Source organism: Streptomyces sp. NPDC005820 (assembly GCF_040630255.1).
Lineage (GTDB): Bacteria > Actinomycetota > Actinomycetes > Streptomycetales > Streptomycetaceae > Streptomyces.
On sequence record NZ_JBEXXE010000039.1, the window covers coordinates 56300 to 109246 of the forward strand.

At 71.1% G+C, this 52947-nt stretch carries 47 protein-coding genes and 2 pseudogenes (1 of these 49 running past the window's edge); 15 read left to right on the plus strand and 34 right to left on the minus strand.

Annotated features, from left to right (window positions below):
* The 3 genes in view from ABZ464_RS37560 to ABZ464_RS37570 are tightly spaced (at most 34 nt apart) and all read right to left on the minus strand, a layout consistent with a single transcriptional unit that may run on beyond the window.
* Window positions 1-320 carry the 5' portion of a carbohydrate ABC transporter permease gene (locus tag ABZ464_RS37560; protein ID WP_359285161.1) on the minus strand. It extends 538 nt beyond the left edge of the window, so only the first 320 of its 858 coding nucleotides appear in the window; it begins with the start codon at window positions 318-320; its stop codon lies beyond the left edge, outside the window.
* Complete coding sequence (locus ABZ464_RS37565; protein WP_359285164.1) at window positions 317-1267, minus strand: sugar ABC transporter permease; 951 nt, start codon at window positions 1265-1267, stop codon at window positions 317-319. The genes ABZ464_RS37560 and ABZ464_RS37565 overlap by 4 nt, the downstream gene beginning before the upstream one ends.
* A 34-nt stretch (window positions 1268-1301) precedes the next feature.
* On the minus strand, window positions 1302-2624 hold the full coding sequence (locus tag ABZ464_RS37570) for an ABC transporter substrate-binding protein (RefSeq protein ID WP_359285166.1): 1323 nt from the start codon (window positions 2622-2624) through the stop codon (window positions 1302-1304).
* A 296-nt stretch (window positions 2625-2920) separates the two neighbouring features.
* Between ABZ464_RS37570 and ABZ464_RS37575 the strand changes: the two genes are divergently transcribed.
* Entirely contained in the window at window positions 2921-3940 is a 1020-nt protein-coding gene (locus ABZ464_RS37575) for a LacI family DNA-binding transcriptional regulator (protein ID WP_359285169.1), read from the plus strand.
* 369 nt (window positions 3941-4309) lie between these two features.
* Here ABZ464_RS37575 and ABZ464_RS37580 read toward each other — a convergent pair whose 3' ends face one another.
* Both ABZ464_RS37580 and ABZ464_RS37585 read right to left on the minus strand, forming a co-directional pair.
* Window positions 4310-4447 (minus strand): hypothetical protein, encoded by a 138-nt coding sequence (locus tag ABZ464_RS37580; protein ID WP_359285172.1) that lies wholly within the window; start codon window positions 4445-4447, stop codon window positions 4310-4312.
* A gap of 172 nt (window positions 4448-4619) precedes the next feature.
* Complete coding sequence (locus tag ABZ464_RS37585; RefSeq protein WP_359285174.1) at window positions 4620-5204, minus strand: TetR/AcrR family transcriptional regulator; 585 nt, start codon at window positions 5202-5204, stop codon at window positions 4620-4622.
* Window positions 5205-5361: 157 nt separating this feature from the next.
* Between ABZ464_RS37585 and ABZ464_RS37590 the strand changes: the two genes are divergently transcribed.
* Window positions 5362-5835, plus strand: a complete 474-nt coding sequence (locus ABZ464_RS37590; protein ID WP_359285176.1) for a hypothetical protein — start codon at window positions 5362-5364, stop codon at window positions 5833-5835.
* A gap of 472 nt (window positions 5836-6307) precedes the next feature.
* Here the strand turns inward: ABZ464_RS37590 and ABZ464_RS37595 are convergent, their stop codons facing one another.
* Complete coding sequence (locus ABZ464_RS37595; protein WP_359285179.1) at window positions 6308-6892, minus strand: TetR/AcrR family transcriptional regulator; 585 nt, start codon at window positions 6890-6892, stop codon at window positions 6308-6310.
* 1606 nt (window positions 6893-8498) lie between these two features.
* Here ABZ464_RS37595 and ABZ464_RS37600 point away from each other — a divergent pair.
* Both ABZ464_RS37600 and ABZ464_RS37605 read left to right on the plus strand, forming a co-directional pair.
* Window positions 8499-9122: a hypothetical protein gene (locus ABZ464_RS37600; RefSeq protein ID WP_359285182.1), complete on the plus strand. Its 624-nt coding sequence runs from the start codon at window positions 8499-8501 to the stop codon at window positions 9120-9122.
* A gap of 333 nt (window positions 9123-9455) precedes the next feature.
* On the plus strand, window positions 9456-10838 hold the full coding sequence (locus ABZ464_RS37605; protein ID WP_359285185.1) for an alpha/beta hydrolase: 1383 nt from the start codon (window positions 9456-9458) through the stop codon (window positions 10836-10838).
* 766 nt (window positions 10839-11604) lie between these two features.
* Here ABZ464_RS37605 and ABZ464_RS37610 read toward each other — a convergent pair.
* Window positions 11605-12312 (minus strand): FadR/GntR family transcriptional regulator, encoded by a 708-nt coding sequence (locus ABZ464_RS37610; protein WP_359285188.1) that lies wholly within the window; start codon window positions 12310-12312, stop codon window positions 11605-11607.
* Between the two features lie 160 nt (window positions 12313-12472).
* Here ABZ464_RS37610 and ABZ464_RS37615 point away from each other — a divergent pair, with 160 nt between their 5' ends.
* The 4 genes and pseudogenes from ABZ464_RS37615 (at window position 12473) to ABZ464_RS37630 (ending at window position 15704) form a co-directional block, all read left to right on the plus strand.
* Window positions 12473-13699: a CoA transferase gene (locus ABZ464_RS37615; RefSeq protein WP_359285191.1), complete on the plus strand. Its 1227-nt coding sequence runs from the start codon at window positions 12473-12475 to the stop codon at window positions 13697-13699.
* Window positions 13696-14466 (plus strand): enoyl-CoA hydratase/isomerase family protein, encoded by a 771-nt coding sequence (locus ABZ464_RS37620; RefSeq protein WP_359285193.1) that lies wholly within the window; start codon window positions 13696-13698, stop codon window positions 14464-14466. The genes ABZ464_RS37615 and ABZ464_RS37620 overlap by 4 nt, the downstream gene beginning before the upstream one ends.
* Window positions 14467-14611: 145 nt before the next feature.
* A pseudogene (locus tag ABZ464_RS37625) lies at window positions 14612-15415 on the plus strand (MFS transporter); the annotation flags it as partial.
* A 91-nt stretch (window positions 15416-15506) separates the two neighbouring features.
* A complete protein-coding gene (locus ABZ464_RS37630; protein ID WP_359285195.1) occupies window positions 15507-15704 on the plus strand; it encodes a hypothetical protein in 198 nt (65 codons plus the stop codon).
* A 146-nt stretch (window positions 15705-15850) separates the two neighbouring features.
* Here the strand turns inward: ABZ464_RS37630 and ABZ464_RS37635 are convergent, their stop codons facing one another.
* From ABZ464_RS37635 to ABZ464_RS37655, 5 genes are all read right to left on the minus strand, one after another.
* Complete coding sequence (locus ABZ464_RS37635; RefSeq protein ID WP_359285198.1) at window positions 15851-18511, minus strand: family 78 glycoside hydrolase catalytic domain; 2661 nt, start codon at window positions 18509-18511, stop codon at window positions 15851-15853.
* Window positions 18512-18573: 62 nt separating this feature from the next.
* Window positions 18574-19926 (minus strand): MFS transporter, encoded by a 1353-nt coding sequence (locus tag ABZ464_RS37640; protein WP_359285201.1) that lies wholly within the window; start codon window positions 19924-19926, stop codon window positions 18574-18576.
* A gap of 686 nt (window positions 19927-20612) precedes the next feature.
* Complete coding sequence (gene uidA, locus ABZ464_RS37645; RefSeq protein WP_359285204.1) at window positions 20613-22424, minus strand: beta-glucuronidase; 1812 nt, start codon at window positions 22422-22424, stop codon at window positions 20613-20615.
* A gap of 42 nt (window positions 22425-22466) precedes the next feature.
* Entirely contained in the window at window positions 22467-23282 is an 816-nt protein-coding gene (locus ABZ464_RS37650) for an SDR family oxidoreductase (RefSeq protein WP_359285205.1), read from the minus strand.
* A 28-nt stretch (window positions 23283-23310) separates the two neighbouring features.
* Window positions 23311-24513, minus strand: a complete 1203-nt coding sequence (locus tag ABZ464_RS37655) for a family 1 glycosylhydrolase (protein WP_359285207.1) — start codon at window positions 24511-24513, stop codon at window positions 23311-23313.
* Between the two features lie 321 nt (window positions 24514-24834).
* On the opposite strand from ABZ464_RS37655, the gene ABZ464_RS37660 reads away from it, so the two are divergent.
* Entirely contained in the window at window positions 24835-25515 is a 681-nt protein-coding gene (locus ABZ464_RS37660; RefSeq protein ID WP_359285209.1) for a VOC family protein, read from the plus strand.
* Between the two features lie 353 nt (window positions 25516-25868).
* Here ABZ464_RS37660 and ABZ464_RS37665 read toward each other — a convergent pair whose 3' ends face one another.
* The 9 genes from ABZ464_RS37665 to ABZ464_RS37705 form a co-directional block, all read right to left on the minus strand.
* The gene (locus ABZ464_RS37665; protein ID WP_359285211.1) at window positions 25869-26051 is read right to left on the minus strand and encodes a hypothetical protein; all 183 of its coding nucleotides are present in this window, start codon (window positions 26049-26051) and stop codon (window positions 25869-25871) included.
* Between the two features lie 243 nt (window positions 26052-26294).
* Complete coding sequence (locus ABZ464_RS37670; protein WP_359285213.1) at window positions 26295-27218, minus strand: ABC transporter substrate-binding protein; 924 nt, start codon at window positions 27216-27218, stop codon at window positions 26295-26297.
* A gap of 89 nt (window positions 27219-27307) precedes the next feature.
* Entirely contained in the window at window positions 27308-28315 is a 1008-nt protein-coding gene (locus ABZ464_RS37675) for an ABC transporter substrate-binding protein (RefSeq protein ID WP_359285216.1), read from the minus strand.
* Window positions 28312-30288, minus strand: a complete 1977-nt coding sequence (locus ABZ464_RS37680; RefSeq protein ID WP_359285218.1) for an ABC transporter ATP-binding protein — start codon at window positions 30286-30288, stop codon at window positions 28312-28314. Before ABZ464_RS37680 ends, ABZ464_RS37675 begins: the two co-directional genes overlap by 4 nt.
* The gene (locus ABZ464_RS37685) at window positions 30285-31259 is read right to left on the minus strand and encodes an ABC transporter permease (protein WP_359285220.1); all 975 of its coding nucleotides are present in this window, start codon (window positions 31257-31259) and stop codon (window positions 30285-30287) included. Before ABZ464_RS37685 ends, ABZ464_RS37680 begins: the two co-directional genes overlap by 4 nt.
* Window positions 31256-32224 (minus strand): ABC transporter permease, encoded by a 969-nt coding sequence (locus ABZ464_RS37690; RefSeq protein WP_359285223.1) that lies wholly within the window; start codon window positions 32222-32224, stop codon window positions 31256-31258. Before ABZ464_RS37690 ends, ABZ464_RS37685 begins: the two co-directional genes overlap by 4 nt.
* A complete protein-coding gene (locus ABZ464_RS37695; RefSeq protein WP_359285226.1) occupies window positions 32221-33798 on the minus strand; it encodes an ABC transporter substrate-binding protein in 1578 nt (525 codons plus the stop codon). The genes ABZ464_RS37690 and ABZ464_RS37695 overlap by 4 nt, the downstream gene beginning before the upstream one ends.
* A gap of 59 nt (window positions 33799-33857) precedes the next feature.
* On the minus strand, window positions 33858-35117 hold the full coding sequence (locus tag ABZ464_RS37700) for an LLM class flavin-dependent oxidoreductase (protein ID WP_359285228.1): 1260 nt from the start codon (window positions 35115-35117) through the stop codon (window positions 33858-33860).
* A 167-nt stretch (window positions 35118-35284) separates the two neighbouring features.
* Window positions 35285-35380, minus strand: coding sequence for a putative leader peptide (locus tag ABZ464_RS37705; RefSeq protein WP_359285231.1), 96 nt, complete (start codon window positions 35378-35380; stop codon window positions 35285-35287).
* Between the two features lie 236 nt (window positions 35381-35616).
* On the opposite strand from ABZ464_RS37705, the gene ABZ464_RS37710 reads away from it, so the two are divergent.
* The 3 genes and pseudogenes from ABZ464_RS37710 to ABZ464_RS37720 all read left to right on the plus strand — a co-directional run bounded on the left by ABZ464_RS37710 (window position 35617) and on the right by ABZ464_RS37720 (window position 37549).
* Window positions 35617-36423 carry an IclR family transcriptional regulator gene (locus ABZ464_RS37710; RefSeq protein ID WP_359285234.1) on the plus strand — a complete coding sequence of 269 codons (807 nt, stop codon included), beginning with the start codon at window positions 35617-35619 and terminating at the stop codon, window positions 36421-36423.
* A gap of 623 nt (window positions 36424-37046) precedes the next feature.
* A pseudogene (locus ABZ464_RS37715) lies at window positions 37047-37229 on the plus strand (flavin reductase); the annotation flags it as partial.
* Window positions 37230-37345: 116 nt separating this feature from the next.
* Window positions 37346-37549 (plus strand): flavin reductase, encoded by a 204-nt coding sequence (locus tag ABZ464_RS37720; protein WP_359285271.1) that lies wholly within the window; start codon window positions 37346-37348, stop codon window positions 37547-37549.
* Here the strand turns inward: ABZ464_RS37720 and ABZ464_RS37725 are convergent.
* A complete protein-coding gene (locus ABZ464_RS37725; protein WP_359285277.1) occupies window positions 37498-37713 on the minus strand; it encodes a hypothetical protein in 216 nt (71 codons plus the stop codon). The two genes, ABZ464_RS37720 and ABZ464_RS37725, sit on opposite strands and share 52 nt — an antisense overlap.
* Here ABZ464_RS37725 and ABZ464_RS37730 point away from each other — a divergent pair.
* Window positions 37612-37926: a 3,4-dihydroxy-2-butanone-4-phosphate synthase gene (locus ABZ464_RS37730; RefSeq protein ID WP_359285237.1), complete on the plus strand. Its 315-nt coding sequence runs from the start codon at window positions 37612-37614 to the stop codon at window positions 37924-37926. The genes ABZ464_RS37725 and ABZ464_RS37730 overlap by 102 nt on opposite strands.
* A gap of 314 nt (window positions 37927-38240) precedes the next feature.
* On the opposite strand, the gene ABZ464_RS37735 is transcribed toward ABZ464_RS37730, so the two are convergent.
* The 4 genes from ABZ464_RS37735 to ABZ464_RS37750 form a co-directional block, all read right to left on the minus strand.
* The gene (locus ABZ464_RS37735; RefSeq protein WP_359285240.1) at window positions 38241-39428 is read right to left on the minus strand and encodes a lipid-transfer protein; all 1188 of its coding nucleotides are present in this window, start codon (window positions 39426-39428) and stop codon (window positions 38241-38243) included.
* A gap of 8 nt (window positions 39429-39436) precedes the next feature.
* Window positions 39437-40987 carry a long-chain fatty acid--CoA ligase gene (locus ABZ464_RS37740; RefSeq protein WP_359285243.1) on the minus strand — a complete coding sequence of 517 codons (1551 nt, stop codon included), beginning with the start codon at window positions 40985-40987 and terminating at the stop codon, window positions 39437-39439.
* Between the two features lie 71 nt (window positions 40988-41058).
* Window positions 41059-42180, minus strand: coding sequence for a DUF5938 domain-containing protein (locus ABZ464_RS37745; protein ID WP_359285246.1), 1122 nt, complete (start codon window positions 42178-42180; stop codon window positions 41059-41061).
* A 64-nt stretch (window positions 42181-42244) separates the two neighbouring features.
* Window positions 42245-43048 (minus strand): SDR family NAD(P)-dependent oxidoreductase, encoded by an 804-nt coding sequence (locus tag ABZ464_RS37750; protein ID WP_359285248.1) that lies wholly within the window; start codon window positions 43046-43048, stop codon window positions 42245-42247.
* A 254-nt stretch (window positions 43049-43302) separates the two neighbouring features.
* On the opposite strand from ABZ464_RS37750, the gene ABZ464_RS37755 reads away from it, so the two are divergent.
* On the plus strand, window positions 43303-43938 hold the full coding sequence (locus tag ABZ464_RS37755) for a TetR/AcrR family transcriptional regulator (RefSeq protein ID WP_359285250.1): 636 nt from the start codon (window positions 43303-43305) through the stop codon (window positions 43936-43938).
* Window positions 43939-44180: 242 nt separating this feature from the next.
* Complete coding sequence (locus tag ABZ464_RS37760; protein WP_359285274.1) at window positions 44181-44558, plus strand: response regulator; 378 nt, start codon at window positions 44181-44183, stop codon at window positions 44556-44558.
* A gap of 123 nt (window positions 44559-44681) precedes the next feature.
* Here ABZ464_RS37760 and ABZ464_RS37765 read toward each other — a convergent pair whose 3' ends face one another.
* From ABZ464_RS37765 to ABZ464_RS37800, 8 genes are all read right to left on the minus strand, one after another.
* Window positions 44682-45398, minus strand: a complete 717-nt coding sequence (locus ABZ464_RS37765) for a GntR family transcriptional regulator (protein WP_359285252.1) — start codon at window positions 45396-45398, stop codon at window positions 44682-44684.
* 126 nt (window positions 45399-45524) lie between these two features.
* Entirely contained in the window at window positions 45525-46244 is a 720-nt protein-coding gene (locus tag ABZ464_RS37770; protein ID WP_359285253.1) for a GntR family transcriptional regulator, read from the minus strand.
* A gap of 116 nt (window positions 46245-46360) precedes the next feature.
* Window positions 46361-47572: an acyl-CoA dehydrogenase family protein gene (locus tag ABZ464_RS37775; protein ID WP_359285255.1), complete on the minus strand. Its 1212-nt coding sequence runs from the start codon at window positions 47570-47572 to the stop codon at window positions 46361-46363.
* 36 nt (window positions 47573-47608) lie between these two features.
* The gene (locus tag ABZ464_RS37780) at window positions 47609-49291 is read right to left on the minus strand and encodes an AMP-binding protein (RefSeq protein ID WP_359285256.1); all 1683 of its coding nucleotides are present in this window, start codon (window positions 49289-49291) and stop codon (window positions 47609-47611) included.
* 27 nt (window positions 49292-49318) lie between these two features.
* A complete protein-coding gene (locus ABZ464_RS37785) occupies window positions 49319-50527 on the minus strand; it encodes a DUF3500 domain-containing protein (protein ID WP_359285258.1) in 1209 nt (402 codons plus the stop codon).
* Window positions 50524-51369, minus strand: coding sequence for a cupin domain-containing protein (locus tag ABZ464_RS37790; RefSeq protein WP_359285260.1), 846 nt, complete (start codon window positions 51367-51369; stop codon window positions 50524-50526). Before ABZ464_RS37790 ends, ABZ464_RS37785 begins: the two co-directional genes overlap by 4 nt.
* A 42-nt stretch (window positions 51370-51411) precedes the next feature.
* Window positions 51412-52284, minus strand: a complete 873-nt coding sequence (locus ABZ464_RS37795; RefSeq protein WP_359285262.1) for an alpha/beta hydrolase — start codon at window positions 52282-52284, stop codon at window positions 51412-51414.
* A gap of 6 nt (window positions 52285-52290) precedes the next feature.
* Window positions 52291-52947, minus strand: a 657-nt coding sequence (locus ABZ464_RS37800; RefSeq protein ID WP_359285264.1) for an LLM class flavin-dependent oxidoreductase, incomplete at its 5' end; no start/stop codon positions are given.

Genomic DNA, 52947 nt, shown 5'->3' on the forward strand with positions numbered 1-52947 from the left:
GACCGTGACCGGGCGTAGCCCCACGCGGCCATCGCGCCGAGGACGACGACCACGGCGATGGTGGGGACCACGACCATCAGGCTGTTGGTCAGGGCCCGCAGGTAGTGGCCCTCCCGGATCACGGTGGCGTAGTTGTCCCCGAGGGCCCACGTCTTCGGCAGCCCGAGCCCGAGCAGGGAGGCTTCTCCCATCGGCTTCACCGAGTTGACCAGGAGCAGCCACAGCGGAAGGACCACCCAGGGGAGCGCGATCAGGCTCAGCACGGCCAGACGTGCCGTGGTGCGGCGGCGCGCCGAACGGGTCGCTGCCGGCGCGCTCATGCGTCGATCTCCCGGCGTCGGAGGTAGGTGATCAGGGGGAGTCCGATCACGATGACGAGGACGGTGACGACGAGGTTCAGCGAGCTGGCGATGCCGAAGAACCCGCTGCCGTACTGGTTGAACATGGCGATGTTCAGCACGTTGGTCGCCGTTCCGGGGCCGCCCCGGGTCGTCGCCGCGATCAGGTCGAAGGCGTTGATGGCCCCGAGCATCGTGACGACGACGGTGAAGGTGAAGGCGGGCGCGAGGAGCGGGAAGCGGATGCGCCAGAACCGCTGCCAGGGACCCGCGCCGTCGACGGTCGCCGCCTCCGTCAGCGACTCGGGGATCGCGTGCAGGCCCGCGATGTAGACCAGGGTGATCAGTCCGCTCCATTTCCAGGCGTCGACGCAGGCCAGGGAGAGGAGGGCGCTGGTGGGGTGTCCCAGCCAGGCGTAGGAGAAGCCCGGCTCGAACAGTGCCACGAATCTGTTCAGGGGGCCGCTGGGTGCGAGGAGGGCGCTCCAGATGTAGCCCGCGGCCACCGGAGCGATGAGGACGGGGAGGAAGAAGAACGACCGGAAGAACCCGTTCACGCGATCCGAGCGCTGCAGGAGCAGCGCCATGCAGAGACTGAAGACGTTCTGCACGATCATCGCGACGACGGCGTAGACCACGGTGACCTTGACGGACTGCCAGAGGATGCCCTGCTGGACCAGGCCCCGGAAGTTCTCCAGGCCGTTGAAGGAGATGGTGTCCGCATATCCGCTCCAGTCGGTGAAGGCGAACCGGATGTTGAGGAGGAACGGGACGGTGAAGAATCCCACGACGAGAGCGAGGGCGGGGAGGATGAACGGCCACCAGCCCATGCCCCGGCGGCGGCCGTCGCCGCGGCCGGGAGGCCGCGGAGGGCGGAGCCGGGCGGTGGTCGACTCCCGTTCGGCGACAGCGCCGGCGGTGTCGGTCATGTGAGGCCTCTTGTGGTGTGGGTGTGTGCCGGCCCTACCAGCCGGACAGATGAGCGGCCTTCGCGCCCTGCTCGAACGCCTGCTGGGCCAGTCGGCCGGCCTGGGCCGGCGAGTACTGGCCGCTGAGCACGCCGCTCATGATGACCGGGAACTGCGCGCTGAAGCCGACCAGGCCCGAGTTGAAGGCCAGCGACTTGGTTCCGGCGTAGGAGGCCGCCACCTCCTGCTCGATGCCGGTCCACCGGGGTGCCTCGGCGCCGGACAGGATGGGCAGCCGGTGCGTTTCGGTGAGGTACTTCTGGTAACCGTCGGTGGTGATCCACTGGAGGAAGGCCAGCGCGGTGCTCTCGTTGCCCGTCCTGCCCGTCTTCGGCACGTACCAGGTGCCGTTGAAGGAGGGCGACCAGGCGGACACCGGTCCGGTCGCGGAGGGAGTGGCCCAGCCGATCGCCGCGCTGGTCCTGGCCACGTCGTTGCCGTACACGGCGGTCAGGGACGGAAGTTGACTGCTGTTCTGGGGAAGCAGGGCCGCCGCGCCGTCCGCGAGTGCCTTGAAGGAGGTCTCGGACTTCGCGGTGGTGGCGTCCTTGTTGAAGCACCCCATGGACTTCAGCTTCCTGTACTCCGTGACCGCGGCGACGAACGGGCCCTTGGAGTCGTTCAGGCTCGCCTTCCTCGCCAGCACCTTCTCGGCGTAGCCCTGCTCGTTCTCGATGCTCGCGAGGTAGTCGATGATCTGGATCTGCGTCGGGAACTGGGATCCGCCCGCCTCGTAGATCGGGGCGACGCCGGGCTTCTTCTGCTTCAGGGTCGTGCAGATGTGCTCGATGTCGGCGAAGGTCCCAGGAGCGCTCAGTCCGGCGTCCGCCAGCACCTTCTTGTTGTAGAACATGCCGAACTGGCCGGGGCCGACGGTGATGGCGGCGTAGATCTTCCCGCCCAGGGAGCCGGCGCTCTTGTAGGTGTCCCCGGAGCGCTTGACGTACGGCATCTTCGAGAGGTCGATCATGTTCGACGCCGGGTTCAGCGACCAGAACAACGACGTGGCGTGGAATTCCAGCAGGTCCGGGCGGTCGCCGCTGGCCCAGCGCGTCTGGACCTGGTTCTCGATGCCGTCGGCGGGCAGCTGGACGAGCTTCATCTCGACGCCGAACTTGTCGCCGAAGGCCTTGTACGCGTCACGTACGTAGGGCGCGTCGGCGCTGCTCGTCCACACCGTCAGCTTCTTCGCCTGGACCTTGGCCGTTCCGTCGGCACGTGCGCCGCTCTCTCCGCTTCCGGAGTTGTTCGCCGAACAGGCCGTCAGCGTGAGCCCGACGACGGCTGCGACCGCGGTCGCGCCCTGGGAAAGCCTCATTGCTTCTCCTCGGATCCTCGGTGGTGACACCGGCGGTCCGCGGTGGGGCGCGGACGAGTGCGAAGTGCTACGCAAGGGGTTACAACTTTTACGTAATCGGTTGCGCTGACGGGGGAATCTAGCCCGGCCCTCCGGTAGCGTCAATGACCTTCGCATCGACAATCTGCCAGTTGCGGAGTGGTGGTGAGGTGTCCGAGTGTGGGACGGGCATGGCAAACTTCACGCAACCGCTTGTGCCTCATGGCCGTCCGACGGCCGTCGTGAGGGGGAGTTCTTATCCGAGACGGGAGCCGCGGATGACCTTGGAGAAGTCGGCCACCATGCAGGACCTCGCGCGCATGGCGGGGGTGTCGGTGGCAACGGTTTCCCGTGCGCTCAGCGGTAAGCCCGGTGTCTCCGCCGGAACGCGGTCCACCATCGCCCGGCTGGCTCGCGAGCTCCGCTACGCCGGCAACGAGCCCGCGCGAGCCCTGTCATCGGGGCGGACCGGGCGGGTGGCCGTCACCGTGCCCAACATCCAGGCCGAGTACTTCGGGCGCATCCTGACCGGCGCTGCCCGGGTGATCCACGACGCCGGTCTGAGCCTGGTCCTGGAGACGACGCACCACGACCCGGAGCGCCAGCACGACGCCATCGACAGCTTCATCAGGATGGGCGTCGACGGGGGCCTTCTGCTCCTGCCCGCCGAGTCCGCCCAGGAGCTGACCGCCCTCTACGACAGCGGGTTCAGCTTCGTTGTGATCGATCCCATCGAGGAGGTCACGGCACCCCTGCCGTGGATCACCGCGACCAACGCCCTGGGAGCCCGTCAGGCGATGGAGCACCTGTTGACGCTGGGGCACCGGAGGATCGCGATCATCACCGGCGAGCCCGACTTCCTGAGCACCAAAGAACGTCTGCACGGCGCTCGGCAGGCTCTCGAGAGTGCCGGAGTGCCCCTGGACCCCCGACTCGTCCGGGCCGGGCGTTACACCGAGTCCACGGGGGCGTTCGAGGCGACACTGGACCTGTTGCGCCGTCCGGACCCGCCGACCGCCATCTTCGCCCTCAGTGACCGGCTCGCCTTCGGTACGCTCCGGGCCGCCCACGAGCTGAGGATCGCGGTGCCCGACTCCCTGTCCGTCATCGGTTTCGACGGGCTCGAGGCCGCCCAGATGGTCTCCCCGGCCCTGACGACCGTGCGCCAGCCTCTGGCGGACATGGGATCGACCGCGGCGACGATGCTGCTGCAGCTCATCAACGGCGGCAGGCCGCCCGCCATGCACATCCAGCTGGCCGCGGAACTCGTCGTGCGCGAATCCACCGGGGCCGTGTGAGGCCGTGCGCGCAGGCGGAGGGCCCACACTCCGCCGGTCACTCCCCGCGTCCGGCGACCTGCGCACATGGCGCTGCGCCGGCCCGCTCCTCACGGGCGACGCCTCGCGAAACCGGGCGGGCCGGCCTGGGTGACCGGTGCAATACAGGGGGGCGATGGACGGTGCCCTCATTCCGGGCGGAGAGGGCAAGGCCGGCGACTCCGAAGAGTTCGACGCACTCGCTGAGCGCGGACGGCACCCTCCCCGAGGGCGCGGTCCGGTCGCACCGCGACTGACGGACCAGGGGCCGCCCCTAACCGCCGGGGCCGGTCCGGTGTTCCTCCCCGCTGACCGGACAGGCCCCGGTCCGCCCGGTGGATCTCGAGCTCGTCATCCGCTTCCTGTTCCCGGGCGGCCGCGAGCTGTGAGCGGCGGGACGGGTGTCCCGGCCGCGGCGCGGACTCCGGCGGAGACGGTCTCGGGCGAAGCGGTGCCGGCGTTGCGGTTGACGACGGCGGTCGTGGTCATGACGCCACCCACCCGGGGAGTCCGGGTGCGGCGGCGAGGGGCCCCTCCGGTGCGTCGAGGGGCGGGTGCGGGAGAACGCGCACACGGCGAACACGGCGCGTCACCACACCCGTCAGAGACAGCGGGCGAGGCCGTGCCGTGCGTCCCGGGCGGCCGTTGTCCCGCTGGTGTGTCATGTCTTGGGTAGCCAGGGGGCCAGGGCGCTGTCGACTTCGCCGGCCACGGTGTCCTTGTCGATCCTTTCGCCGAGCATGGAGCGGCGGAAGAACAGGGGGCCGACGATGCGGGCCATGAGCTGGCGGGAGTGTGACTGGACGCCGGGGCGGAGTTCGCCGCGTCGGGCGGCGGCGGTGAGGGCGTCCGTGAAGTGCCGGTCGACGCGGCCGAACACGTCCTCGCGGATGCGCCGTGCTTTCTCGTCGCGTTCGGCTCGTTCGAAGACGGTGGCCATGATGGATGCGGAGGCGGGCTGGTTGAGCCAGTTGGTCTGCTGCTGGATCTGGTCCGTCAGCTGGTCGCGGACGGGGCTGTCGTCGAAGGTGAGCAGGGGGCGGACGCTGTCGGCGAGTGCGTCGACGAGCAGGCTGTGCCGGTCGGGCCAGTGGCGGTAGACGGTGGCGCGGCCGATTCCGGCGCGACGGGCGACGGTGGCATGGGTGACGTTTTCGGGGCCGCCGTCGACGAGGAGTGCGGTGGCGGCGGTCAGGGCGGCGGCGCGGCTGCGCCGGGCGCGGGGGTCGTTGTGGGTCCGGGGCATCGAGACACCTCTCTCGCACGATCTCTGAGACGGTTTGACTCACACTTATCTTCGATACATACTGTCTCACAGATGGCCGGGTGATCGCCCTGTCGATCGAGCACCTTCAGCAGCAGGTCCGCCAGGGGGCCTGCCGCAGGGTCCGAGGAGACGGCTCATGTCCATGAACGAGAACGTCATCACTCTCCGCTTCACCGACCGTGCCGCCGCGTTCCGGGCACTGGGCGGCCTGAAGGACCTCAGCGCCGAGAACGCGCAGGTCCGTTCCGCCGTACTGATCGAGTGCCTGGAGGACGGCTCGGTGCGCGTCACCGGGGACACCGACGGCGCGGTGGAACCGGACACGGCGGCCGCGGCCCGCATCGCACGGACCGCGCTCGAAGGTGCGGTCGTCCTCGCCGAGGTCCGGGAAGAGGGCACCGACACCCTGGACATGCTGGCGCTGTGGTACGGCGCGGTCCTGGAGCGCCTCCCGGCCGGCTCCGCACACGGGAGGCTGCGAGTGGTGGAAGGCGGCGCCGCAGGCGCCGGGGAGGAAGTGACGGCGGCCTGGTCCGAGGACGAGCCACCGGAAGCCATGTGGGAGTCCTCGGGCGCGGTCGCGACGCTGCGGCGGACGACCGCCGCATAGCCGGGCCGCAGAGCCCGCGGGCGCGGCGCGACTACCTGCCGCCCATGGCGCGGACACACCCGCACCGCTTTCCCTCGGTCATGCCCTCGGTCGCCGCCGAGTCTCCGGGGCATGGCCGCGGCCCGCCGCCCTGCCTGCGGCCGGCGTCGACGGGGGTGGGTGACCCGCGACGGCCGCGACGCGAGGCAGGAGTGCTGCGACCGCGCCGACGGCTGCGGCTGCGACGCCGGCGCGCACCACGCGAGCGGCGCCTGTGGTCGAGGTCGTCGGCGAACCGGCCTTCGCGCAACGCCCCGGAGGGACGGACGGGGACGGGGGACGGCGCGGTGGCGCCGGTCGACGCCTTGTGTGCGGCACGCTGTCCCGGCGGCGAGTGGTCGCCGGAGCTGGATGGGTCCGGCCCCGCGGCCCGGGGTGAGTTTGCGGAAGCGCGCGCGGTTCGGCGGCTGACGGCGCGGAGCGCGCCGGAGATTCACGCGTGCGGCTTCCAGGGTGCGAGCGCGGCGTCGACCAGGCTGACCACCAGGTCCTTTTCGAGTCGCTCGCCGTCCAGGAAACGGTGGAAGAGCAGCGGCCCGACCATGCGTGCGATGAGATCCTTGGCGTGCTCCTGGACGCCGGCGCGCAGTTCGCCACGTTCGGCGCCGGCGGCCAGTGCCCGGGCGAAATCTTCATCGGCCGTGCCGAAGATCTCCGTGCGGATGCGCCGCGCGTCCTTGTCCCGCTCGGCCCGCTGGATGACCGTGGTGATCACCGACACGGCACTCGGCTGGTTCAGTCGATCGGCCAACTGCTCCAGTTGGGTGACCAGTTGGTCGCGGACGGGGCTGTCGTCGAAGGTCAGCATGGGCCGGACGTCGTTGGCGAGTGCGTCGATGAGAAGGGCCTGCTGCTCGGGCCAATGGCGGTAGACGGTGGCGCGGCCGATTCCGGCGCGACGGGCGACGGTGGCGTGAGTGACGTTTTCGGGTCCGCCTTCGACGAGGAGTTCGGTGGCGGCGGTCAGGGCGGCGGCGCGGCTGCGCAGGGCGCGGGGGTCGTCGTTGGTCCGGGGCATCGGAACACCTCTCTCGCGGCTCTTGTGAGACGTATTGACCCATAATTAATCTACGATACATATCGTCTCACAGGTGGGGGCGGAAAGTCCCGTCGAGACCCGCGCAGTGCCTGCCCATCGGTCCGTGCGGGCCCGCGGGGCGGTCGGCCGAAGGCGGGTCCACGTCCGCCGTGAACGGCGACACGGTCACCCTGCCTCTCGCCGGCCGTGCGTCGCGTGTCACCGCAGCACGGTGCCGTCCTGTCGTGGCCCGTGGCCCGTGGCCTGCGCGTCGAACGGGCGGACCGTGGAGCGGCTGTCGGGCGGGTCGGGGAGCGCGCGATGCGGAGCAGGGCGGGACCATGGCGCCCCCGTCCCGGGCGAGGCGATGCCGCGCCGCGGCGGGACGCAATCGTCCGGTCGGCGGGACTTCGTGGGCGAGGGACGGCTCACCGCCGTCCTGGGCGGTGACGGTGCGTCAGTCATGCGGGATGCCCGGTCCGTCGTGTTGTCGGCGGCCACCGTGCTGCGGCGGCGCGGCTCTCGGGCCGGCGGGGTCGGTTGAGATGTGACCGAGGCGCTTGTGGACTCAAGGCACAACATGGCGAAAGCCTTCGTGCGCGGACCGCGCACGACGTGGCTGACGGCAATGGTGTCGGACCCTCCCGCCACCGGGCAGCCCGGAGGGTGAGCGATCCGAGCCTGGAAGCGCACTGTGAACATCCGGTGCGGGACCGAGGACGCGGCTCGGGGCCGGCAGTACCGCGTGACCGTCTCGGACACCAACTGGGCAGGTCGGCGGGGTGTCGTCAAGGGCTCTGTGCCCGCGTCGGTCGACGTCGGCGGCATCCCCTCCTGCCCCGGCGCACGCCGTACATGAACTGCCGGGGCCCGGGTACCGCCGGGCCCCGGTGACACCGCGGACGGGCGGCGTTCTGCCGCCGGCCCATGCGAAGAGAGAGATGGGATACGGGTACATGAGCAAGCGTCGGACCACCGGCCCGAACGCGCGGCGCAACCGGAGGATCCAGACGGCGGGCGCCGCGTTCGCCCCCACCGCCGCCGCCACCGTGGGCGGTATCGCCACAGCCGTCCCGGCCGGCGCCGCCACCCTCACCTGTGTGACCGTCTCCTGCCTCGGTGACGTTCCCGCGCCTGGTCGGAGACCTGGGGCACCGCGTGGGACCGCTGCAGGGCGGCGGACTCCCCGACCATGTCGATCCACCTGGATTCCGTGGGTACCGGATGGACGGACACCCCCAGGGAGCAGTTCTGCACAACCCTTGTGGACATGCCGGGGCACCGCCTGATCTGACGGGTGACCAGGGGGCACCGTAGGGGCGGTCGCTGCCCGGTGTCCGCGCGCCGGAACTTCCCCCCGGACCCCGAACCCCGCGATGGCCCGCCTCCGTGGGGAGGCGGGCCATCGCGGTATGCCGGTCAGCCCCCGTACCCTCCACCACCCCTCATGGTTTCCCCCTCCAACTTGTGAGACGTATTGACTCACAAGTCATCTACGATACATACTGTCTCACAGAGAGAAACGGAAGCCCCGGCAAGACCGGGCGCCGCAGCCGTCCACCAGCGAACACGGCCCCGCGAGGGTCGGTCGACCAAAGGAGAGTTCATGTCCGTCAACGAGAACGCCCTCACCTTGCGCTTCGCTGACCGCGCCACTGCCTATCAGGCCCTCAGTGACCTGAAGTACCTCAGCCCCGTCACGACGCGGGTCCGCGCCGCCGTCCTGATCGAACGCCTCGAAGACGGCGCGGTGCGTGTCCCCGAGGGAATGGAGACCACGGCCGGGCGCGGTACCGCGATCGGCGGGCTGGTCGGCTCGCTGGTCGGCATCCTCGCCGGTCCGCTCGGCGTCCTCATGGGCTGGGGTGTCGGCGCGCTGATCGGCGGAGGCCGCGACTACAGGCGGGCCGAACACGTCGGCACCGCCGTCGACGCCTTCGTCCGCCATGTCCCGCCCGGCGGCACGATCATCCTGGCCGAGGTCGAGGAGAGCGACACCCAGGTCCTGGACCTGCTGGCCATGCGCTACGACGCCGTCCTGGAGCGCCGCCCCCTCGACGGCGTGCGCGCCGAACTCAAGGCCATGGAGGAAGCCGCCGAACGGATCCGCAAGGACGAGGCGAAGGCTGGGCGCGAACACAAGCGCGCCGAGATCGCCCGGAAACTCGGCCGGCGCCCTGGCGGACACGAGGAGGGCGACACCGCGCCCAAGGAGACGCTCTCCGTGTGAACGCCGGGAGCGACACAGACGCGGGGCACGGACCGGACCGCGGTCTCCTCATGTGCCCCCGCCGGTCGGGGCGGGCCACCCCACACCCGCCCCGGCCGACTCCGGGACAGCCCATATATGCAGAATCGTCGTATATCTGGCCAGTAAGGAAGAGGCCGAGTTGAGTACCTCCACAAGGCAACACTGCGGCAGCCTCGCAGACTTCGTCTTCCCGCACGTCGACGAGCCCGAGCCGGGCCGGCAGTCGTTCCGGTCGAACCCCGCCCCATGCGCGTACGACCTCCCGACGGACGGCATGACCATGAGCGGCGAGCGCGTGGGCGGGTGTGCCCGATGACGAAGCGCTTCATGACGACGGGTCTGTCCCGCAGGGCGGTGCTGGCCGGAATCCTCGGCGGTGTCGCCGTCCCGGCTCTGTCCACCCGCCCCGCCGCCGCCGGCGCGGCCACGGGCGCGGGCACCGCGGAGCCGTACGTGCCGATCGCCGTCGGCGCCGGCGGTGGTCCGGCGGGGTCGGACCGCGTTCATGTGCTCAAGGTCGGCCCTGACACGGCGCACACCGTACTGGTGCTGGTACCGGGCATGTTCGGGGCCGCGAACGACTTCCGGCTGCTCGCCCGGGACCTGGTCGCGCAGCTGCCCGGCGTGCAGGTCTGGGCGTTCGACCGGCGCGAGGAGAACCTGGCCGACCGCAGCGGATTCGTCACCGCGGACCCGGCCGCCTACTACCTGGACGGCCACTACCGCTCGCTCGACCCCGACGCCGCGGCGTTCGCGGGCCACTGGGGCCTGGCCCGCACCCTGTCCGATCTGCGCACCGTCGTGCTGGCCGCGGCCGGCGGCGGCCGGCGCCGGGTCGTGCTCGGCGGCCACTCGTGGGGTGCCACCACGGCGCTGGCGTATGCCGCCTGGGACTTCGACGGCAGCCCCGGATACGACGGACTGTCCGGCCTGGTCCTCGTCGACGGCGGGGTGAGGGGCGCCTTCGCCGGGAACGGGGATCCGGTGGAGAACTCGCCGGAGCAGGTGAAGGAACGGCTGGCCGCCATCGACGGCGGTGCCGTCTTCGACCTGACCCTGAGCGCGGTCGGGCTCGGCAGCCGGGCGGAGAGCACACAGATCTGGTACCAGCTCGCCGGCTGGTACGCCCATCGCGACCCCTGCGGGCCCTCCGTCCTCCAGCCCCGGATGCCCGACGCCCTGCGGCCCCCGGTCCCCGTCACCAACGCCGGACTGCTGGGCGTCCTGGTGGACACCGGCTTCGGCTGGCCGAACGACATCAGCGTCCACTCCGGGCATCTCGCCGACAGTGGGGACGTCCGGGGCTGGGTCGACACCGGCATCACCCCCATCAGCCGGGTCGCCACGGCGTACGCGGGCGGCCCCGAGCCCGCCGTGTGGGAGTGGTACTGGCCTGCCCGGCTCTCCGTCGACCTCGACGTCACCGACGCCTACGCGGACACCGACCTGACCCGCTCGCTGGGCCTGCGGCTGTCGCACTGCGGCGGCCTCGACATCCCCCTCTTCGTCTTCCAGACGAGCTACGCGCAGGGGACGATCGAGTCGGCCGCCCGCGAGGTCGTCGCCAACTCCCGTATCCCGTACGCGGTGTACGAGACGGACAACGGCATGAACCACCTCGACCCGCTGTTCGCCGCGCCGGAACGCAACACCCTCACCGCCTCCCTCCCCTCCTTCCTCACCGGACTGCACTGAACCGAGTGGTGGAAGCCGGTACCTGGTGTTCCCGGGGTGTGAGCGTCTCGTCCTGCGGCGGGCGGTAGCACTCCGTCCGTGCGGGAGCCGGCGCCGAGGACGAGCATCCGCGTTCCGCATGCGCGCGGAAACCACCGTCGCATGCGGGGGCCACGTTCCGGCCCGGTGGACGGGGGCGACCGCGTGAGCACGGTCGCGGTCGTCACCGAACCCTGAGCCGGCTCATCGGGCCGTGCCGGTGGGCTGCGGTTGCCCGGTCCGGTCGCCTGGTCGCCTCGGTCGGCCCGTCAGACACCCGGCGGAGGCCAGGCACGCGGCGATGGCGACGAGGCCGCACACGGCGCCCCAGCCCAGTGCGGCGAAGGCGTGGGCGCCGAGCCATGACCCCGCACTGCCGCCCAGGAACGCGCAGGTCATGTAGCCGGTGTTGAGGCGGCTCCGGGCCTCGGGACGGAGGGCGAAGATGCCCTGGCGGTTCGGGAGCTGCCGGAGGGCCGGAACACCTGATGTCCGCGGTGTCACCTGAGCCCTTCGGCTCGGCCGGTGCTCGTGGACCTGGAGGAAAGTTCCAGCCTGCCGGAAGGCGACCCGGTCCGGGGCGACGCCTGCGCGCTCCGGCGCTCGTCCGTCGGAGCCCACGCACCATGTACCAGCCGAACACGACCCGCGTCGCCATGGTCGCAAGGGGCCACATGGAGGGGTTCGGGCGACGCATGCCGTGTCCTGCCGGACCGGCTGCGCGGTCCGGTGGCTCCTCCTCGGTGGTTCAGCCCAGCGCTTCGGCCTGCCAGTCCAGCAGCTTGACGTGCCCGACGGTCACCACGTGGTGGTGCATGGCGTGGGCGGCGGCCTCGGAGTCGCCCGCGCGAATGGCCTCGGCGATGGCGCGGTGCTGCTCCAGGGACTTGGCCGGCCGGCCGGGCTGGCGCAGTGACTCCTCCCTGCTCTCGGCGATGGGCAGGGAGATCTCGGTCATGAACGCGGCGAGCAGCGGGCTGTGGCCGGCCGCGGTGACCGCGGCGTGGAAGCGTTTGTCCTCGGAGACGCCCAGCTCACCGCGGTCGATGGCCTCGGCCATGACGGTCAGTGCGGCGTCGATCTCCTGAAGGTCCTGCTCGGTCCTGCGGGCCGCGGCGAGGAAGGCGAGTTTGGTCTCCAGGGCGTCCCGGGCGTCCAGGACGTCGGGGAGCCGGCGGCGCCGGTCGATCATCGTCTCCAGCGGTTCGGCGTCCAGCCGGTCGCGCAGGAGGTAGGTGCCGCCGCCGTGCCGTACCTCGACGAGGCCCTGGACCTCCAGGGCGACGATCGCCTGGCGTACCGAGGTGCGGCTGACGCCGAGCCGGTCCGCGAGGTCACGTTCCGGAGGCAGCCGGTCGCCCGCGTGGAGGTGCTCCTTCTGCACGTACTCCCGTAGCCGGTCGACCACCTGTTCGTACAGGCGGGGCCGTGTCAGCGGGCGCAGCGACTCCGTCACGGCGCGGTCCTTTCCCCGGTTGGTCTCCCCGAGCCTCGACCGCTGCCCCTTGACAGCGGCTGGGACTCGTCGAACACTCTAGCCCACGGTCCAGTGGTCCAGTGGTCCATCCAATTTGATTCGCAGGGCCGCGTCAGCGTCAGAAAGGCACCGATCAGGCATGACCTCCACCGCAGCACCGGGTTCCGGGTGCGCCGTTCCCGGCGCCCTCGCCGGAATCCGAGTCCTCGATCTCTCCCGCATCCTCTCCGGTCCGCTGGCGACCATGGTCCTGGCGGACCTCGGCGCCGACGTCGTCAAGGTGGAGGACACCAAGGACGGCGACGACACCCGCCAGTGGGGCCCGCCGTTCCAGGGCGGCGAAGCCTCCTACTTCCTGTCCGCCAACCGCAACAAGCGCGGGGTGAGCGTCGACCTCAAGAGCGAGCGCGGACGAGAGTTCGTGCTGCGGCTCGCCGACCGCTCCGACATCCTGGTGGAGAACTTCCGCCCCGGCACCGCCGCCCGCCTGGGCCTCGGCTACGAGGAGCTGTCGGCGCGCAACCCGGGTCTGGTGTACGCCTCCATATCCGGTTACGGCCACACCGGCCCCTGGGCCGAACGGCCCGGCTACGACGCCATCGCGCAGGCGCAGAGCGGCATGATGAGCATCACCGGCGAAGCGGGCGGACCTCCGATGCGCCCCGGCGTCGCCACCGCCGACATCGGCGCCGGCATGTGGGCCGCCATCGGCATCCTCGCCGCCCTGCACGCGCGCCGCTCCACCGGCCGCGGCCAGCACGTCGACATCTCCCTGCTCGACGGGCAGCTCGCCTGGCTCACCTACGTGGCAGGCGGCTACTTCACCACCGGCGACACCCCCGGCCCGCACGGCTCGGCCCATCCGACGATCGTCCCCTACCAGGCCCTGGCCACCGCCGACGGCCATCTGATGATCGCCGCCGGGAACGACAAACTGTGGCGGACCTTCGCCGAGGTGCTCGGCGAACCCACCCTCGCCGCCGACCCCCGGTTCGCCACCAACCCCGACCGGGTGCGCCATCGTCGGGAACTCATCCCGCTCCTGGAGGCGGCGCTCGCCCGCCGCACCAGCACCGAGTGGGCCGAGGCACTGGACGCCGCCGGAGTGCCCTGCGCTCCGATCAGCACGGTCGAACAGGCACTGACCAGCCCGCAGGCCGTCGCCCGCGAGATGGTGTCGGTCCTCGATCACCCCACGGCAGGGGAGTTGCGCACCATCGGATCGCCCCTCAAGCTCAGCGCCAGCCCCGTCCGCATCCGCACCGCCCCGCCGCTGCTCGGCCAGCACACGGAGGACGTACTCGCCGAAACCGGTTACAGCGCCCGGGAGATCGAGGAACTGCGGGCCACGGGAGCCGTACGATGACCGGCGGCTCGGCCGCGGTCGGGCTCCAGCGCGACGGCGGCCTCGCCACCGTACGGGTCGGCACGGGACGCCGGGCCAATGCGCTCACCACCCGCGACTGGCACGCCCTCGCCACCCTGTTCGAGGACCTGGCCGACGACCCGACGCTCCGCGCGGTCGTCCTCGCCGGCGCGGGCCGCAGCTTCTTCAGCGCGGGTTCCGACATGCGTGAATGGCTGTCCGCCGACCCTGCCGACATCGACGCCAGTTTCGCCGCGATGGAGAGCGCGCTCACCGCCGTCGAACGCCTCCCGGTCCCCGTCGTCGCGCGCATCCGCGGCACCGCGGCGGGTGCCGGCTGCCAACTCGCCTGCGCCTGCGACCTGCGCGTCGTCGCCGACGACGCCACGCTGGGCATGCCCATCGCCCGCTGGGGCATCCTCGTACCGCCGACGTTCGCCGCCCGCATCGCCCTGCTCACCGGTCCCGCATCGGCCCGCGACCTGCTGTTCACCGGACGGCTGGTCGACGGCCCTGAGGCGGTACGGCTCGGCCTGGCCACCACCCACGTGCCCGAGGCCGAGCTCGACGACACCGTCACCGCGCTCGTCACCTCGATCATCGCCCACTCTCCGGCGGCGGTCCGCGCGGCGAAACGCTCCGTCGACATCCTCCTGGAACCCGTCCGCGACCACCTGCGCAAGACCCCCACCGGACCGGCCGCCGACTACGCCGGCATGCAGGCCGGACTCGCCACCTTCCTCGCCCGCGTCACCGACGCCGGCTGATCCACGACGGGCCGCCGGTCCGCCACCCCGCTCAGTCCTCCCGTGCGCCTCCCGACATCGTCACCATTCGAACGGAGCCGAATCGAGGTCCCCGTGACGATCAACGAGCAAACCACGACGACATCCGCCGCCATCGCCCCCCACCATGACCGAGCTGCTGCCCCGCGCCGCAGTCGCGGTCACCCCCGGCAACATCGGCTGGTACGGGCAGATCGGCGCCGCTCTCTTCCTCCTCGGCTGGGGCTGCTCCTTCATCTGGGGTCCCATCGCCGACCGCTTCGGCCGCAAGCCGGCCATGACGGCCTCGATCCTGATGTACGGCGTCTTCACCGCCCTGGCCGGCGTCTCCACCAACCTGTGGCAGTGGAACGCCTTCCGCTTCCTCGCCGCCATCGGCGTGGGCGGCGAATGGGCCATGGCCGGCACCCAGCTCTCCGAGGTCATGCCCGAGCGGGTGCGTGAGTGCTTCGGCGGACTGATGCACTCGGCCGCCTACTTCGGCGTCCTCGCCGTCTCCGCCGTCTATCTTCTGTTCGGACCCGAACTCGGCTGGCGTGGCATGTTCTTCATCGGCGGCTTCCCCGCCCTCGCCGTCTTCCTCATCCGCCGCAGCACCCCCGAGCCCGAACGCTGGAAGGACAAGTCCGACGCTGCCGAGCGGTCGTTCTGGCAGCCTGTCGTCGAGATCCTCACGCCCCCGTACCGCGGCCGCACCGTCGGCACCCTGCTGCTACTCGTCGTGTGCGTCATCGGCCTGTGGGCGGGCTCGACCTACGTCCCGACGGCCATGAACAACCTTTCGGCACAGGCCGGTTACAGCCACGACACCACCGTCCACCTGGCCGGCCTCTCCTCGATGACGGTCGCTGCCTTCACCGTCGTGGGCTGTTTCGCGGTGCCCGGCCTGGCCGGACGCCTCGGCCGACGCGGTGCGCTGGCCACCCTGTTCGGGCTGATGATCGTCGGAACGGTCGGAACGGTCGGCGCGTACGGGGTGGCGTACCCGATGTCATCCATCGGCCTGACCTTCGCCCACCCGGATGCGGGCCACCGCCTTCGCGTTCACCACCAACTTCTCCCGGTGGTTCGCCGCCGCGGGCACCTTCCTCATCGGATACGGCATCCACGCCGCGGGTTCGCTCACGCTCCCGCTCAGCCTCACGGCCGTCGTCTTCGTCCTCGCCATGGGCCTCGTACGCCTGGCTCCGGAAATCCGCGGAGAGGCCCTGCCGGACTGATCCCGCGATCCCGGGACCGTTGCGACGGCGCGGGCGCAGCGGGAAGGGGCGGTGGCGCCGCGATGCCACCGCCTCTCCTGCGCCATGCGCACGGCCCGGGTGCGGTCGCGTGCGGTGCCCCGGGTCTCAGGATGCCCTCGACCCCGTCAGCGTCCTTTCCCCATGAGGCGCGTCGCGGTGAAGGTGCCCGCCTCCGCGGTCTCGGCCGTGCCGTCGGGGAAGACGACGTGTGCGGTGGTGGCCGGCGGGACGTCCACCGTGACGGTGAGTTCGTCGCCGTCCGTCCGCCACTCCACGGCGATCGTTCCCTGCGGGGACTCGTGGGTGCCCCGGGCCCATGGCACGGACGGGTGCGGGACGGGCGCGACCTCGAAGGACTCCCAGGCGATCGACCCCGGCGTCTGGCGCAGTCCCAGGACGTGGGTGTGCAGGAAGCGGACGACCGCGCCCTTGCTGTAGTGGTTGAGGGACTCGTGGGCCGTACCACTGTCGTCGACGCCCTCCCACTCCTCCCAGATGGTGGTCGCGCCGTGGTCGAGCATGTACAGCCAGGACGGCGCGGTGCGCTGCAGGAGCAGTTCGTAGGCGACGTCGGCGTGACCGTGGTCGGCGAGGACGGGAAGGAGGTCACCGGTCGCGAGGAAGCCGGTGGTGAGATGGGTGCCGGCGGCGCGGACAAGCTCGACCAGGCGCGTGGCGGCGGCCTCGCGCAGTTCGTCGGGGACGAGCCCGAGGAACAGGGCGCGCACGTAACCGGCCTGGGAGTCGCCGGCGGTACGTCCGTCGGGGGAGAGGAACTCGGTGCGCCAGGCGTCGCGGACCTGCTCGGCGAGCTCCGCGTAGCGGGCCGCGTCCTCGGTGCGGTCCAGTACCCGCGCGACACGGGCCAGGGTCGCCGTCGAGCGGTACAGGAAGGCCGTGCCGATCTCGCCCTTGTCGGCCATGAACCAGGCGACGGGATCGTCCTTGACCGGGTCGATCGGGGTGCCGTCCGCCGCCTTCTCCTTCGGTTCGGTCCACTCGCCCCAGTGGAAGGAGCCGTCCCACAGGTGGCGCTCGTGCGGCAGCGGCTCGGCCGAGCGCTCGACGCGGGAGTGGTGGCGGAGGGTGCGGGCGGCTGTGAGGGCCCACTCGACCCAGCGGACCATCGCCTCCCAGTTCTCGGCGAGGATCTCCCGGTCGCCGTACGACTCGTACAGCTCCCACGGGACGGCGACGACGGCGTCTCCCCAGCCGGCCGAGCCGGTCATCATCGCGAACTGGTCGTCGAGGTGGTGTTTGATACGGCGTCCGTCGGGTGAGAAGTTGGCGATCCGGCCGTCGGGCAGCTGGTCGTCGCGGACGGCGCGCAGCCATTTGCGGCTGAAGCCCAGGACGTCGTAGAGGCGTGTCGCGGTGGGTGCGAAGACCTGGTAGTCGCCGGTCCAGGCGAGCCGTTCGCGGGTCGGGCAGTCGGTGGGCACGTCGACGGCGTTGCCGCGGAAGCTCCACTCGGCGATCTCGTGGAGGCGGCCGAGATCGTGGTGGCCGCAGGCGAAGGTGCCGGTGCTGCGCAGGTCCGAGTGGACGACCCGCATGACGACGCTCGCCGGATCGAGCGGGGCGCCGTCGCGGTGGATGCGCGCGTACTGGAAGCCGTGCACGGTGTGGCGCGGTTCGAACATCTCGCCGCCGCCTCCCGCGGAGACGACCTCGTCGCGCTGGACGAAGGGAAGAGGGGCCTGGCCGGGACGGGCGGAGTCGAGGTGGACGGTCGTCAGGTCGCCGTCGGGGCCGAGGTGCTCGCCGTAGTCGACGACCGTGCGGGTGCCGGCCGGGCCGAGGTCGCCCAGGGCGATCCGGCCGGAGGCGTTCTGGCCGAAGTCGGCGATCCACACACCGTCTTCGAGCCGTGCCACGGACTGCGCCGGGCGTGACTCGATCACACGCACCGGCGGCGCCGGCGACCAGTCGATCGCGGGCGCTTCCACCCGATCGACGAGAACGGGCCCGCCGGCCCCGGGCCGCAGCCGGAAGTCGGTGGTCTGCCCGTCCATGAGGTCGGCCCTGGTGATGGCGGACTCCGCGCTCGTCCACGTTCCGTCGGTACGGACGACCTGGCGAGCGCCGTCCTCGTAGACGATGTGCAGTTCGGCCCGCGCGCCGGTCGTCGTGCCCCAGCCGGCCGGGAGCCGGAAGGCTCCCACCTGCCCCCGGTACCAGCCGTCGGACAGCACGATCTCGATGCGGTTGCCACCCGTCGCGACGGCTGCGGTGACGTCGCAGGCCTGGGCGTAGAGCGTGCGGTCGTAGGAGGTGGACCCCGGCGAGAGTTCGGCCGTGCCGGCCCGCTCGCCGTTGAGGTACGCCTCGTACACCCCGAGCGCAGTCGCGTACAGCCGTGCCGAGCGCACCCCGGCCCGTGCCTCGAACCGGGTGGACAGGATGTATGCGGGCCGTCTGCCGTATCCGGGATCGCCCGACTCGACGGGGCTGATCCAGCGCGCCTCCCAGTCGGCGGCGAGAAGACCCGACTCGAAGGTGTGCCACGGAGACCACGGCGAGCCGTCGCCGCCGAGCGCCCGGACCCGCCAGGCCACCCGCCGGCCGCTGGACAGAGCCGCCCACGGCCAGGGGAGGAACCGGTGCCCGCCGACGGCGGTGGTCACGGCGGGCAGCGCCGCTCCGTCAATGGTGCACTCCACCTCGTACGCCACCGGGTCCACCGCGTCCGGTGACGGCTTCCACGACAGCCGGGGCGCGGACCCCGACACCGGGAAGGTGTCACCGCCGCTGTCGATGCCCAGGCCGTACGGTGCGTTGTGCATGCTGTGCCTCTCGATTCTCGGTGGAATGTGACGCATTCCGGGAAGCCGGCCCGGATGCCGCGCTACCGGACCGACTTGACCTTGAACTTGACGACGAGGCCGCCGACCAGCGCCAGGACGGCGCCGATCAGATAGAGCACGGTGTAGTTCTTCTCGCCGCCCTCGCCGACCCCGACCGTGATGACGAACGGGGCGATCAGCGGGGCGACGGCGCTGGGGATCTTCTGCGAGAAGGCGACGACCGCGAGGTAGCGGCCCGCCTCTGCCCGGTCCGGCAGGACGGCGAACACGATGGCCTGGTCGACGGCGCTGAACACCGCGATGGCGAACTGCATCAGCACCGCGCCGACGATCAGCTGGGGCATCGAGTGGGCGAACGCCTCGGCGACGGCACCGGCCACGAACACCGTGGAACCGATCAGGGTGAACAGCTTGCGCCGGCCGAGCTTGTCGGACAGCAGGCCGCCCCCGATGGCGCCGCCCGACGCGGCCACCACGCCGATGGTCCCGATGACCGCCACGATCCCGGCGACCTCCTTGACCGGCAGGTCGAGTCGCTGCGCGTAGAAGAACGTCCCGAAGGTCGTGTTGAAGTACAGGCCCATGAAGAAGACGAAGCGGCCGAGCCAGTTCCAGCCGAAGTCCGGGTATCTGCGCGGGTTGAAACCGTAGCTGGTGACCATGCTCCGCACGGTCACGCCGCTGGTGTGCACGAGTGCGCGGGAGTCGCCCTCGGGCCTGAACACCGGGAACAGCATCACCATGGCGGCACCCAGGACACCCGGGACCAGGAACACCAGGAACGTGCTGGAGGCCACCCCGTAGGCGAGACCGATACCCAGCACCGGGGCGATCTGGGTCATGGCGCTGGTCAGGGCCGAGACCCGGCCGCGCTGCTCCTCGGGCACGCGGTCCGCCTGGACGTTCTGGATCGCCTGTCCGGCCGTGGACCAGCCGATCATGCCGAAGACCCACGCCAGGCCCAGCAGAGGGACCGACGGCGCGAGCGCGACCCCGGCGAGCGCGACGGTGCCGAGGAGCGCGCCGCCGATCATGAAGGGCGTGCGACGGCCGAGGCGGGAACGTGTCCGGTCGCTCCAGAGACCGATCAGCGGGCTGAGGACCAGGTAGGCGAACTGGGCGGACCCGGTGACGTACCCGAGCCGCTCCTCGTGCCCCGGCGCGAGGTCCGAGATCCGCACGGCCAGCGAGTAGGAGAGGGGGACCATGAGGGCCAGGGCGCCGCCGAAACTGGCGATCATCAGCCATGCGAGATAGTCCCGGCCCACCCTCTGCAGCGCCGGTGCCTCGATCTCCGGCGTGGCGGGCGGCGCGGCGGGCCCCTCGGTGGTGTCCTGCAGTGCAGCCGTCGGAGGGGGGACCACCACGCTGACGTCCCGGTCGTCGTGAGGCATGAGGACTCCTTTGTCACATGATGCTAAGAGGCGGCGGCGACCGCCGGTGGCGAGGAAGGCCGTGGCCGGGCCGAGGTCGGGGAGGAGAGGCCATGGCGTTCCGCACCGCCGGACCGGTCGGCTCCGGCGCGCGGCGGGAAGCAGCGGGACGGTTGGGAGGGCACGCTGAACGGAGCCCGCCGGTGAACAGGGCGAGAGCCGGACCCGTGCGGCGGCTCGGAACACCGGCCGTCCCGTGGGGCCGGGTTCCGGTTGCCGCCGAAGAGGCCGGCGTCGTCGGCGCCGTGCCGCCGTGGTGTCCCCGGCGGCACGGCACCGGGGAATCCCCCAGCGGGTGTCGGCCGCCGCCCCGGAGCGGGGCCGGCCGTCGACGACTGCGCTGCCGTATCGCCGGAGGCACCCGCGAACGGCACCGGGTCACAGTGCCGGGCTCCCGTGCTGTCCGCTGTCGGCGGCCCCGTGGTGTCGGCTCGGGGGACGGCGATGACGGAGACGGCCGGGCGAGCGGCGGACGTGGCGCGGCGGCGCCCCGCGCCGCCGGGTGGCGGGCCTGGAGAGGCTCGGCCCGGCACCCGGCGCCTCGATGGTGCGGAGTCGCACCAGGTGGGGAGAGGCGGCGGAGGCATGGGCCCGCCTTTCTCGGTTGCGGCGGTGTGCGACCGGAGCGTGGCGTACCGCCGCGGGTGTCAGTCGGACGCGGCCCGGCCGGGCTTGCGGCCGCCCAGTGTGTGCCAGCGTCGGCGCAGGGCGAACGCGGCCGACTTGGGCTTGCGGTCGCGGGTGAACACGCCCTTCTTGTTGCCGTCGACGCGGTGGATGCCGGGGGACGTCTGGAAATCCGCGAAGTTCCACACGTGCTCGCCCACGAACTCCGGGATGCGGTCGAAGACCCGGTGGTACATGGCGAGGAAGTCGCTCTGGTACTCCTCGCTCCACGGTGCGTCCCACACGGAGTGCAGGCCGGGCTGGGTGTCGGCACCGTACTCGGACATCATGACCGGCTTGCCGAAGCGCTGGACCCAGCCGCGCAGGTCCTGTTCCAGGTACCCCTCGGCGGTCGCGAGATCGCCCGTGAAGAGGTACCAGCCGTAGTAGCGGTTGATGCTCAGGACGTCGAACAGGTCGCCGATCCGGTCGTTCTGCGGCGTCGCGAACATGACGGCGGAGTAGGTGAGGGGCCGGGTCGGGTCGAGCTTGCGGGCCAGTTCGACCAGCGGCTCGAAGTACTCCCGCGCGCCGTCCTCGTTGGAGGCCGGCTCGTTGGCGAGGCACCACATCACCACGCTCGGGTGGTTCTTGTCCCGCTCGATCAACTCCCGCAGGTGCTCGGCGTGGACGTCCCGCGTGGTCCCGCCGAAGTTCTCCGGGGCGAAGGTGGGGGTCGGCGGAATGCCGGTGAGCCCGCCCTGGACTCCCAGGTTGAGGCCGACGGCGGCGGTCTCGTCGATGACGACGACGCCCTGCCGGTCGGCGAAGTCCAGCACCTCCTCGGCGTAGGGGTAGTGGGAGGTACGGAAGGAGTTGGCCCCCGTCCAGTTCAGGAGCTGGAAGTCGTGGACGAGGTAGGCGTCGTCGTGGCCCTTGCCCCGGACGGGGGTGTCCTCGTGCTTGCCGAAGCCGGTGAAGTAGAACGGCTCGCCGTTGATGAGGAACTCGGTGCCTCGCACCTCGACGGTACGGACCCCGAAGGCCTGCGTGTAGCTGTCCGCGGTCTCGCCGTCCGCGGCCGGCTCCACGACGAGGTCGTAGAGGTAGGCGGCGCCCGGCCGCCAGAGCGTGACGTCCTCGATGCGCAGGACGCCCTCGGTGCCGTGTCCCTCCGCGACGGTCCGGCCGGCCTCGTCGACCGCGCGCACCCGCACGGTGACCGTGTCGGCGTGCTCGCCGGCGACCTCCACGCGGTAGGCGACGGTACCGGCCGCGCCGTCCCGTCCGGTGACGACGGTGACGTCCTCGACGAAGGTCTTCGGCGTGCTGTAGAGGCGCACGGATCGGGCGATGCCCGCGTAGTTGTAGAAGTCGTGCAGGTACGACTGGCGTTCGCGGCCGTCGGGGCCGGTCGTGACGGTGCCGGGCGGGATGGTCACGTTCGTCAGCCGGTTGTCGACGGCGACCGTCAGCCGGAACTCCGTGCCGGGCTCGACGATGCCGGTCAGGTCCGCCTCGAACGGCGTGTAGCCGCCGGTGTGCTCGGCCACGAGCCGGTCGTCCGCGTAGACCCGCGCGGTGTGGGTGACGGATCCGAAACGCAGCACGACCCGTTCGTCGGTCCAGCCGCGTGGGACGCGTACGTCGCGCTGGTACCAGACGACGCCGACGTGGTCACGGATCTCCGTGTCCACGAACAGGTCGTTGTAGCTGGCGGGGACGGGGGCTTCGAGCGGTGTGGCGAGCCGTGACGTCCAGGGAGTGGCACCGGTCCGGGTGTCGAGGGCGAACCGCCAGAGGCCGTCGAGACCGACGACGTCGCGGGTGGGGGTGGTACGGGGCGAGAGCATGGGATTCCTACCGGGTGTTCGGGGCGGTCGGGGCGGCGCGCGTCAAGCCGTTTCACCGGCGTCCGCGAGGAGCGTGCTGCCCGTCATGAACGCCGAGAGGTCGCTGGCGCAGAACAGCACCACCCGGGCGATGTCGTCGGGCACGCCGAGTCGGCCGAGTGGGCCGGGCTGCATCACGGACATGATCGTCTCGGAGTCCACGCCGGCCGCGGCGGCCGCGGCGAGGTTTCCCTCGGTCGGCACGAACGTCGGCGCTACGCCGAGCACTCGGATACCGAACGGGGCGAATTCAAGGGCGAGTTGACGGGTGAGGCCGCGTGCCGCGTGCTTGGAGCCGACGTATGCGGCGAGCCCGGGAGCCGTTCCGCGGAACCCGGCCGTGGAGACGACATTGACGATGACGCCCCCGTGCCCGGCCTCGCTCATCCGGCGCGCTGCCTCCCGGGAGCCGAGGAAGACACCGCGGGTGTTGACGGCGAACACCTCGTCGAAGGCCTTGTCGGACATCTCCAGCGCGGCGATGCTGGGGAAGATCCCGGCGTTGTTCACCCAGATGTCGACTCCGCCCAGCTCCCGGACCGCGAGGTCGGCGACGGCCGCGACGCTGTCGGAGTCGGTGACGTCCAGATGGGCGGCCAGGGCACGGCCCCGGCCACGGGCGCCGAGTTCCTCGGCGGCGGCGGTGGCGAGTTCGTCCTGGATGTCGGCGACGAGCACGTCCGCTCCGGCTTCGGCCAGCCGCTCGGCGACGGCCCGGCCGAGTCCCTGGCCCGCGCCGGTCACGACGGCGCGCCGCCCGTTCAACGAGACGAGCTCGGTCAGGGACTTGGCCGAGACGTCGGGTACGGATACCTGCACGGTGTGTCCTCCGCGTGTGGGACTGTGGTCAGATCCGGCCGCGGCGGGCGGTCTCGCCCAGCCACGCGAGAGAGGGCTTGGGGCGGCGCTCGAACGTCTCGCGGTCGACCGCGACCAGGCCGAACGTCGGTGCCCAGTGGCCCCACTCGTAGTTGTCGAGCAGGCTCCAGTGCAGATAGCCGCGGACGTCCACCCCGTCGGCGATCGCCTTGCCGAGGTGCTCCAGGGCCTCGCCCGTGTAGGCGATGCGGCGGGTGTCGTCGCCGATGGCGATGCCGTTCTCGGTGATGAGAATCGGCAGGCCGTCGGTGACCTCCGCGGTGTGCCGTACCGCGATGCTCAGCGCGTCGGGCCGGTAGGCGGTCCCGACGAGGGTGTTGTCCGGGTGCGGCGGGTAGGGCTCGATGCCGTCCGGGCCGACCCACTGGCTGGAGTAGGACTGCACGCCCACGAAGTCGTCGCCGCGCGCCCCCTCCAGGTAGAGGTCCTCCCAGATGTGCTCCAGCTCGCGCTTCTTCTCCTCCGCGCCGGGGCGGGCCACGAAGGCGCGGTTGGCGACCGTCCAGCCGACCTTGGCGCCGGTGCGCTCGCGCAGCACCTTCCGCGCGGCGTGGTGAGCCTCGACGAGCCGCTCGCCGATCTCCGTGTCGGGGGCGGGCAGTTGCGGGCGGGGGCCCTCGTTGTCGAGGGTGGGGCTCTGCCACTCCCCGCCGGCCTGCGCGTTCTGGAAGGCCCGCGCCATGCCGACCATGATGGCCAGCATGTTCGGCTCGTTCATGGTGGCGACCCACTCGACTCCGTCGAGGATCGGCGCGACCGTCTCGACGTAGGTCCGGAACCGGTCCACCGCGCGGTCGCCGAGCCAGCCGCCCTCCTCGGCGAACCAGAGCGGGCTGGTGAAGTGGTGCAGGGTCACGACCGGTGTCAGACCGAGCTCGAAGGCCGTGTCGATCATGCGCCGGTAATGGGCGAGTTCGGCGCGTGAGACCAGGCCCGGGAGCGGCTCGATCCGTGCCCACTCGATGCCGAAGCGGTAGGCGTTGAGCCCGGCGTCCGCGAGCAGCTTCATGTCCTCGCGGTAGCGGTGATAGCTGTCGCAGGCGTCACCGCTGCGCTCCATGCCCGGGATGCGCCCCTCGTTCGCCCAGAAGTCGCTGTTGAGGTTGTTGCCCTCGATCTGGTGCGGTGCGGTGGACGCGCCCCAGAGGAAACCGGGAGCGAGTTCGGTCATCGTCGACTGCCTTCCTGAGTGCCGATGGTGACGGGCCCCACGGCGCGCCGCCCAACTGTTACCATGTGGTTGGTTTTCGCTGGAACGTAATCCGAGATCGAGGGCTGGGGAAGGCTGCCGGGGTGTTTCGTAACCCGAGCGTTACATTCGGGCGGTCGCCGACGGGATCCGGCGCGGTGCCGCCCCGGGCTCAGGGGTGCGTCCTCGCATCGAGAAGAACGAGACTCCCAATGGTTGAAACTCCATTTGCGACATGCCAGAGTTACCTTCTCCTCAGGGAGATCAAAGTTCTCCCGCCGCGAGACCGGTGCAGGCGTCGGCATGACGCACGACGGCACCCCGCGCACCTTTACGGCTGTACCTGAGGCCGCATCACGTTTGCCAAGGCTGACCGCGCGCCCGCCGTCGGAGCCGTCCGCCGGACCCGGATCGCGCCCACACCCCGAGAACTGGAGAGAATCCGTGATACGCAGACGAGCCATGCTGTTTGCCGTACCGCTGTTGCTGGCGGTCGGGTGCGGTGCTCCCGCCGCGACCCACATGACCACCGACTCGCAGGGGGCCCCCGCGAAGGCGATCGCCGCGCGGGCCGTCCATTCGGCGGGTGACGCCGCGTCGACGACGGGTTCGGCTTCGGACGACGCGCCCGCACCGACCGGAACCATCGTCATGGTCAAGCTCTACGTCGGCACCCTCGACGCCGCTGAGCAGTTCTACGGCAACGTGTTCGGTGCGAGGTTCGCCGTCGCGCAGGGCGACAACGTGCACATCGTCGTGTTTCCCGGCGGCGGGCCGGGACTGGTGCTGATCAAGAAGGGCCCCCACGACAAGAAGAAGCACGGGGCCTTCATCATCCAGGTTCCGGACAAGGACGTCGCGCAGGCGCGGGCGGTCGCGAACGGCGCGCGGATCCAGGCCGAGTTCGAGGCCCCGGACGGTTCCCGGTCCGTCGACGTCCTCGATCCATGGGGCAACCAGGTCGAGATCCTGCAAAGGGGCTGAGTCCGGCACCCGGCGTTGCGCGCCGCATGCGGCAAGGCGCGCTCCGCGAGGTGGCGCGGCCGTCCGGACCGGGCCGGTCCGGACGGCCTGGAGCGGGTCGGGCGCCGTGGTCGGGCGCGTCCGACCACCGTTACGCGGCTGCCGGACGGTGTGCATCGTCCGTTGTGCGTGGGTGCCGACACGGCTCCTCTTCCTGCCGCGGCTCACCCGGCGGCGGGTCCGGTTCCTCGTCGCGGGCTGTGACATGCCCGGCTGCGTGGTGTTGTCGCAGGTCGGGGGAGATGTCCTCGGTGCCGAGGACATCTGTGTCGTTCAGGCCGTCGAACGATGCGACTCGTGTCCGCGACCGCCCGTCACGGGCGGCCGGCCGCATCGGCGTCACCGGGCAAGCCGTCGGCCGCGGACCGGCGGTGCTCCGTGCCGGAGGAGAGCACACGGTCGTCGGCCTCCGCCTGCGCGATCGTGACACGCATGCCCTCCCCGGCGTACGGCCGTGCGACCAGCCCGTGCGCCTCGAACGTGGCTGCGGCGGCCAAGGCGAGGCCAACTGCGTCTGTTTCCCGCTCGGCGCCGTGAGCGGGACGGCGACTGCTACGCCGCCAACCGGCACCGCTACCACCCCATCGCCGTCAACGTCATGGACTCCCGGCTCCGCAAGCTCGGCATCGACCCGAGCGCACTGCCCGCGGCCCCGGCACTCAGGACCGGTGACAGGTTCGGCCTGCTGGAGGAGTCGACCGCACTCCCCGGTCCGTCGGCACCATGGCGCGAAGGAGTGGTCAGACGGTCGCGCGAGGCTCGGCCAGCGCGTTCGCGACCAGCGGTTCCAGCGAGGTCAGCCGCGCGTCCGCGACGGTGATCGGCGTGGGGATGTAGCCGTGTGCGGCGAAGATGTCGGCGGCTTCCTGCTGTTCGGCGATGAACGCGTCGCCGACGGGTTCGAGGCGCCAGGGCAGGTCGGCCAGCGCGCGGTGCCAGTCCTCCACCGAGCCGCCCTGGCCCTCGGCATGGAGCGCCGCCGACGCGGGGATGTTCGCGTCGGCCCAGTCGTCGGCGTCCTGGAGCGCGCGGACGATGACCGCGACCAGGTGAGGACTGGTCTCGGCGAACCGCCGGCCGGCGAAGAACACGGACCGGTCCGTGATCACGTCGCTCGCCTTGAGCAGGACCCGCACCGCCGGATCGCGCAGCGCGGCGGACAGCTCGGCTCCCTGGGCCACCCAGGCCGCGATCTCACCGTCCCGCAGCCGGCGCGCGCTGTCGCCGGAGGAGACCGGCGCCGTCGCCGGCCGCTCGGCGATGATGTCCGTGCCGTACGACAGACCGGCCGAGTGCAGTGCCTTCGCGACGAAGTGGGTCTGCCACGAGCCGATCGACAGGACGACGGTGCCGCCGCGCAGATCCGCGACGGACCGCACCGGACCGTCCGCGGCCACCAGCAGCGCGCCGTGCTCGGGGCGCGGTGCGGACACCGCGGTGTAGACGATGTCGTGGCCCGCGGCCTGTCCGGTGATCGGCGGAGTCGAACCGGTCCCGCCGAAGTCGATGGTGCCGTCGCCGAGCAGTTCGCCGACGCGCGTGCCCTGCACGGGCAGCCATTCGACTGTTTCGCCGTGCGGTTCGAGCGCCCCTTCCAGAATGCCCAGGCGCGACAGGTGGTACAGCGACGGGTTGGCGCCGTGGACGCCGATCTTCACGGTCATGGGTGTCTCCGAAGGACGTTCAGGTGGGTGATGGGAGAAGGGCGATGGGGCATTGGGGGATGGGGGATGGCTCGGGCCGGAGGGCCGGCTCAGTACGGCGGACGCCGGGCCACGAGCGCGCGGGCGCGCCGCAACGGCTCGGGGTCGGCCCAGCCGCGGACGTCGACACGCTGCCGCAGGAAGCCCTGGGAGTGCAGGAACCGCTCCTGGATCTCCAGCAGTTCAAGACGCTCGTCGGACAGGTCGACGCCCAGGGAGGTGTGGCCGACGCCCCGGTACGCCTGAGCCACCGCGGCGTCTCCCGCGCCCGTCTCGGCGCCCAGGATCCGCGCCACGTCGTCGCCGTTGCCGCGTGCCCAGTCGGCCGTGGCCAGGAGGACGGCCAGGAAGCGGTCCACGACGTCCGGGTGTTCGTCCAGCAGCCGCTGATGCACCGTGATGGGACGGGGCGTCCCGTTGTTGACCCGGGCACGCCGATCCGGCTGTGCGTCGAGGTCGACCGCGACCACCGCGCCGGAGCGGGCGGCGGCTTCGACGGCGAGGGCGCCCTTCACGTACACCGCGTCGACGTCCCCGCGGGCCAGCGCCGCGAGTTCGGCCTCCCACTGCCCGTGCGCCGAACCCGGCACCTCCACCAGGTGCGCGTCGCCGAGCCCGAGCCCGGCGGCCGACAGCGCCCCGGCGAAGCCGTGCAGTGCCATGGCCCGCCAGAAGTCGATCGCGATGCCGTGCACCGGGACGGCCAACCGGGCGCCGCGCAGGTCCGCGGAACCGGTGATCCCGCTGTTCTCCCGCACGAGAACCGACTGCCGCTCCTCGATCCAGGTCAGGCCGATGAGCCGGGTCGGCTCGCCCTGGGCGCGCGCCCACAGGGCCGGGACGTTGCCGCCCTCGCGGAACAGCGCGGGATGCGCGTGGGTGTAGTGGTGGTCGGCCGCGAGGTCGCGGGGCACGTCCTGGAGCGACCGTACGGCGATGCCGTCGTCGGCGAACTCCCCGGCCAGCCAGCCGCGGTCGGCGGCGATGCCGGTCGCGGTGGGCACCGGGCAGCGGGTGAACCACAGTTCCGAGGGTCGGGCGGTCGTCGGGGAGGTCACAGCGGTGTCCGTTCCTGGTCGGTGGTCGGGTTGACGGAGGCGACGGGGGAGGCGGGCGCGAGGACGTCGGCGGACGCCGCAAGCCGGGGCGCGGCCGCCACGAGCGAGCGCGTGTACGCCTCGTGCGGTCGGTCGAGGACGGTGTCGACCGGGCCGTGCTCGATGACGCGTCCCCGGTACAGGACCGCGATGTCGTCCGCGACGGCCCGTACGACACCGAGGTCGTGCGTCACCAGCAGCATGGCCAGGCCGTCGGAGCGCAGCTGCCGCAGGAGACCGAGGACGCCCGCCTGTACGGAGACGTCGAGCGCGGAGGTGATCTCGTCGCAGATGAGCACCTCGGGCTCGCAGGCCAGTGCACGGGCCACCGCGACGCGCTGGCGCTCGCCGCCGGAGAGCTCGCGTGGCAGGGAACCGGCGGTGCGGGCCGGCAGGGCGACCCGGTCCAGCAGGGCCAGGACGCGGCGTTCGGTCTCGGCACGGTCGGTGCCGAAGCAGTGCCGGAGCACCGCGCCCAGGGTCTGACGGACGGTCAGGCGGGGGTTGAGCGCCCGGTACGGGTTCTGGAACACGTACTGCACCTCGCGGCGCAGCGCGTGCGTTCGCGCGGCGACCGGCCAGGGAACCGGGGCTCCGCGAACGGTCAACGTGCCGGTCGCCGGGGTCCCGAGCCCGGCCAGGGTCCGTGCCAGTGTCGTCTTTCCCGCTCCGGACCCGCCGACCAGCGCCGTGCAGGTGCCGGGGCGCAGCGCGAGGGACACGCCGTCGAGCACGGTGTGCCGGCCGTACGCCACGCGTACGTCGCGGGCTTCCAGCAGGGGCGGGTCCGCCGGGGCCGGTGGCCGGGCGGGTTCGGCGGTGCGCAGGGGCCGGGCCGGTTCCTCGGGCAGCGGGCCGTGCCCGGCGGCCGGTGCCGCGAGGGCGTCCGGTTCTGCTGGAAGCGGGTGGTGGCACGCCACCACGGTCCGCGCACCGACGGGCGTGGGCCCCGGCCGCTCGGCGCGGCACTGCGCGGTCGCCGCCGCGCAGCGTGGTGCGAAGGCGCAGCCGCCGGGGTTCTCGCCCGGCGCCGGAGCGTGTCCCGGGATCGTGGCCAGGTGGCGCCGGCGGGTGACGTCCGGCACCGCCGCGAGCAGCCCGTGCGTATAAGGGTGACGCGGCCGCGCGAACAGGTCCCGCGTCGGTGCGGTCTCGACGATCCGTCCCGCGTACAGCACGACCAGCCGGTCCGCGAGCGCCCGCACGACCGCGAGGTCGTGCGAGACGTAGACCGCGGCCACGTCGTGCGCGCGGCACAACCGGCGCACGGTGTCGAGCACCCGGGCCTGCGTGGTGACGTCCAGGGCGGTCGTCGGTTCGTCCAGCACGATGAGTGCGGGACGCAGCACGAACGCCAGGGCGAGCAGGACGCGCTGCTGCTGCCCGCCGGACAGCTGATGGGGGAACCGCCGCAGGAAGGCACGGTCCTGCGGAAGGCCGACTTCGTCCAGGACATCGGCGATCCTGGCACGCCGTTCGGCCCGCGGCAGACCGGGCTCGTGGATCAGGAGGACCTCGTCGAGGTGCGTGCCCACGCGCAGTGCCGGGTTGAGCGCGGTCGCCGGGTCCTGCGGGACGTATGCCGCGCGCCGGCCGCGCAGCCGACGCAGCGTGGCCGCGTCGGCGTCCGTCACGTCGACGCCGTCGACGACGATCCGACCGCCGCTGACGCGCGCCCCGGCCCGGGTGTGCCCGAGCAGCGCGGTGGCGGCGGTGGTCTTGCCGGACCCGGTCTCGCCGACGACCGCGACGATCTCGCCGGGGGCGACCTCCAGGCCGAAGTCCGCGACGATGTCGGCGCCGTCGGGCGTCACCACGCGCAGACCGGACACGGCCAGCAAGGGAGCCGGGCCCCGCGACGGGACCGGAGCGCCGGCGGTGACGGCACCGGGTTCCCGCGGGCTGTGTCCGTCAGGGGAGTCCGGGGTGCTCACGGGGTTCCCTCCTTGCGGTTCTGCCCGTTCGTCCTGCGAGGGCGACGCCATGGAGCACGCTCCGGGCGACGGGTCTGCCCGGTCGCGCGCGCGGCGCCCTCCGCCATGGCGTTGGTGCCCAGCGCGAAGACCGCGATGAGCAGTACGGGGGCGAGTACACCCCACGGCTGCAGCTGCAGTCCGGCGCGGTTCTCGTTGATCATCAGACCCCAGTCCGCCGCCGGGGCGGTGACGCCGTATCCGAGGAAGCTCAGCCCGGCCAGCAGTTCGACCGCCCAGGTGAGCATGGTGCCGAAGTGGACCAGCAGCGGCGCGGCGATGTTCGGCAGCACCTCGCGCAGGAGCAGCAGCCGCCTGGGGTAACCGATCAGGCGTGCCGCCTGGACGTACTCCTGGGTGATGACACCGAGCGCGGCTCCCCGGGCGAGGCGGACGGTGCCCGGCAACAGGGTCAGCGCGACGGTGAGCACCATCAGCCGGCGCTCGCGGCCGAACATGGACACGACCAGGAGGACCAGCACGATGTTCGGGAAGGCGAGCAGCACGTCCGCGAGCCAGACCACGGCCCGGTCCGGCGCCCGGCCGGCCCGTGACGCGCCGAGTGCGCCCGAGAACGCCGCCGCCGTGCCGAGGACTGTCCCGGCCACCAGCGCGAGCGAGGCCGCGGCGACCGTCATCGTGACGACCGAGCGTCCCCCCGCGAGGACCCGGGACAGGACGTCGTGCCCGAGGTAGTCGGTGCCCAGCAGCCCGGAGGAGCCGGGTGCGGCGTAGGCCGTCCCGGTCAGCGCCTCGGGGGCGTGCGGCGCGAGGTACGGTCCGGCCAGTGCCACCAGCGTGATCGCGAGGGTCACAGCCAGCCCGACGCGGACCTGCCGGTCGCGCAGTGTCGCCCGTACCAGCCCCTCACCCCGCCGCACTTCGGCGGGGGAGCGCGGCGCCACGTCCCGCGTGGCCGTTCCCGCGCTCATGCCGACGCCCCGGAGCCGGTCCGCAGGTGCGGGGTCAGCAGGACCGTCGCCAGGTCGGCGAGCAGGTTGACGGTCACCACACCCGCCGCCACCACCAGCACCACCGCCTGGACGACCGGCAGGTCCCGCACCTGCACCGCGCTGTTGAGAGCGGTGCCGAGCCCGGGATAGGAGAAGGCCGCCTCCACCACCAGCGACCCGCCCAGCAGCACACTCACCGTGAGGGCGACCGCCTGGACCAACGGCACCAGCGCGTTCGGCAGCGCGTGCCGGACCAGCAGCCGCCGTTCCGGGACACCGCGCAGCCGGGCGGCCGCGACATGGTCCGCGTCGAGGGCATGGGCGACCGCGGCGCGCACCTGCCGCAGCAGGTAGGGCGCGACCGACAGGGCCAGGGCCGACGACGGCAGCACGAGGTATTGCGGCTGGTCCCACGGCGACCGCCCGGGCTCGATGAGCGACGCCGCGGGCAACGCGTGGAACACGGTGGTCGAGAAGACGATGATCAGGCCGACGGCCGTGACGAACGCCGGGATCGCCTGCGCCGCGACCGCGGTCGAGGTGATGACACGGTCCAGGGGCCGGGCCCGGTGGGCCGCCGCCGTGGTGCCGAGCAGCAGGGCGGCGGCGACCGCGGCCCCGGTCGCGCAGGTCACCAGGGCGAGCGTGTTGCCCAGCCGCTCCGAGACCAGGTGTCCGACCGGCACGTGGGAGTCCAGCGACGTGCCCGGGTCGCCGCGCAGCACACCGGTCAGCCAGCTCCGGTACTGCTCGGCCGGCGGCCGGTCGAGTCCGATCTGCCGGCGCAGTTCGGCGACCGACGCCTCGGGCGCCTGGGGACCGAGGATGGTGCGTGCCGGGTCGGACGGCAGCGCCTGCGTCGCGGCGAACACCACCACCGACACCGCCCAGACCGCCACGAGGCCCGACAGGGCGCGCCGCGCCAGCCAGCGTGGCCACGTCATCCGGCGACCCACAGCTTCTCGAACCGCCAGAGCGGGAACTGCGTGTGCTCCGCGGTCACGCCGCCGATCCGCTGGGCGACGGCGTCGACGTTGTTGACGAAGCCCCAGATGATCAGGCCGCCCTTGTCGTACTGGATCTGCTGCATCTCGTGGACGAGGGGGGTGCGCTTGGCGACGTCCGGCTCGCCCAGCGCCTGGTTGAACAGCTTCGTGAAGCGGGGGTCGGAGAAGTGGGTCTTGTTGTTGTTCGACCCCGGTGCGTCCAGATGCAGGCCGGTGACCAGGAACGACTCGGTCAGCAGCTCGCCGGTGCTGAGGGCGAAGTCGGTACGCTGCGGGCCGTCGAAGGTGGCCGAGTCGACCTTCTTGACGTTGACGGTGACACCCGCCTTCCTGGCCTGCGTGGCGAACACCAGTGCCGCGGACTCGCTCGTGGGGTCGGGACCGGTGACCAGCTCGACGGTGAGGTCCTGGGCGCCGGCCTCGCGCAGCAGCCGCTTGGCGCGCGCGACGTCGTACGGGCGCTGCGGCAGCGATGTGTCGAACGTCGGATCCTGTGGGGAGTAGAGGTCGTTGGCGATCCGGCCCTGACCGGACAGCGCACGGTCGACCAGATCCTGCCGGTCGACGAGCAGCCGGAACGCGGTGCGCACCTTCTCGTCGTCGAACGGCGGCTTGGAGAGGTTGAGTTCGAAGCCCTGCCAGCCGTTGGTCCTGGACACCACCGTGTGGACGGCGTCGCTGGAGCCCAGCAGCCGTATCTGGTCGGCCGCGATTCCGTTGGCCAGGTCGATCTGCCCGGACTGGAGTGCGGCGATGCGCGACTGCTCGTCCTTGAAGTCGATGATCTCCAGCTCGTCGGCGTAGGGCTGCCCCGGGCGGAAGTAGTTCTCGAACCGGGTGAACAGCGAACGCTGGCCGGGCGTGAACTCCTTGAGCTTGTACGGCCCCGCCCCGACCGGCTTTCGCGGGTCGTAGTCGACCGGGACGATGCCGCCGAAGTTGGTGAAGTTCTCCGGGAAGGGCACGAAGGCCATGCCGTTCTTGAAGTGGAACCGCACCGTGCGGTCGTCGAGCTTCTGGATGCGGTCGCGGTCGACGTACGACAGCAGCCCGGCGTAGGGGGAAGCCAGCTCGGGATCGGTCAGTCGCCGTGCGGAGAACACGAAGTCGTCGGCGGTGATGGTCTTGCCGTTGTGGAACTCCAGGCCCTGCTTGAGGCGCACGGTCCACGTCCTCGCGTCCGGGCTGATCTCGGCGGACTCGGCGAGGGTGAGCGCCGGCTGCATCTGGGCGTTCCACTCCCACGGCTTCGCGTAGAGGGCGAAGCCGCGGATGATCGAGCCGTTGCCGATCGGCTTGTGGGCGTCCAGGTCGCCGTTCTGGTTGACGTCGATGATGCCGAGCCGGATCCGGCCGCCGCGGCGCGGCTTTCCGGATGCGGCGCCGCCTGCCGCCGAGCCGGTGTCCGCACCGCCGCACGCGGTCAGCAGGCCGCTGCCGAGCAGGACGCCGAGCCCGGCGGTGGCGCCGAGGAATCTGCGGCGGGAAGGGGCGGGGGAAGGAACAGTCACGGGGTGCTCCAAGCAGAAGTCGGGGAAGTCCGGGGAATGCCGGGCGATGCAGGGAGGCGTCAGACCACGGAGGGCAGGGCGGGCCCGGTCGCCGTCCCCGTCTCGGCGCCTTCGTCCGTGCCGGGGGCGGTGGGTGCCGACGGCCGTGCCTCGCGCAGCACCGGAACGTCGAAGCCGTGGTCCAGGTCGAGCAGCGGGAACACCGACTCCGCGAAGCGCTGGGCCTCGCCGATCAGCGGGAAGCCGGACAGGATGAACGCCTCGGTGCCGTGCGCGCGGTACTCGCGGATGCGCGCGGCGACGTTCTCCGCGCTGCCCACCAGGTAGATCCCGGCGCCCGGCCGGATGACGTCGAATCCGAACATGCTCGGCCCGGCCCATACGTTGGGGTGGATCTCCAGGTCGCTGACGTCCGGCAGACGTCCGGCGCGCAGGGCCTCGACCCGGCGTATCACCTTCGGGTCCGCGTCCGGTTCCGGGCGGTAGGTGTCCAGGCTCTCCCCGGGCCCGAACTGGCGGGCGGCCAGCGTCCGGGCGGTGTCGACGTCCGTGCGCCGAAGCAGCCGGTCCGCCGCCTCCCACGCCTCGTCGTCCGTGTCGCGCACGATCACCTGCAACCGGGTGCCGTAGCTCAGCGAGCGACCCAGCCGGGCCGCCTCGGCACCCACCCGGCGGAACTTCCCGCCCAGCCGCTCCGGGGTGTCGGCGAAACTCAGGTACACGTCGAACAGGCTGATGGCATGCGCCACTCCGGCCGGCGAGGTGCCCGCGCCCCACAGTTGGGCGCGTGACTGCCCGGGCCGCGCGTGCCGCCAAGCCGACAGCGGCCCCTCGTCGTTGCGGCGCGCCGCGATGTCGGTGAACTGCCCGCGGTAGGCGTCCAGTTCGCCGCTGTAGACGTGCTGGAACGCGCTCCAGTACTCGGCGCTGAACTCGTAGCGCGAGTCGTGCTCCAGATGCACTCCGTAACCGGCCAGCGCCGCGTCGTTCCCGTTCACGACGTTGAACAGCAGCCGCCCGTCGCTGAACCGGTCGATGGTCCTGGCGATCTGCGCGAGCTTCGCGGGGGAGACCAGCCCCGGATAGACGGCGGTGAGGAAGCGCAGGGTGCGGGTCTCCGCGGCCAGGGCCGCCGCGGTCGTGAGGCCGTCGTCGCTGCTGGTGCCGAGCAGCGCGCCGTAGTAGCCCAGGCGGTCGATCGCGACGGCCAGCTGCCGCAGGTGGTCGAAGGGGGTGTCCCAGCGCCCGCGCTCCTCCCACGGGTAGGGACCGTCGGGGGCGGTGAGGTACCAAAGGATCTTGACCCGCTGGTCGGGCATGACGCATTACCTTTCGGCGGCGGAGAACGTCGGGCGGAGGTCGTCGGGGCGGACCGCCGGGTCGGCGCGCGCGGCGGACGACGACGGTGTGGACGACGACGGGGATGAAGGGAAACGGGCCCTCGACGGCAGGGCCGCCTGGCCGCGCCGGAGGAGTCAGCGACCGGTCAGCGACAACAGCAGCCGGCGACCCGCGCCAGATCGATGTACCGGCGCGAGGTCAGCGGGGCCGGCGAGACGGGGGTGCCGCGAAATGACGTCATGACACCCTCCTTCGGACTCGCCGGTCGACGCGGAGCGCCTCGACGGCGCCCGCAGCAGGAGGCTGACACGACTGGCAGGGCCGGGCAACTCTTCCCACATGGTGGGAGGAGTTGTTTCGGCGGCCTTAAATCTTCGCCCCTGGGTGGCCGGGCATTGCCGCATGGTGGGACTCGGAAGTACGTTCCGCGTCGGCGTACGCACCCTGTCGCCGCGCCCTACCGACGAGGAACCAGCCATGCCAGGCCCCCAGCGGATCCCCACGACCGCCCCCGCACCCGCCGGCGCCCAGGCGGTCCTCCGCGCCCTCGGCGTCCTCGACTGCTTCCGCGAGTACAGCGCGGAGGGACTGAGCGCGTCCGACATCGCGCGCCGCATGGACCTGTCCGTCTCGACCGCCCACCGCCTCGCCCGCACCCTGCTCGCCGCCGGGTTCCTCGACCAGGACGACAGCACCGCCCGCTACCAGCTCGGTTCCGTCGTCGCCGAACTCGGGCAACTCGCCTTCCACCAGCGCGGGCTGCACCGCGCCGCGCCGGAACTCGAACAGCTGAGCCTCCGTACGTCCGCCACCGCGGACCTCGCCATCCGCAGCGGCCGCCACGCGCTGATCCTCGTCGGCCGCTCGGTCCAGCCCGGGACCGGGCCCGGTCTGCGCCGCCCGCTGCACTCGACCGCCCTCGGCAAGGTCCTCCTCGCGTGGGCCCGGCCGGACGACGAGGTCTCCGAGACGATCCTCGACGACCTCCCGCTGGAACCCCTCACCGACCGTACGATCACCGACCCCGACGCACTGCGCAGGGAACTCGCGCTCGTCCGTGCCGACGGCTACGCGCTCAACGACGGCGAATCGGCGGTCGGCGTGCGAACACTCGCCGTTCCGGTGCTGGACCGCGCCGGCCGGGCCCACGCCGCACTCGCGGTCCGTTCCACCCCCGCGGTCATGACGGAGGACCGCATCGCGTGGTTCCGCGAGTGCGCCCGCACCTGCGCCGACGCGCTGGAGGTACTCCTGCTTCCACCGCACCGTCGCCGAATCCGCTGAGCGCCGTCCACTCGGAGGGACGCGGACGTCGCCCCCGAGGGACGATCACCCTCGATCTGGCGTGAGCACATTCAGCGCCACGGCTACGGCTTCCACCATTTCGGCAGGCTCACCACCGACTACGACGCGGCTGTGAAGCGCTATGTGGAACGCCGGGCATGAACTGGTCCATGAGACAGGCTTGCCCACCGGGGGGCGCCTCGGTTTCGTCGACACCACCGGCGCTCTGGCGGGATATCAGGAAATCGTGAAACCAACGAGCCGACCGACGCGTTGTTCGCCCAGTTCTATGCCGCCGGCCTCACCTCCCTGATCGAGCAGCCGGTTCGGGTTTCGATCCGGCGGCTGACCGCGAGGGCGGCGGACACGATGGTCAGGTGTGCCTCGATGGAGCCGTGTCCGCGGTGGCAGATCGGCCGGCCCCGCAGGTCGTGTTCGGTGATTCGGAAGGACTTTCCGACGGTGAAGAGCCGGTGGTAGCCGGGTCTCAGTTGATCCTCGTGCGGGCCGATTGTCGGAGTGTGATTCGAGTGAGAAGCCGAACAGGAGGGCTGTCCCATGTCGAACACGGTGTCCGGGTTCTCCCCGGAACCCGCCACGACAACGGTTGTGGCGGTGTCCCGATGACCACGCGTTCCGTGAGCCCGATCCAGGCCGCCTTCAGGGAGACCAAGGCGGTCGTGTGCACGCCGGTCGCGGTGATCACGACCCGGCGGCACGATCTGCCGTATGGCACCACGGTGAGCGCCTTCGCGGCACTGTCCATGGATCCACCCATGGTGCTGGTGGCGCTCGACCGGAACTCGCAACTACTGGAGATCGTGCGGGCCACCGGCACGTTCGGCGTCAACGTCCTCGGCAGCGATCAGGCGCTCTGGCGGCGAACTTCGCGCGCAAGGGCGGACCGGGGAAGTTCGCTGGCATCGAATGGCAGGAACACTCCGGCCTGCCACGCATTCCTGGTGCGGCAGGGTTTCTGGGCTGCCGCGTCGCGGGCCTGGTCGACGGCGGCGATCACGTCGTGGTGCTCGGTGCTGTCATGACGGCGGACAGTACGGCCGGCGAACCGTTGACCTACCGCAACAGGGAGTTCGGTACCCACACCAGGCTCGAGGAGGCGCCGTGAGCGGGGGCAGGGCTCCCGCAGGGGCTGTACAGCGGGCCGTCGCCGCGCTGGCGTCGGGTCAGATGATCGTGGTGACCGACGACGCGGACCGGGAGAACGAGGGCGATTTCGTCGTCGCCGCCGAACTGGTCGGCGACGAGCAGATGGCCTTCCTGGTCCGACACAGCACTGGAATCGTGTGCGCACCGATGCCTCAGGCGCGCGCGGACGAGCTTGGGGCTGCCACCGATGGTGGCGGACAACACCGACTCGCAACGGAGGTCGTTCGATGTGCGACAGCAAGCGATGGCAGTGCCTGCCGTGCCGTCGCCCTCGCCTGGGCGGCGGACAAGGCACTGACCTGGGTGCGGTGCGGGCGAGAGCCCCCGTTGTCGTGACCACCGGGACCAGCAGGCACTACTGGCCCATGACCGCGAAGGATCGCCTTCATGTGTGGCCCGACGCCCCGTGGCTCGCGCCGTGCCGGAAGCAGTGCCCTGCCGGGGTTCCGTCGCAGGCGACGGCGGACACGACGAAGCGGGCCATTGAGCTCGCGGCCTTCCGTGAGGCGGCGAGCGGTGAGAAGGGACATCATCGACCGGCCCCGGAGGCCGCGAGCCCGGACCGGGGTCTCCGAGGAAGGTGATTGCAGCCGGGAGCCGCAGCGGAGGTCAGCCGAGCTGGACAGGGCCGCGCCCGGCCCGGGGCGTGTCTATGGTGCCTTCTCGTAGAGCGTGACCACGCAAGCCCCGCCCAGACCGATGTTGTGCTGGAGCGCGGTCCGTACGTCCTCGACCTGGCGAGCGTCGGCCTGGCCGCGCAGCTGCCAGGCAAGCTCGGCGCACTGGGCCAGGCCGGTCGCTCCGAGGGGGTGTCCCTTGGAGAGCAGGCCGCCGGAGGGGTTGGTGACCACCTTGCCGCCGTAGGTGTTGTCGCCGTCGAGCACGAACTTCTCGCCCGTGCCCTCCGGGGTGAAGCCAAGAGCTTCGTAGCTGATCAGTTCGTTGGACGTGAAGCAGTCGTGCAGCTCGGCCACGCCGATGTCCTCCGGCCCGTACCCGCTCGCCTCGTAGACCTGCCGGGCGGCCTCCCGCGTCATGTCGTAGCCGACGACCCGCATCATGTCGCCCGAGTCGAATGTGCCCGGCGTGTCGCTGGTCATGGCCTGGGCGCGGATCACGACCGGGGAGCGCACGCCATGGCGACGGGCGAACTCCTCGCTGCAGAGCACCGCCGCGGCGGCCCCGCAGGTGGGTGGGCAGCACTGCAGCCGGGTCAGGGGCCCATAGATGTGCGGCGAGGCGAGCACCTCGTCCTCCGTGAGGGGGGTGCGGAACACCGCGTACGGATTGCCCGCCGCATGCCGGCGGGCCTTCACCGCGATCTTCGCGAAGGTGGCCGGATCGGTGCCGTACCTGTCGGTGTACGCGACGCCGGCGCCACCGAACAACTGGGCCGCGACCGGTATCCGCTCGTCGAACCCCTGCAGTTCGGTCATCCGGTCGAGCAACCGGCGCAGTGGATCCGGGCGGTCGTCCCAGACGCTGCCCAGCGCACCGGGGCGCATCTGCTCGAAGCCGACTGCCAGTACACAGTCGGCGGCGCCGGAGGCGACGGCCTGGCGGGCGAGCCAGAGGGCCGAGGAGCCGGTGGAGCAGTTGTTGTTCACGTTCACGACGGGAATCGCGGACAGGCCGAGGGAGTACAGCGCGCACTGGCCGGCCGTCGAGTCCCCGTAGACGTACCCCGCGTAGGCCTGCTGGACGGCTTCGTACGGAATCCCGGCGTCGTCCAGTGCCGACCGGGCGGCCCGCTCGGCCATGACGGGGTAACTCTCGCTTCTGCCGGGCCTGCCGAACGGGACCATGCCGACCCCGGCCACGCGCACTCTGTCAACCATGAGATCTCCTACGACCGGCTGCCGGGGAGTTCACGCAGGAGCTGCGCTCTGACCTCGTTCTTGAGGACCTTGCCGACCTTCGACCGGGGGAGGTCCGGCCACACCTCGACCTGCTTGGGAGCCTTGACGCCGCCGATCCTGGCCTTGACGAAGGCGCGCACGTCGGTCCCGGTCACGTTCTGGTCCGGGTGGAGTTGCACGACCGCGGTCACCCGCTCGCCCCACTTGTCGTCCGGGAGGCCGACGACCGCGCAGTCCTGGACGGCGGGGTGCCCCATGACCGCCTGCTCGACTTCCGCGGAGTAGACGTTGAAGCCGCCGCTGATGATCATGTCCTTCGCGCGGTCGACGATGAACAGGTAGTTGTCGGTGTCGAGGTAGCCGATGTCCCCGGTGTGGTGCCAGCCGTACCGGGACGTTTCCTCCGTGGCGAGAGGGTTCTTGTAGTAGCCCGCCATCACGAGGGAACCGCGCACCACGATCTCGCCGGGCTCACCGGGCGGCAGCAGGTTGCCCTCACCGTCCATGATGGCGACGGTCACGAGCGGAGCGGGCCGTCCGGCGGAGGCGAAACGTTCGGAGGCGAGCGAGCCGTCGGCGTGGAAGTGGTCCTCGGGCGCCATCGTCGAGATCATCATGGGGGCCTCGGACTGGCCGAAGAGCTGGGCCATCACCGGGCCGATCCGCTCGATGGCCTCCGCCAGCCGGGCCGCCGACATCGGGGCCGCGCCGTACCAGAGGCACCGCAGGGATGTCAGGTCCGTGGCCGGCAGACGGGCGTTGCCGAGGAGCATGTAGATCAGGGTCGGGGGCAGGAAGGTGTGGGTGACCCGGTGACGTTCGACCAGCGCGAGGAACTCGGTCAGGTCCGGCGTCGGCATGATGACGATCTCGCCGCCGAGCGTCATGACGGGGAAGCACAGCACTCCGGCCGCGTGGGTCAGCGGGGCGAGCGCCAGGTAGACCGGGCGGGTGCCGAACGGGTAACTCATCAGCGTCAGCGCCGACATGGTCTCGATGTTCCGGCCGGTCAGCATGACGCCCTTGGGTCTGCCGGTGGTGCCGCCCGTACCGACGAGCATGACGGTTTCGTCGACGGGTTCGGCCTGCCAGGGCGCGGCGGGAACGTCGTCCAGCCACTCGTCGAAGGCTGTCGCGAAGGCCGGGGATCCGTCGAGGCAGACCAGCGTGGTCAGCTTCGGCAGGTCCGGCAGGATCTTCGCGACCAGGGGGGCGTAGGCCTCCTGGAAGACGAGGCAGGCGCAGTCGAAGAGGTCCAGCAGGTCGCGGTTCTCGGCGGCTTCGTTGCGGGGGTTGACCGGGCACCACACCGCGCCCGCCCGCGAGATGCCGAACACGCAGGAGAAGGCGGTCGGATCGTTCGCGGAGAGGACCGCCACCTTGTCCCCGGGGCGTACTCCCGATCGGTCCAGCGCGCGGGCCACCTGCCAGGAGAGCTCCTGGACCTCGCCGTATGTGAGTGTCTGGTCCCCCGTGGTCAGGCAAGGGGTCCCGGGGCCCAGGGACGCGCCCTTGTCGAGGTAGTCGGTCAGCCGCACGGACGCCATCCTCAGTGGTTGCGTGGGTGACCGGGGGCTCCGCGCCTGAGCGGCAGGAGCCCCCGGAACGGTCAGCTGTGAACGGTCAGCACCGGGTCGAGTACGAGGCCGAACGCCTTGAGCACGCCGAGCAGCTCCCGGTGGCCGAAGGCCTGGCAGGCCGACGCCAGGCCGACGCGCCTGGGCGCCTGCTGCAGCAGCGAGTACGCGGCGTACGCCTGGAGCAGCCCGGTCTGCTTGTAGTTGCTGTTGCCGTGGATCACGCAGTGCGCGCGCCCCAGCGGGCCCGAGGCGTGGACGGAGTCCACCGAGGTGTTGATTCTCGGGTTCTCCCGGGGCGGCATGCCCGCCTGCACCGAGGCGGCGACCTCGGCCAGCGCGGCGTCCTGCTGGTCGGCCGGAAGGGTCTTGATCTGGGCCTCGACCATCTTCACCGTCTCCACCACGCCCTGCATGACGCCGCGGTCCAGGACGCCGCCGAGGACCCTGCAGCTCGCCACGCGCGGGTCGTTCTTGAACCACACGGGATGACTGGTGCCGCCCCACGGCAGGGCCAGCGCCGTTTCGTGCCGTCCCGGGACGGCCACCTCGACGGCGGTGAGCGGGTCCCACTTCTTGTACTGGTTCTCCTCCAGGTAGTGCCAGTCGGCCTTCAGGATGGTGAAGATCGTCTGCGTGGAGGCGTAGGTCGGGAACCCCTTCCACAGCACCAGCATGTCGAGGGTGTCCAGGCCCGGTGTCTCCAGACAGATGTTGGCCGCGATCTCACCGGTGGTGTACATCTGCGCGACACCGGGTGCGAGCAGGAGGCCCTTCTCGGCGTACTGGTCGCCCCATCGGGTCTGCGCGTCGAGGAGCCAGTCCTGCTCCCCGGTGGTGTCGAGGTAGTGGCAGCCGGCCGCGAGGGCGGCCTCCACGACCTCCGGCCCGTACTTGATGAACGGGCCGACCATGTTGCTCACCACCCTGGCGCCGCGGAAGAGCTCGGTCAGCGGGCCGACCGCGTGCTCGACCTCGACGACCTCGTGGTCCACGGTGTCGATCCCGGGAACCTTGTCGAGGACTTCCTGGATGCGGGCCTTGTCGCGGCCGGCGGCGATGAAGGGGACGTTGTATTCCCGGAGGTACTCGCAGACGAGGCGGCCGGTGTAGCCGGAGGCCCCGTAGACGACGACGGGCTTGTCGTTGCTCATGATCGTTCGGCCTTTCGGTGGTTCGCGGTGGGAGAGCGTGGTGGAGGAGCCGGGAAGGGGCCCGTCACATGCCCATGCCGCCGTCGACCGGCAGGCCGGCCCCGGTGATGAAGCGGGCGCCGTCCGAGGCGAGGAAGACCACGGCGTCGGCCATGTCGGCGACCTCGCCGAGCCGGCCGAGCGGCGTCAGGGCGATGACGTCGCCGACGGCCGCCTCCGCGCTCGGCCACAGGCCCAGGCTCTCCATGTCCGCCGCGAGCTTGGCGCCCATCTCGGTCGGTACGAGGCCGGGGTAGACACAGTTGACGCGTACGCCATAGCCGAGTTTGCCGGATTCCAGAGCGGCCACCCGGGTGAGCCGGTCCACCGCCGACTTCGTCGCGGAGTAGCCCGCGATGCCGGGGAACGGGATGGTCGCCGCGACCGACGAGATGTTGACGACGGCGCCACCGCTGCCGGCCGGACCGCCGGGGCGCATCGCGCGGAAGGCGTGCTTGACGCCCAGTGCCGTGCCGAGGACGTTCACCTCCAGCATCCGGCGGACATCGGCCGGGTCCAGGTCGGCGACCAGGCCGGAGATCTCGACGCCGGCGTTGTTGACGACGATGTCCAGGCCGCCCAGCTCGTCGATCGTCTGCGAGATGGCCGATTCCCAGCTCGCGTCCTCGGTCACGTCGAGGGAGACGAAGGCGGCGGTGGCGCCGGACTCCCTGAGTGAGTCGACCGTCGCCTTGCCCGCCTCCTCCCGGATGTCGCCGATGACGACTGCGGCGCCGGCCCGTGCCAGTGCCTCGGCCATGCCTGCCCCGAGTCCTCGGGCCCCACCCGTCACCAGGGCCTTGCGCCCGGTCAGGTCGTACACGCTCATGGAACATCTCCTCGTCGAGATGACGTGCTGTCGGCGTCACGCACTCGGCCGTAGGGAAAGTCCGGACCGGGGGACTGCGGGACGTGACGTCAGCGTAGGCATTTCTGGACAGTCGTCAAGACTTTCCTTGACGACTGTCCAGGTATTCTTTGACGACTGTCCAGATTTTTGCTGGGCTCTCGCCCCCGGCCGCGATAGCCTGGCGCAGCGGTCCGCATGGTGCGGGCGGGCGGAAGGGCCGACGGAGAGGCACTGTGACCCAGACTGCGGGCAAGAGCCGGGACAGGATCTCCCGGCGGCAGGTTGACAAGTTCGCCGAGCGACGGGCGCAGCTCGCGGCGTCCGCGCTGCGGACCCTGTCCGAACTCGGCTACGCCCGCACGAGCCTGCGCGAGATCGCGCAGAACTCCGAGTTCTCCCATGGTGTCCTGCACTACTACTTCCGCGACAAGGTGGAGCTGATCACCTACTGCGTGCGGCAGTACAAGGCGGAGTGCGTCACCCGCTACGACCAGATCATCGTCACCGCGGGCTCGGCCGAGGAGCTCGCGCAGGGCTTCGGCGCGGCGATGGCGGACACGCTGCGCGAGGAAGCGCCGATGCACAGGCTCTGGTACGACCTGCGGAACCAGAGCCTGTTCGAGGAGTCGTTCCGTGACGACGTCCTCGACATCGACCAGAGCCTGGAACGGATGATCTGGCGCGTCGTCAGCCATTTTGCCGAACTCGTCGGCTCACCCCCCGTGGTATCGCCCCAAGCGGCGTACGCGGTCTTCGACGGGCTCTTCCAGCAGGCGCTGCTCGGGTACCTGACCGGTCGCGACACCGCCGCGGACGACCTCCGCAAGGATGTGGAGCGTCTCCTGGGGCAGTTGGTCGTCGGCGCCTGAGTGCGATGGCAGTCGTGCAGCGCGGATGAATCGGGGTGGCCGATGGGTGGCCGGACGCCTTTGGGCTGTGCAGCACGAGGTGGCGGCGCCGAACACGGTGCATGTGGTCTGATCAGGCACCACGCCATCACGTGGCATCAGCCGTCATCAGGCAACATGATCGCTCATGGTCCCAGGATGCAGGTACCTGTCAGATCCGACAAATCCCCTGACCAAAGGTGCGTCAGACTTGACCCAGAGAGCTGCTTCGACGCCCAGGCGGCGATCGGACCAATGCCACCGGGAACGAGGCGATTGAAGCCGTCCGAGAGCGCAGGCCCGACGTGGTCCTGCTGGACGGCATGCTTCCCGACCTGGACGGCACCGAGGTCTGCCGGCGGCTCCGGGTGGCGGGTGACTACACCCCGGTGCTCTTCCTCGGCGCCCGCACCACGGTGGAGGACGAGTGCCACGCGCTCGCCATGGGCGGCGACGACTATGTCACCAAGCCCTTCGACATCTTCGAGGTCGGTGCGCGGATCCGTGCGCTCGTCCGCCGTGCCCAGGGCCCCGGCATGGTCCGAGGCGCCGACCGCGTCGCGGCCGCCGTCCTCTCGTCTTCCCGCATCCGTGGCGCCTGATGATCAACTTTTCATCAGCGATCGACCCGGATCCGCTCAGAGTTTCATCAGAACCACATCAGAGCCTTGCCGCGGAGCCGTCCGGGGCGGCACCCGCCGTTTCGGGCACGCCTCACGCATGGGTCAGCCGCGCACCGAGGTGATCTCGCTGGAGACGACCGACGGCCAGCGGGTCAGGATCCTCAGGACGCGCGTGTGCAGGTCGCCTATGTAGTCTCGGGTGCGCGCGGCGGCGGCGTCGCTTTCGCGCCGCTCGATGAGATCGATCCATTCCGTGTCGACCGCTGGATCGGGCACCGATGTGTCGGCCTCGACCATGATGAGCGCCAGGATTCTGGCGATGTCGTTCTGCAGTCGGTCGTGGACCCTGATGAGGTAGTCGTTGTCGGTCGCCGCGGCCAGACTGGCGAAGGCCGCGGTGGCCGTCTCGACCCGCCGCAGGGGCTGCTCATCGCCCTCCCCGGCCTCAGGGTCGCCGCCTGGCAGTGCCGCGGTGAACGCGGCGACGATCTGGCGGCGCTGTTCGGCGGTGGCGTCCTGCACGCCGAGGCGGACGGTCTCCGGCCCCACGATCCGCCAGAGCGTGAACAGATCGTCGACGGACTTCAGAGTCAGCGGGGTGACCTGGTAACCCTTGCGGGGCAGGGTTCGGACGAGCCCCTCGTGACTGAGGCGGGTCAGCGCGTCCCGAACGGGGGAGATACCGAAGCCGGTCGTCTCGGCGAGTGACCGTTCGGTGAGGCGCTGGCCCGGAACGAGTCGGCAGGACACGATGTCGGCCCGTAGTTTCCGGTACGCGGCATCGCCGAGTGACACGGGTTCGGACGAGGTGACTGACACGTGACTCGCTCCCGGACGGTCGAGGTACTCGGTGATATACCAGCGAGGCCGATCATACCGTTCACAGGAGTGCTCCTGCCGGGTCTCGACGGATACGTCGTCCGACGACGGCACAAGCCGCCGTGTTCAGCGCCGCAGCGGGAGCACGACGCCCCCACCGCCGGTTCCTGGTCGGTTGCTCAGCACGCGCATCGCGGACATATGCGTTGCCAGGGTGACATCCCGGACGATCTGGGTGGCCGTCGCCCCGTCGCGATCTTCTATCGTCGAACCCCATGTCACGCCCGCGGCCAGGAGCGTGTCGACGCAGTCGGCCGCCAGCAGGATCAGGGAAATCACCCGCCACGTCTCGCCGGCCAGTGACCGGTAGGTCTCGACGAGCCGTTCGTTGCGGGAGGCCGTGGCGACCAGGCCGAAGACCTGTTCGGCGATGTCGATGAACCGGATGACGCGGTTCCGGTCGGGCGGCCCGGCGAGCACCGTGTTCCCTTCCACCATCAGTTGCCGCAGTCCGGCGGCCTGCTGGGGGTCGGCCCGACTGGTGCCCAGCGCGGCCATCTCCGGGGCGAGCAGGGTCCAGACGGTGAGCAGGTCGTTGGCGGACTTCAGGGTGAGCGGGGTGATCCGGTACACACCGGGGGACACCGCCTGGACCAGTCCGTCCCGCATCAGGCGAGTCAGCACCTCGTGCACCAGGGACAGGCCGAGTCCGAGCTCGACGGCGCTCTCGCGCTCGGTGAGCAGTCGGCCGGGGCTCAGTTCGCAGGTCATGATCTGGTTCCGCAGCATGCGGTAGACGGCCTCGGACGATGGGGTTTCCAGCGCCAACGCACTTGTGTCTGCCATAAGGTCCCGTCCTTCGGCCGACCGTTGCACGACCGATGCGGCGGGCCACACCGGCGTAGCCTAACGAGCGTCATGCTACGACAGCGTCTGTGAAGTGTCACGACCCGGGCCGCGGGCTATTTCGGCGCGTACCGGCGTAGCTCACGGCGGGCCAGGGACATCTTGTGGACCTCGTCCGGGCCGTCGGCGATACGCAGCATGCGGGCCTGTGCGTACAGCTCGGCCAGGGGGAAGTCCTGGCTCACGCCACCGCCGCCGTGGGCCTGGATCGCGTGGTCGATGACCCAGGTGGCCATCCTCGGCGCGGCCACCTTGATTCCCGCTATCTCGACGGCCGCGCCGCGGTTGCCCACGGTGTCCATCAGCCATGCCGTCTTCAGGACGAGCAGGCGGGTCGTCTCGATCCGGATGCGTGCTTCGGCGACCCAGTCCTGCAGGACGCCCTGTTCGGCGAGCGGCTTGCCGAAGGGGGTGCGCTGGTGGGCCCGGACGCACATCAGGTCGAAGGCGCGTTCGGCCATGCCGATCAGGCGCATGGCGTGGTGGATCCGGCCGGGGCCGAGGCGGGCCTGGGCGATCGCGAAACCGCCGTGCAGCTCGCCCAGGAGGTTCTCCCGGGGAACCCGGACGTCGTCGTAGACGATCTCGGCGTGACCGCCGTGACCGCTGTCGGAGTATCCGAAGACGCTGGTGGACCGCAGGACCTTCACCCCGGGAGTGCCGAGCGGGACCACGACCATGCTGTGGGTGCGGTGACGTTCCCCGCCCGGGTCCGAGCGGCCCATCACGATGGCGACCTCGCAGGCAGGGCTCATCGCGCCGCTGGACCACCACTTGCGGCCGTTGATCCGGAACCCGTCGCCGTCCAGGGTGATGGTGGTGTCGATGTTGCTCGCGTCGGAGCTGGCGACCAGGGGCTCGGTCATCGAGTAGACGGAGCGGATCTCGCCTTCGAGCAAGGGTTCGAGCCACCGCTTCTGAACCGCCGGCGCGGCGAACTGGGCGAGCGTCTCCATGTTGCCGGTGTCGGGCGCGGAGCAGTTCAGCGCTTCCGGCATGATCCACGGGCTTCTTCCGGTGATCTCGGCGACCTGGGCGTATTCCAGGTTCGTCAGCCCGGCGCCGCGCTCTCCGGGAAGGAAGAGGTTCCACAGGCCACGGTCGCGGGCGGCCTTCTTCAGTTCCGCCATGACCGGCGGGGTCTCCCACGGCCCGATCTGGGCCTTCTGCTGTGCGTAGACCGGTTCCGCGGGGATGGCGAACTCGTCCAGGAACCGGGTGGCGCGTAGTTTGAGATCCCGAACCTTGTCGGTCTCCGTGAAATCCATCGCTGCTCCGTAGTGTCGTCCTGCCGGATGGCGCGTTCAGCTGCCCGCACCCGGCAGGGGAGGGTTGTCGCGGAGTTGCCGCCGCAGGATCTTGCCCGTCGCGGTCTTGGGCAGTTCGTCGACGATCTCGACGAGGCGGGGGTACTTGTAGGCGGCCATGTTGTCCTTGGCGTACCGGATGAGGTCTTCCGGGTTCGCCGTCGCGCCGGGGTGCAGCGAGACGAAGGCCTTGACCGTCTCGCCGCGGTAGGAGTCGGGCACTCCCACGACGGCGACCTCCCTGATCGCCGGGTGGGTGTACAGCAGGTCCTCCACTTCCCGCGGCCAGACCTTGTACCCGGATGCGTTGATCATGTCCTTTTTGCGGTCCACGAGGTAGAACCAGCCGTCGGCGTCCATGAAGCCCACGTCACCGGTACGCAGTTCGCCGTCGGGAAAGGCCGCCGCGGACTCCTCGGGCCGGTTCCAGTAGCCCGGGACCACCTGCGGCCCGCTGATCGCGATCTCGCCGATCTCGCCGACCGCTCGCTCCCCGCCGTCGTCGTCCAGGATGCGGGCGACGGTGCCGAAGAGCGGCACCCCGACGGACAGGGCACCCGAGGCCGGGTCGACCGGCGCCCTGGCGCCGAGCGGTGTCCCGTGCGTCAGTGAGTTGGTCTCGGTCAGCCCGTAGACGTTGTGGATGTAGATCCCGGTCCTGGCCCGGAACGCGTCGTTGACGGCGGGCGCGATCGGCGCGCCGCCCGAGTAGACGATCCGCAGCGACGAGAAGTCCTCCGCGGGCCGGCCGGACTCCTCGGCGAGCCGGGTGAGCGCCGTGATCGCGCCGACGGTGAACGTCGGGCGGTGCTCGCGCAGCGCGTCCAGCATGACCGCGGGATGGAAGCGATGGGTGAGCACGAGCGGACACGGCAGCAGCAGCGACAGGCCGACGTGGCCGATCAGACCGGTGACGTGGAACAGCGGTGCGATGCCGAGCACGCTGTCGACCGGGGTGAGGTCGAGCCAGTCGCGGAAGTTGTAGCAGCCGTACACCATGGTGCGGTGGGTGTTCATCGCGCCCTTGGAGCGGCCGGTGGTCCCCGACGTGTAGGTGAGTACCGCGACGTCGTCCGGCTCCGGGGGCGCGGCGCCGGGGCGTCGCCCACCGTGCAGCTCGATGAGCGCCGACAGGTCGGACGTGCCGTCGGGGACGGGCGGGCGTGGTGGCCGCAGCACTCGTTCGTCGTCGCGGGCCTGCCAGTCCAGTGCGGAGGTGGTGATCACCGTGCCGACGCTCGTCCGGCCGGTCGCGATGACGCCCCGCGCGACCTCCTCGTACAGGCTGTCCAGACACAGGAGTGCCCTCGCGCCGGAGTCGGCGAGCAGGTACTCCAGTTCGTGGGCCTTGTTCATCGGGTTGATCGCGACCGCGGTGCCGCCCGCCTTCCACGTCCCGAGCAGACCGATGACGAAGCCGGGATCGTTCTGCACGTAGACGGCCATCCGGTCACCGCGCCGGAAACCGCCGTCCAGAAGGACGGACGCGAGCGCGTCGGAGTACCGGTCGAGCTGGGCGAGGGTGACCGCGCCGTCGAAGTAGCGGAGCGCGACCTGTTCGGGGGCGCGTCCGAGGGACGCGCGGAACATGTCGAGCATGGTGTGGTACTCGGGCTCGACCGCGGCCGACTGGCCGGCACGGTAGCGGGCCAGCCACGGCCGGTCCTGGTAGGTGTTCACCTGGGAGCTCTCCCGGGGCAACTGGGGTCAGTGGTGGTGGTGCGCGTAGTGCTGACGCAGGAGGTCCTTGCCGTAGTCGCCGCCGTTGGGTGTGCGCACGATCGTGTGGACGTGGAACGGCTCGGGCTCGTCGTTGTCGAGGAAGATGCCCGGGTGGTTGTCGTATTCGATGAGTACGACCGGACTGTGCACGCGGTAGTAGAAGGGCGCGCCCTCGTCCCAGGTGCCGATCCAGGCGAGGTGGGTGGAGTCGAGGTGCCGCGCGATCTGGGCCCGGCGGTGGGTGCGCGGAGACTCGGGCAGGGCCTGCAGATAAGGGTCGGTGAGCGCGAGGAGCAGTTCCCGCTGACCGGCCGACAGCTGGTCGCCGGCGAGGCCCGTGTAGGGCAGGACCAGGTTGTCGCGCCCGGCTCCGGCACGGTGCCGGCCGTCCACGACTCCTGCCAGTTCGGGTGGCAGCTCGGTGGACAGCATCGACCCGTACTGCAACGCCTGCCCGCGCTGTACGGCGGACAAGGACGCCATCAACTCCCTTGCCCGCTCCTGGTGTTCGGCGAAAACGACGTCGCCGTCGAACTCCACGCCGAGGAACGCCGGTGTGAGCACGACCTGTCCGCCGACGAACAGGCAGTGCAGGTCGACGTGATGCCCTTGCAGCTGCCAGCCCCACGGCTGGTCGGACGAGGGCTCGCCGAAGATCGTGAACCGGTAGCAGAACTCGGTCAGGGTGTCGTCGTAGGCACCGACGAGCTCCCCGAGCCTGCCGTTGAGGCGCATGGCCTGGCGTGCCTGGTCGAATCCGGCGGCGCTGATCGAGGCCTCGACGACGGCGAGGGCGGCCTTGCGCTCGGCGTCGGTGAGCTCCTGCAGCAGCAGACCGTGCTCGTCGAAGGTCAGGAAGGCGTTGCTCCACAGCCGCCACTCGACCGCGTCCAGCGGCAGGGCGGCCTTCGCGCGCTGCCGGGCGTCCAGGCCGGCGAGGTGGTCGCGAGCCGCCTGTGCCGCGCGGGCGACCGGTGCGCCCTCGTCGCGCAATGCGAACAGGTCGGGCACCGGCCTGCCGTCGGTGGTGACGCCCACGAACGGCAGGCCCGCGGTCTCCGCGACCGGCGGCAGCTCGGCGTCGCCCACCAGCGCGAGGATCGCCGCGACCCCGGCTTCGTCGGAGAAGTCGACCACCCCGCGCCGCAGCGGCAGGTTCGCCGGGCGCGGGCCGTACCCGCCGAGCCCGGTCATCGTGTCGCTCCGCTCGGCGCCGCGGCCGGGGCGTTCGTGGTGCCACCGTGATCGTCCCCGTTGGCGGCGAAGTCGACTCCGCGGTCCCAGGGCCTGCCCGGCTCGGGAGCGGGCGTCAGGATCCCCAGGTGCTTCTCGGTCACGTCGCCCTCGTTGTACTGCCGGTGGGGTACGCCCGCGGGAAGGATGACCAGTGTGCCGGGCTCGGCGATGTGCTTCTCGAGCGCGACCTCGATGGTGAGACGCCCTTCCAGGACGAGGTAGTACTGGTCGAACTCGTGGACATGGGTGCCGGGCCCGGCACGGCCGGGGTCGACTTCCAGGTAGTTGACGACGGCTCCGTGGGAGCCCGACTCGGGGTCGGCCAGGGGCTGCATTCGGAAACCGGGCAGCGCCTCGGGGAGGGCGGCGGGATCGAGTGTGCGCACGTAACCCCGGCGATCGGTGCGGTCCTCGGCCGGTATGTCGGCCGGCGAGTCGACCATGATCGCGATCTGCGCCATGGGTGCCGGTGCCGGAATGATCATCTCGAAGTGGGTCTCGGTGCCGGGCCCCTCGTTCCAGTTGCAGTGCGCCAGTCCGGCCGGGATGAAGACCAGGCTGCCCGCCCGGACCTGATGGACCTCGTCGCCCAGGCGCACCTTCATCGAGCCCGTCATGAGGTAGTACAGCTGATCGCTGCGGTGGTAGTGCAGGCCCGGGCCGCAGCCTCCCTCCTCGATGGTGCTCGCGATCATCAGAGCGCTCTCCAGATGCGACAGGAACTGCGCCCGATAGCCCTTGAACCCGGTGTCAAAGGCCTGATCGATATCGAGGGGTCGAACAAAGGTCATGCGTGCCATCAAGGTCTCCTGGGAACAGATCAAGGACGAGGTCGTGATGTGTCACGTGTGGTCGGCGTTCGGCCCGGCCGCACCGCCCGGCGGTGGCATCGAGGCGAGGAGGTTGCCCTCCAGGACCTCCTTCGTGACCTGGTCCGGCTCGATGACGTGCGCGCGCAGGAAGTCGACGACGAGGCGGGCGCTGCTCCGGGTGTAGCGCGGTGTCGTGTCGAACTCGTGGTCCTGCCCGGAGACCAGGTGCAGTTCGCGGATCACGCCGACCGCGGTCAGGGCGTCGAAGAGACACAGGCTCGTGACGGGCGGAATGAACCGGTCGTCGGTGCCGTGGATCAGGACGGTCGGTGGATAGTGCTCGTCGATGTGGTTGATCGGGCTGGCCAGCGCGGCCTCCTCGGCCGTGACGTCCGGCCCGAGCATGTGCTGGGCCGGCAGCTCACCGCGACCGGGCGTCAGGGACAGCGCGGCGGGAGGGTAGTACGCGATCACGGCGGCGGGGGCCGGTACCGGGGCTGCGGTGCCACGCGCGTCGGGCTGGTAGCGGCCCGTGGTGCCGGCCAGGAGCAGCGCGAGCTGTGCTCCGGCGCTGTGTCCCTGCAGCACGATGTGCCCGGCGTCGACGCCGAGTTCGTCGGCGTGCTCGTGCGTCCACAGCAGGGCCGCCCGGGCGTCGTCGAGCTGGGCGGGCCAGGCCGCGGAGTCGAGCAGCCGGTAACCGACGGCGATCGCCGTGAGACCGTGTGCGGACAGGGCCCGGCACCGGGCGTGCACGGCCGCGCGGTCGCCGAGCCGGAAGGCGCCGCCGTGCAGCACCAGGACCGCGGTGTGCAGATCGGCGACCGGGTGGGGAGTGAAGACGTCCAGCCGTTGCCGAGGGTCGTCGCCGGGAACGTACGCGAAGGTGGAGAAGTCGCTCATCGCCGGTCAGCCGATCTCGGCCGCGCGCAGCCGGGGGATGACCTCGCGGCCGAACAGCTCGTGGGTCCGGCGAAGCTGCGCCGGGGCGAAGTTGAAGGTGGCCGCGAAGTTGCCGGCGCCGAGGGCCCGGCACTGGCGGATGATCTCGTCGGCGACCTGCGCGGGCGTGCCCAGGATGAGATCGTCGCGGGACAGCTCCTTCTTCGGGGCGTCCGGGATCTTCAGGCTTTCGAGCTGCACCCGGAAGAACTCCTCGTGCCCCTCCTCGGCTGTCCGCGCGCCCTGGTCGAGGTCCGCCTCGTCCTCGACGATCACGACCTCACGGCGGATGCCGACCTGGTCGGGGCCGGTGGGCATGCCCGCTTCGCGGGCGGCGTCCTGGTAGGCCTGGTAGACGGGGACGAGTTTGTCGACGTCGGCGAAGCCGCCGCACATCTTGAGTCCGAGTGAGCCGGCGCGGCGGGCCGACGCCTCGTTGGTGGAGGCGGTCCAGACGGGCGGGGAGGTGCGCAGGAAACCGGGTGTGATGCGGATGTCGTCGAAGGAGAAGTGGGTGCCGTGGTGGGTGACGGCGGGTTTGGCGATGGCGGCGAGGAGGACGTCGAGGGTTTCGGCGTGTATCTCGGCGGCTTTTTCGCGGGGGATGCCGACGACGGCGAGCTC

Excerpts from the sequence above, each read along its gene's own strand:
- ABZ464_RS37605 (WP_359285185.1), top strand. The coding sequence starts at position 9,456 with ATGACGAAGCGCTTCATGACGACGGGTCTGTCCCGCAGGGCGGTGCTG.
- ABZ464_RS37655 (WP_359285207.1), bottom strand. The coding sequence starts at position 24,513 with ATGACCGAACTCGCTCCCGGTTTCCTCTGGGGCGCGTCCACCGCACCG.
- ABZ464_RS37600 (WP_359285182.1), top strand. The coding sequence starts at position 8,499 with ATGTCCGTCAACGAGAACGCCCTCACCTTGCGCTTCGCTGACCGCGCC.
- ABZ464_RS37570 (WP_359285166.1), bottom strand. The coding sequence starts at position 2,624 with ATGAGGCTTTCCCAGGGCGCGACCGCGGTCGCAGCCGTCGTCGGGCTC.
- ABZ464_RS37575 (WP_359285169.1), top strand. The coding sequence starts at position 2,921 with ATGACCTTGGAGAAGTCGGCCACCATGCAGGACCTCGCGCGCATGGCG.
- ABZ464_RS37635 (WP_359285198.1), bottom strand. The coding sequence starts at position 18,511 with ATGCACAACGCACCGTACGGCCTGGGCATCGACAGCGGCGGTGACACC.
- ABZ464_RS37710 (WP_359285234.1), top strand. The coding sequence starts at position 35,617 with ATGCCAGGCCCCCAGCGGATCCCCACGACCGCCCCCGCACCCGCCGGC.
- ABZ464_RS37735 (WP_359285240.1), bottom strand. The coding sequence starts at position 39,428 with ATGGTTGACAGAGTGCGCGTGGCCGGGGTCGGCATGGTCCCGTTCGGC.
- ABZ464_RS37590 (WP_359285176.1), top strand. The coding sequence starts at position 5,362 with ATGTCCATGAACGAGAACGTCATCACTCTCCGCTTCACCGACCGTGCC.
- ABZ464_RS37795 (WP_359285262.1), bottom strand. The coding sequence starts at position 52,284 with ATGAGCGACTTCTCCACCTTCGCGTACGTTCCCGGCGACGACCCTCGG.
- ABZ464_RS37660 (WP_359285209.1), top strand. The coding sequence starts at position 24,835 with ATGACGCACGACGGCACCCCGCGCACCTTTACGGCTGTACCTGAGGCC.
- ABZ464_RS37770 (WP_359285253.1), bottom strand. The coding sequence starts at position 46,244 with ATGGCAGACACAAGTGCGTTGGCGCTGGAAACCCCATCGTCCGAGGCC.
- ABZ464_RS37565 (WP_359285164.1), bottom strand. The coding sequence starts at position 1,267 with ATGACCGACACCGCCGGCGCTGTCGCCGAACGGGAGTCGACCACCGCC.
- ABZ464_RS37595 (WP_359285179.1), bottom strand. The coding sequence starts at position 6,892 with ATGCCCCGGACCAACGACGACCCCCGCGCCCTGCGCAGCCGCGCCGCC.
- ABZ464_RS37670 (WP_359285213.1), bottom strand. The coding sequence starts at position 27,218 with ATGACCGTGAAGATCGGCGTCCACGGCGCCAACCCGTCGCTGTACCAC.
- ABZ464_RS37580 (WP_359285172.1), bottom strand. The coding sequence starts at position 4,447 with ATGACCACGACCGCCGTCGTCAACCGCAACGCCGGCACCGCTTCGCCC.
- ABZ464_RS37615 (WP_359285191.1), top strand. The coding sequence starts at position 12,473 with ATGACCTCCACCGCAGCACCGGGTTCCGGGTGCGCCGTTCCCGGCGCC.
- ABZ464_RS37785 (WP_359285258.1), bottom strand. The coding sequence starts at position 50,527 with ATGACCGGGCTCGGCGGGTACGGCCCGCGCCCGGCGAACCTGCCGCTG.
- ABZ464_RS37585 (WP_359285174.1), bottom strand. The coding sequence starts at position 5,204 with ATGCCCCGGACCCACAACGACCCCCGCGCCCGGCGCAGCCGCGCCGCC.
- ABZ464_RS37775 (WP_359285255.1), bottom strand. The coding sequence starts at position 47,572 with ATGGATTTCACGGAGACCGACAAGGTTCGGGATCTCAAACTACGCGCC.
- ABZ464_RS37620 (WP_359285193.1), top strand. The coding sequence starts at position 13,696 with ATGACCGGCGGCTCGGCCGCGGTCGGGCTCCAGCGCGACGGCGGCCTC.
- ABZ464_RS37690 (WP_359285223.1), bottom strand. The coding sequence starts at position 32,224 with ATGACGTGGCCACGCTGGCTGGCGCGGCGCGCCCTGTCGGGCCTCGTG.
- ABZ464_RS37745 (WP_359285246.1), bottom strand. The coding sequence starts at position 42,180 with ATGAGCAACGACAAGCCCGTCGTCGTCTACGGGGCCTCCGGCTACACC.
- uidA (WP_359285204.1), bottom strand. The coding sequence starts at position 22,424 with ATGCTCTCGCCCCGTACCACCCCCACCCGCGACGTCGTCGGTCTCGAC.
- ABZ464_RS37750 (WP_359285248.1), bottom strand. The coding sequence starts at position 43,048 with ATGAGCGTGTACGACCTGACCGGGCGCAAGGCCCTGGTGACGGGTGGG.
- ABZ464_RS37790 (WP_359285260.1), bottom strand. The coding sequence starts at position 51,369 with ATGGCACGCATGACCTTTGTTCGACCCCTCGATATCGATCAGGCCTTT.
- ABZ464_RS37700 (WP_359285228.1), bottom strand. The coding sequence starts at position 35,117 with ATGCCCGACCAGCGGGTCAAGATCCTTTGGTACCTCACCGCCCCCGAC.
- ABZ464_RS37705 (WP_359285231.1), bottom strand. The coding sequence starts at position 35,380 with ATGACGTCATTTCGCGGCACCCCCGTCTCGCCGGCCCCGCTGACCTCG.
- ABZ464_RS37685 (WP_359285220.1), bottom strand. The coding sequence starts at position 31,259 with ATGAGCGCGGGAACGGCCACGCGGGACGTGGCGCCGCGCTCCCCCGCC.
- ABZ464_RS37730 (WP_359285237.1), top strand. The coding sequence starts at position 37,612 with ATGATCGTGGTGACCGACGACGCGGACCGGGAGAACGAGGGCGATTTC.
- ABZ464_RS37630 (WP_359285195.1), top strand. The coding sequence starts at position 15,507 with ATGCGGGCCACCGCCTTCGCGTTCACCACCAACTTCTCCCGGTGGTTC.
- ABZ464_RS37640 (WP_359285201.1), bottom strand. The coding sequence starts at position 19,926 with ATGCCTCACGACGACCGGGACGTCAGCGTGGTGGTCCCCCCTCCGACG.